We start from the raw sequence: 57,671 nt of genomic DNA on the forward strand, positions 1-57,671 counted from the left end.
CGTTTTCCGTAACCATTTTTGGTTACAATTAAAACGTTCATATCCTCTTCAACAATTTCCATACCTACAACTTGGTCTTCATCACCTAGTGTAATAGCTTTTACACCTGCCGCATTACGTCCCATTGAACGAACATCTTGCTCATTGAAACGGATTAACATACCGTTACTTGTTCCAACAATAATATCCTTATCACCAGATGTTAAGCGTACAGAGATTACTTCGTCCTCTTCACGAAGGGAAATTGCAATTAAACCATTCGTACGTATATTGGCAAATGACGAAAGAGGCGTTCTCTTAGAAATACCTTGTTTTGTTGTGAAGAATAAGAATTGATCATCACCAAATTCACGGATTGGAATAATAGCGTTAACCCACTCACCTTTATCTACTCCTAACAAATTAATAATTGGTATACCTTTTGCCGTACGGCTATACTCTGGAATTTCATATCCTTTTGTACGGTATACTTTACCTTTGTTTGTGAAGAATAGAATATGATCATGTGTAGACGTTGTCAATAAATGCTCAACAAAGTCATCATCATTCGTACCCATTCCTTGTACACCACGTCCCCCACGGTTCTGTGTTTTGTACGTAGAAGCTGGTAACCTTTTGATATAACCATTATGAGTAAGTGTGATAGCTATATTTTGCTCTGGGATTAAATCCTCGTCTTCAATTGATTCCATACCACCAATTGTAATTTCTGTTCTTCTTTTATCATTAAAGCGTTCTTTTACTTCTATTAATTCTTCACGAATAATTTCAAGAACCTTTTCTTCATCCGCTAAGATGGCCTTTAATTCAGCAATTAACTTCATTAGGTCTTGATATTCTTGTTCAATTTTTTCACGTTCTAGTCCTGTTAAGCGTTGCAGACGCATATCTAAAATTGCTTGCGCTTGTTTTTCACTTAAACCGAAACGTTCCATCAATCCTTGTTTTGCAATATCAGCAGTCTTTGAACTACGAATTAAAGTAATTACTTCATCAAGGTGATCTAATGCAATTCGTAACCCCTCTAAAATATGAGCCCGAGCTTCCGCTTTCTCTAATTCATAAGCAGTACGCCTACGAATAACTACCTGTTGATGCTCTAAATAATAATATAAAGTTTGTTTTAAGTTTAATACTTGTGGCTCCCCATTCACGAGCGATAACATATTAATACCGAAGCTTGTTTGAAGCGCCGTATGTTTATATAAATTATTTAATAGTACGTTTGCATTTGCATCACGGCGTACTTCCATGACAATACGCATACCATTTCGATCTGACTCATCGCGTAAATCTGTAATACCTTCGATTTTTTTATCGCGAACTAACTCTGCAATTTTTTCAATTAATCGAGCTTTATTCACTTGATAAGGCAGCTCTGTTACAATAATTGCTTGTTTTCCATTTGCCTTTTCTTCAATTTCAACTTTAGCACGAAGTATAATAGAACCGCGACCTGTTTCATACGCTCTTCGAATTCCACTTCTCCCTAAGATTAGACCCGCCGTTGGAAAATCTGGTCCCGGAATAAATTCCATTAATTCCGCAATAGTAATGTCAGGATTATGACTCAATGCTAGCACGCCATCAATTACTTCTCCAAGTTGATGAGGTGGAATATTTGTTGCCATACCAACCGCGATACCTGTCGTACCGTTTACTAATAAGTTAGGAAAGCGTGCTGGTAATACAATTGGTTCTCTTTCAGAACCATCATAGTTATCTTGATAGTCAATTGTATTCTTTGTAATATCACGTATTAATTCCATGGAGATTTTAGACATTCTTGCTTCTGTATAACGCATCGCTGCCGCCGAATCCCCATCAACAGAACCGAAGTTACCATGTCCATCAACAAGCATATAACGTTGACTAAAATCTTGTGCCATACGTACCATTGTTTCGTAAACGGCTGAATCACCATGCGGGTGATACTTACCAATTACTTCACCAACAATACGCGCTGATTTTTTATATGCTTTATCAGCAGTAATCCCTAAATCATTCATTGCGTATAAAACCCTGCGATGCACAGGTTTTAACCCATCACGAACATCTGGTAGTGCACGAGATACGATAACACTCATTGCGTAATCTAAAAATGAGGTACGCATTTCATGACTAATATTAATTTCTCGAATTCGTGCTTGTTGTTGATTGTCTGACATCAACGAGCACCTCCTCTTACATTTCCGTTACATATACATTGATTTATATGTAGAAGACAGGAATGCTTAGATTCCTGTCATTACTTACTTAAATATCAAGGTTTTTCACGTATTTTGCATTTTCTTGGATAAAATTACGGCGTGGCTCTACTTTATCACCCATTAAAATTTCAAACGTTTCATCTGCTTCAATTGCATCTTGCAGAGAAACTTGAAGTAATGAACGTACTTCTGGATCCATTGTCGTTTCCCATAATTGAGTCGGATTCATTTCCCCAAGACCTTTGTAACGCTGAATACCAGGTTTTGGCTGAGCTGGTAACTCTGCTAATATCTTTTCAAGCTCTTTATCGTTATAAGCATATTGAATTTTTTTCCCTTGTTGCACTTTAAACAATGGTGGTTGTGCAATATATATATAACCATGTTCAATGATTTGACGCATATAACGATAGAAGAACGTTAATAATAGAGTACGAATATGCGCACCATCAACATCGGCATCGGTCATAATAATAACTTTATGATAGCGGGCTTTTTCAATATCAAAATCCCCACCGATATTTGTACCAATCGCTGTGATAATCGTACGTACTTCATCATTAGATAAAATCTTATCTAAGCGTGCCTTTTCAACGTTAATAATTTTACCCTTAAGTGGTAAAATCGCTTGAAAGTGGCGATCGCGTCCTTGTTTTGCAGAACCTCCTGCAGAATCTCCCTCTACGATGTAAATTTCACTAATCGAAGGATCTTTAGAAGAACAGTCTGCAAGCTTCCCTGGCAAACTAGATACTTCCAGCGCACTCTTTCGACGCGTTAATTCACGTGCCTTCTTCGCTGCTACACGTGCACGTGCCGCCATTGTTCCTTTATCCACAATCTTACGAGCAACATTTGGATTCTCAAGTAAAAACTTTTCGAACGCTTCTGAGAAAACAGACTCTGTAATCGTTCTCGCTTCACTATTTCCAAGTTTTGTTTTCGTTTGTCCCTCAAACTGTGGATTCGGATGTTTGATGGAAACAATCGCTGTTAGTCCTTCACGTACATCTTCACCTGTTAGGTTACTATCAGCATCTTTTAAGATGTTATTTTTTCGTCCATAATCATTTATTACACGCGTTAGGGCCGTCTTGAAACCAACCTCATGTGTACCGCCTTCATACGTATGAATATTATTCGTAAATGAATAAATATTGTTTGTATAACCTTCGTTATATTGAAGAGAAACTTCAACTTGAATTCCATCTTTCGAACCCTCTACATATACAGGTTCTTCATGAATCGGTTGCTTCGAGCGGTTTAAATGCTCAACATAAGATTTAATTCCACCTTCATAATGGAACTCTTTCTTCTGCTTATTTTCGCGTTTATCTTCAATTATTAATTTAATATTACGATTTAAAAATGCTAGTTCACGCATACGTGTTGCTAATGTATCAAAATCGTATTCCGTAGTTTCTTTAAAAATTTCTGGATCTGGCTTAAAACGAGTTATTGTTCCTGTATGATCTGTTTCACCAATTACCTTTAAATCTGCGGCTGGGATACCTCGTTCATACTTTTGATAATGAATTTTACCTTCACGATGTACAAATACTTCTAACTCTGTTGATAGAGCATTTACAACAGATGCACCCACACCATGTAAACCACCGGAAACTTTATAACCGCCACCGCCAAATTTACCACCTGCGTGGAGTACAGTCATAATAACCTCTACAGCAGGACGTCCCATTTTTTCTTGTATACCAACTGGAATACCACGACCATCATCCGTCACACGAATACTATTATCTTCTTCGATGCTAACATTAATTTCATCACAGTATCCTGCTAACGCTTCATCAATACTATTATCTACAATTTCCCATACAAGGTGATGAAGACCCTTCCCACTTGTAGATCCAATATACATACCTGGTCGTTTTCGAACTGCTTCCAGTCCCTCAAGTACCTGTATTTGACTTTCATCATATGAATTTTCCTGCATTTGCTTTTGTTCCATTGACACAAAGATCACCTACTTTTCCATTTAAACAGAAATTATGTTCTGTCTATTTCACAATCTACCGTGCCGTTCGTTACATGAATTGTTTTCGCTTGCTTTAACGTTTCGTGTTCAATTCCGTCGACACTCGTCGTTGTCACAAATGTTTGCACTTTTCCTTGAATTGTATTTAAAAGATGTGATTGACGATAATCATCTAACTCTGATAATACATCATCTAATAAGAGGATTGGATATTCTCTAACCTCTGAATAAATCAATTCAATTTCAGCTAACTTTAGGGAAAGTGCGGTTGTTCGTTGTTGCCCTTGTGAACCAAAGACCTGAACATTTTTATCATTAACGAAGAATTGTAAATCGTCACGATGAGGACCAATTAAAGTTGTACCACGAAAAATTTCACGTTGTTTCACAGATTGAAAACTTTCATAGTATACTTCTTTTATTTTCGACAAATCCATTGATTCTGATACATCTACGCTCGGTCTATAGACTATTTCTAGTTCCTCTAATCCTCTACTAATGCCGCGATGGATTGGAGCAGCCCATTCTTGTAATAAATGCAGAAACTCAAAACGTTTTTGCAAAATTTTCGCACCATGTTCAATGAGTTGCAGTGTAAATACATCCAACATCGTTTCCTCATTTTTACTATTCCCTTGCATTTTTTTTAGCAAGTGATTTCGCTGCGTGAGCACTTTTTGATATTGACTTAACTCATACAAATAGACAGGAGCTATTTGTCCAAGTTCCATATCTAAAAAGCGTCTTCGTACTTGAGGGCTTCCTTTTACAAGATTTAAATCTTCTGGGGCAAACATAACAACATTCATTTCACCAATATATTGGCTTAACCTTTGTTGTTCTAGTTGATTTAATTTTGCCTTCTTCCCTTTTTTAGAAATATTTAATTCTAAAGACAAGGAACTGTTTCGCTTTTGTAATCTACCTTTTATTTTACCATAATCCTCATCCCACCGGATAAGTTCACGATCGTTCGAAGTTCGATGAGACTTGGCAATCGCTAATACATAAATAGCTTCCATCAAATTCGTTTTCCCTTGAGCATTTTCACCAATAATTACATTCACTTTATCCTCAAAGGAGAGATCCAGATATTCATAATTGCGATAATTTTTTAATTGTAATTCTTTAATATACAAAGGGCTCCCCCTTTATGCTTGAACTTGAAATGTTCCGTTCCCCGGAATTTCAACAATATCATTTGCATATAACTTTCGGCCTCTTCTATTTTCAAGCTCTTGATTGACATACACTTCGTACTCTTGTAAGAACCATTTAACAGCACCGCCTGTATCAATTACATCAGCTAACTTTAAAAATTGTCCCAGTGTAATGTACTCAGTTGAAATCTTAATACGTTTCATAAAATCGCTCACTTTCTGAAAGTGTTCATTCTTTCATTGTACTAAATAAACCTGCATTAGGAAAGTAATACCCCGAAAATCAAATAAGGGCCACTAGCATATTCAAACTAGTAACCCTCACTCTCGCTTAGTAAGTACGAACTGGTAAAATTAATTGGATGATAGAATCATCATTTACTGTACGAATTAAGAATGGTCTCATCGCTCCAGTAAAACTAATTTTAATTTCTGTACTGTCTAACGCTTTTAATGCATCCATCATATATTTTGCACTAAAGGAGATTTTTAATTCTTCCCCTTCTATTTTTTCACATTGAACTTCCTCTACTACTTTTCCGATTTCTGGTGAATTTGAAGAAAGTTCTAGCATTTGTTGTTCTAATGTCGATAATTTTACAACATTATTGCGACCATCCCTTGCTAGTAAAGAAGCACGATCAATTGCTTGTAAAAACTCTTTTGTATTTACAAATATGTCGGTTTTACTTTCTGCCGGAATTAAACGTGTTGTATCCGGGTAATTCCCTTCTAACAACCTTGAGAAGAATAATAAATGTTTAGTTCGGAATAATACTTGATACTCCGTAATGACAATATCCACCATTTCTTCAGACTCATCTAGAATTTTGCTCAATTCATTTAAACTTTTACCAGGGATAACAACATTCGCTTGAAATTCATCAGAAATTGTATGACCTTCAATCTTTGCTTTACGAAGTGCTAACCTGTGACTATCTGTTGCAATACAAGTCAATTTGCTGTTATATACTTTCCAGTTTACACCTGTCAAGATCGGACGAGTTTCAGAACTTGAAACCGCAAATACAGTTTGACGAATCATATGTTTTAGTAAATCTGTCGGGATTTTAAATACATGATGTTCTTCAATTTGCGGTAATAATGGGTATTCAGCGGCATCTAAACCATTTAGATTAAACTCTGACTTTCCAGATTTTATTTTTGTCATAAAATGATTTTCCACAGAGATTTCTACTGTTTCTTTTGGTAATTTTTTTACGATCTCACTAAAATATTTTGCTTGTAAAACAATGCTCCCCGATTGTGCAATTTCAACAATTTCTTTTCCATTTTCTTCAACTGGAATAAAAGATTCAATCGAAATATCAGCATCGCTTCCTGTTAATGTAACACCTTCTTCAGTTGCTACAACTTTAATTCCTGTAAGTATGGGAATAGTTGTACGAGAGGAAACTGCCTTCATTACATCTTGTACACTTCTTACAAGATAGTCTTTTTGAATTGTAAAACGCATAGCGAAAACCTCCGGCAAGTATAAGATTTTATTTATTTAATAAATATAAAAAAATAGTAGTAATAGTAATAGGGCTTGTGGATATGTGGATAACTCCATTTAGAGACGGAAAAACAGTCTATCTACATGTGGATAGACTGTGTGTAAAACAAGGGAAGTTATTCACACTATTCAGCTACTACTTTAAAATATCATTGATTTCCTCAACTTGTTTTTGTAGTTGTGTATCAGTTTTTAATAGTTTTGAAATTTTTTCGTGCGCATGGATGACTGTTGTGTGATCACGTCCACCAAATTCTTCACCAATTTTAGGTAAAGATGAATCTGTTAACTCACGTGATAGATACATTGCAATTTGGCGAGGGAATGCGACTGATTTTGTGCGTTTTTTTGCTTTAAAGTCTTCTAGTTTAACTTGAAAAACATCTCCAACGGCTTTTTGAATATCATAAATAGAAATAATCTTTGGTTTAGAATTTGGAATAATATCTTTAAGTGCTTCGGCAGCTAAATCCGCATTAATATCTTTATTAATTAAAGATGAATAAGCAACAACTCGAATAAGTGCACCTTCTAGTTCACGAATGTTCGAGTCGATTTGATTTGCGATATAGAGCATGACTTCATTTGGGATATCAAGGCCTTCTGCTTTCGCTTTTTTTCGTAAAATCGCAATTCTCGTCTCTAAATCTGGCGGTGTAATATCTGTAATAAGTCCCCACTCAAAACGGGAGCGAAGGCGATCTTCTAATGTCGGGATCTCTTTTGGCGGTCGGTCGCTTGAGATTACAATTTGCTTGCTTTCTTCATGTAGCGCATTAAATGTATGGAAGAACTCTTCTTGTGTTTGTTCTTTTCCAGCAAGAAATTGAATATCATCTATAAGCAAGACATCGACATTACGGTATTTATTACGAAAATCGACAGCTTTATTATCACGAATAGAGTTAATAAATTCATTTGTAAATTTTTCTGATGACAGATAAACAACCTTAGCATTCGGATTATGTTCAATGACATAATGACCAATTGCATGCATTAAGTGTGTTTTTCCAAGCCCGACTCCCCCATAAATAAATAGCGGGTTATATGCTTTTGCCGGTGCTTCAGCAACTGCTAATGAAGCTGCATGAGCAAAACGGTTCCCAGAGCCAATAACAAATGTATCAAACGTGTATTTTGGATTTAACATGCTCTGTGGTAAGTGATTAGACTCATCATTTATTCTTTTCTTTTTAGCAGGAGGATAGTCAATCTCCTCTTCAGTTTGACTTTGGGGAATAATAAAGCGAATTTCTAGCTTTGCTCCTGTTAAATCATAAAGTGTTTCTGAAATTAGCTCTGAATAATGAGATTCTAGCCAGTCACGAGCAAATTCATTTGGAGCTGTAATCGTTAATATATCTTTTTTCAAAGCATGTGCTTTGGTTGATTTCAACCATGTCTCATAACTTGGTTTACTGACCTTTTTTTCTAGTTCTTTCAAAGCACTATTCCATAAATCAGAGATATTTTCCAAAGGTGTCCCTCCTTTACAAAGATGGTAAAAGAATAAGGTTGTGCAACAATTGTACAACCCTGAAATAACAAAAATGTATATTTATACGAAACGTATTTTAAAACCTAAAAACGTCGTTTGTATACGAGATAGAGTTTTCGACAAAAAACACAAATGTGGACAACTATTTACCCACATGTGATTATAACTGTCCACATGTTATGCACAATTTGTGGATAAATTAAACTTGTGGAAAACTTGTCCAAGGTGAAAACACAACTATAATATCAAAAAAAGATAGCGATAGCAATGAATTTCAGAAAGTTATCCACAAAATCAATACCTTGTGGAATAAACTTGTCCACAATACGATATACTGTGTAAAAGTGAAAAAAAAATTTGTGGATACAAAAAAATGAAAAATACATTATCCACAAAGAAATAAAACAGCTGTGAAATAAATTGTGAATAGGTTCAAAATGAATATTTGATGAAAATTTGGAGAACCATTGACATTTTCCTAGTTGATTAACTATAATTTATAAGACTGTCTTTAACAGATATTCCTCAGGGAGGTGTCATATAATGAAAAGAACTTACCAACCAAATAAACGTAAGCGCAGCAAAGTACATGGTTTCCGCAGCCGTATGAGCACAGCGAACGGACGTAAAGTGCTAGCAGCTCGTCGTCGTAAAGGAAGAAAAGTATTATCTGCGTAGACCACTGATCGTTCAGTGGTCTTTTTTTCTAGTAATAATGAATTTCCACTGATGAAATACAGGAGTGTCAATTGATATGAAGAAAAAAAATCGTATAAAGAAAAATGATGAATTTCAGGCTGTTTTTCAAAATGGAAAATCAAATGCAAATCGTCAGTTTGTGGTCTATCAGCTTGAAAAAGCGGAGCAATCATACTTTCGCATTGGTCTTTCCGTTAGCAAAAAGTTAGGAAATGCAGTAGTACGTAATCGAATTAAGCGTATGATTCGCCAATCGATTGCAGAATTAAAAGATGAGATAGATTCTGGAAAAGATTTTGTTATAATAGCAAGGAAGCCTTGTGCAGATATGACATACGAACAATTGAAGAAAAGCTTAATTCATGCCTTTAAGCGCTCTGGTATTAAAATAACAAACAAGTAGCGTAGGAAAAGGAAAATGAATTACACTATATACATACCGAAACAAGGAGGAGCAGGCTGTGAAAAAAAAGATAGGATTACTAGTCATGGTTATTGCTTTAATGGCAATTGCTACTGGCTGTAATGAAACGAATCAGCCGATTACACCGAAAAGTACAGGGATCTGGAATGAATATTTCGTATACCCGCTTTCTCAGTTAATCACATATTTTGCAAACTTATTTGGTAGTAATTATGGTTTAGCGATTGTTGTCACAACTCTTATCATTCGTTTTGCATTGTTACCATTAATGATTAAGCAGACGAAGAGTACGAAGGCAATGCAAGCATTGCAACCAGAAATGGCGAAGTTAAAAGAGAAATATAGTTCTAAAGACCAAGCAACGCAGCAAAAGTTACAACAAGAAATGATGCAGTTGTATAAAACACACGGTGTAAATCCATTAGCGGGTTGTTTACCAATTTTTATTCAAATGCCAATTTTATTCGCATTTTACCATGCAATTATGAGAACGGCAGAGATTAAGCAACATAGCTTCTTATGGTTTGATTTAGGACATGCGGATCCGTACTATATCCTTCCAATTGTTGCGGCAATCACAACATTTATTCAGCAAAAACTTGCAATGGCAGGTACTGCTGGACAAAATCCACAAATGGCAATGATGATTTGGCTTATGCCAATCATGATTTTAGTCTTTGCAATTAACTTCCCAGCAGCATTATCACTATATTGGGTAGTTGGTAACATCTTTGGTATCGCTCAAATGTATATGATCAAAGGGCCTGAAATTAAGGCTAGTAAGGCAAGAGGATCAAGCAAGTGAGTATAATTACTGCTAAAGGACAAACAGTCGAGCTGGCAGTACAAGATGCTTTAAGACAATTAAAAGTTTCAAGGGATCAAGTAGACGTGAATGTGATTGATGAGGGAAAGAGAGGATTTCTAGGTTTTATAGGGAATCGTCCAGCTATCGTGGAAGTTGTAATGAAGAAAGATCCCATTCAAGAAGCTGAGCAATACTTACAAAGTGTTGTTCAGGAAATGGGTGTGGATGTGATGATTACGAAAAATGTAAAGGGGCGAGAAATTGAGTTTACACTTTTTGGAAAAGATGTAGGGGTATTGATCGGAAAAAGAGGACATACATTAAATTCTTTACAATATTTAACAAAACTTGTTGCGAATCGCACTACAAAGCAATATATTGGTATCACAATTGATGCTGAAAACTATCGTAGTAAGAGGAAAGATACGTTAGAATCGCTTTCTTATCGATTAGCAAAACAGGTAACGGTAACTAAAAAAAATGTTGTGTTAGAACCAATGCCTTCTTTTGAGAGAAAAATTATTCATCAAGCATTGTCCAATCATCCAAATGTAATTACAACTTCCGAAGGGAAAGAACCACATCGACATGTTGTAATATCTTCCAAATAACCGGTTACTCATTCGAGTACCGGTTTTTTTTTCTTGTTAATTTATGAAAAATAGATTGTGGATAACTAAAAAACACTAAACTTATCCACTGTGAATAAGTTTAGTGTTTTTTACATGAGGACATAATAAAATGAGTTATTATTCTTTTGTAGATAGGTTCGTTATGGTATCCTAATAGTTTAGTGAAGGAAAAAATCATGTTGAAATAGAGAGAAATAAGCAAGTGAGGTGAAAGGACATGGATTTTGATACAATTGCTGCAATTTCCACGGCACTTGGGGAAGGGGCAATTGCCATTGTTCGAGTAAGTGGAGAGGATGCGATTGAAAAGGTCAATCGCATTTTTAAAGGGAAAGATTTAACGGCAGTTTCTTCTCATACGATTCACTACGGTCATATTGTTGATTTAGATACAGATCAAGTTATCGAAGAGGTAATGGTATCAATTATGCGAGCGCCAAGGACATTTACGCGTGAAAATATTGTAGAAATCAATTGTCACGGTGGTCTTGTTTCTGTAAATAAAGTATTACAACTTATTTTGGCTCAAGGAGTGCGTTTGGCAGAACCGGGTGAATTTACAAAGCGTGCATTTTTAAATGGGCGTATTGACTTATCGCAAGCAGAAGCTGTAATGGATTTGATTCGTGCGAAAACAGATCGAGCGATGAACGTAGCAATGAATCAAATGGAAGGGCGATTATCTAAATTAATCGGTCGCCTTCGTCAGGAAATTTTAGAAACATTAGCTCATGTAGAAGTAAATATAGATTATCCAGAATACGATGATGTCGAAGAAATGACGCACAATATTTTAATTGAAAAAGCCACACATGTTCGCGGTGAAATTAAAAAAATATTGGAGACATCTAAGCAAGGGAAAATTTTACGAGAAGGAATTGCAACGGCAATTATCGGAAGACCGAACGTTGGGAAATCCTCGTTATTAAATAGTCTCGTGCAAGAGAAAAAGGCGATTGTGACAGATATAGCAGGAACAACACGCGATGTAATTGAAGAGTATGTCAATGTGCGTGGTGTGCCACTTAAACTTATTGATACGGCGGGAATCCGTGAAACTGAAGATATTGTTGAACGAATCGGTGTAGAACGATCAAAAGAAATGATGGGACAGGCTGATTTAGTTCTAATTGTAGTAAACTATAGTGAAGCATTAACAAATGAAGATGAAGGCTTATTCCGTGCAGTGCAAGGAAAAGACTTTATTGTCATTGTAAATAAAACAGATTTACCAAAGCAAATTGATATGAAACGTGTTACAGAATTAGCAGGTAAAAATCGTATGATCACAACGTCGCTAATTGAAGAAAAAGGTGTAGATGAGCTAGAAAAAGCGATAGCAGATCTATTCTTTGAAGGAACAATTGAGTCAGCAGATATGACGTATGTTTCTAATGCGAGACATATCGGTTTATTAACACAAGCGGAAAAGACAATTGGAGATGCTATTGAGGCAATAGAGAACGGTGTGCCAATTGATATGGTTCAAATCGATCTAACAAGAACGTGGGAAATCCTTGGTGAAATTACTGGTGATACTGTTCATGAAAGCTTAATCGACCAATTATTTTCTCAATTTTGTTTAGGAAAATAACATATAGTTGTTTTAGAAGGATAGATAATTTTAGGAGGAATAATAATGGGATACAATGCCGGTTCTTACGATGTCATAGTAATCGGTGCAGGTCATGCAGGATGTGAAGCTGGACTTGCAGCAGCACGAATGGGCTCAAAAACATTAATGTTAACAATTAATTTAGATATGGTTGCTTTTATGCCATGTAACCCTTCTGTTGGTGGACCAGCGAAAGGGATTGTTGTACGTGAGATTGATGCATTAGGCGGTGAGATGGGACGAAACATTGATAAAACTCACATCCAAATGCGTATGTTAAATACGGGAAAAGGTCCAGCTGTACGTGCTCTTCGTGCACAAGCGGATAAATTTTCATATCAACACGAATTAAAGAAAACAATTGAAGAAACGCCAAATTTAACATTATGTCAAGGAATGGTAGAGCGTCTAATTGTTGAGGATGATGTATGTAAAGGTGTAATTACACAATCAGGTGCTGAATATACAGCGAAAACAGTTGTAATTACAACGGGTACATTCCTACGTGGTGAGATTATCATGGGCGATTTAAAATACTCAAGTGGTCCGAATAATCAGCAACCATCTATCACATTATCTGAGCATCTAGAGGAACTTGGCTTTGATCTTGTCAGATTTAAAACAGGTACGCCTCCTCGTGTGAATAGCAATACAATTGATTATAGTAAAACGGAAATTCAACCGGGTGATGAAAAACCACGTGCATTTTCTTTTGAAACTACAAAATTTATTATGGATCAAATTCCATGTTGGTTAACATATACAAGTGAAGAGACACATCGTTTAATTGATCGAAACTTGCATCGTTCAGCTATGTATTCTGGTATGATTAAAGGAACAGGTCCACGTTACTGTCCTTCAATTGAAGATAAAGTGGTGCGATTTAACGATAAACCGCGTCATCAAATTTTCTTAGAGCCGGAAGGTCGTAATACACAGGAAGTATATGTACAAGGTTTGTCAACAAGTTTACCGGAAGATGTCCAGCGTGAAATGCTTAAAACGATTCCTGGTTTAGAGAATGTTGAGATGATGCGTACAGGTTATGCGATCGAATATGATGCAATTGTGCCAACTCAGTTGTGGCCGACACTGGAGACGAAAAAAATTAAAAATTTATATACAGCAGGTCAAATTAACGGTACGTCTGGTTACGAAGAAGCAGCAGGACAAGGAATTATGGCCGGAATTAACGCAGCATGCCGCTCTCTAGGGAAGAAAGAGGTTATTTTAGGTCGTTCAGATGCTTATATTGGTGTTTTAATTGATGATCTTGTGACAAAAGGGACAAACGAACCATATCGTCTTTTAACATCCCGTGCTGAATACCGTCTATTATTGCGTCATGATAATGCCGATCTTCGTTTAACAGAAATTGGCCACGAAATTGGCTTAATTCCAGAAGAGCGTTACGGGCGTTTTACTGTGAAAAAGGAACAGATTGAACAAGAAAAATTACGTTTAGAAAGCATTATTATTAAACCACGTCCTGAAGTGCAAGAATTAATTCGCAGTATTGGTGGAAGTGAATTAAAGGATGGAATACGTGCAAGTGACTTACTACGTCGTCCGGAAATGACGTATGAACATATTCGTATTCTTGCGCCAAGTGAAGTGGAAATACACGATGAAATTGCAGAGCAGGTAGAAATTCAAATTAAGTATGAAGGATATATCGAAAAATCCTTACAACAAGTAGAACGTATGAAGAAAATGGAAAGCAAAAGGATTCCTGTTGATATTGATTATGATGCGATTTCTGGAATCGCTTCTGAAGCAAGACAAAAATTAAAAGATGTTCGTCCTCTTTCTATGGGGCAAGCATCCCGTATTTCCGGAGTAAATCCAGCTGATATTTCCATTTTGCTTGTGTATATTGAACAAGGAAAAATTGCGCGAGTATCGAACCAATAAATAATAAGGAGATATGGCAAGATGAACATAGAACAATTTCAATCTATGCTAGGAGAAAGAGGAATTAACCTTTCTCCTAGGCAATTAGAGCAATTTGAAATCTACTTTGAAACATTAGTAGAATGGAATGAGAAAATGAATTTAACAGCTATTACAGAGAAAGAAGAAGTGTATTTAAAACACTTTTTCGACTCGATTACAGCTGCTTTTTATAATGATTTTTCAAAGCCGTTTTCTATTTGTGATGTCGGTGCAGGAGCAGGATTTCCAAGTATTCCATTGAAAATTTGTTTCCCGCATTTAAAAGTAACGATTGTAGATTCATTGCAAAAACGTATCAATTTTTTAAATCATTTAGCCCAAAAATTAGAGCTAAGTGATGTTGCGTTTTGTCATGATCGTGCTGAAACATTTGGGAAAAAAGAAGGTGTACGTGAATCGTTTGATATCGTGATGGCGCGTGCGGTAGCACGTCTTTCTGTATTGAGTGAGTTATGTTTACCCCTTGTAAAAGTAGGTGGGACATTTATCGCTATGAAAGGTGCAGCTGCCAATGAAGAGATTGAAAATGGTAAGTATGCTTTAGAAATACTTGGCGGTGAACTAAAAGAGATTTCTACTTTCCAATTACCATTTGAAGAAAGTGAACGTAATATTTTAGCAATCGTGAAAAAGCGCAAAACACCAAAGAAATATCCGCGTAAGCCAGGGACACCCAATAAATTACCTATTGAAAAATAAATCTTATTAGACGTAAGATTAAATTATATAAATGAAAACGTAAATGTTTCATAGGAAACATTTCTGTGTAGGACATTCAATAGGCCCAAAGGTGGTGGAATATGTATGAAAAATACGTTTTCTCGTTTATTTGGCTTTGGAGATAAAGAGAGCGAATTCGAATTACAAAACGAAAGCCATGAAGAAATAGATAAAAAGGTACATGAAGAAATACAAGAAATTCCGATAGCAAATATCATTCCCAATCGCTATCAACCACGTACAGTTTTTGATGACGCACGTATTGATGAACTTGCGTTGACCATTCGTACACATGGACTCATTCAACCAATTGTTATCAGGAAATATGAAGAAGATAAGTATGAAATTATTGCCGGGGAAAGACGTTTTCGTGCTGCAACGAAATTAGGATGGGAAAAAGTTCCGGCGATTATCAAAAACTTAAATGATACGGAAACAGCTTCTGTTGCTCTCATTGAGAACTTGCAACGTGAGGAATTAACAGCAATTGAAGAGGCTGTTGCTTATCAAAAGCTAATTGAGTTACATAATTTAACACAAGAGGCATTAGCGCAGAGGCTCGGAAAAGGACAATCAACAATCGCAAATAAGTTGCGATTATTAAAGTTGCCTGAAGAAATTAAACGAGCATTGCTAGAAAAGAATATTACAGAACGTCATGCCCGTGCCCTTATTCCTTTAAAAAATGAAGAATTACAGTTGAAAGTTTTACAAGAAATTGTAGAAAAACAATTGAATGTAAAACAGGCTGAGGAACGTATTGCTAAGCTATTGGAAGAAGTGAAACCAAAGCGTAAGGCAAAACAGAAAGCGGTAAGTCGTGATATGCGAATTGCAATGAATACAATTAGACAATCGCTACAAATGGTTACAAATAGTGGACTGAAAGTAAATTCTGAAGAAGAAGAATTTGATGAGTACTATCAGATCACAATTAAGATTCCTAAAAAAAAATAATTCATATTTGATAGAGATCTCATCCTTTGGAGAGATCTCTTTTCTTATATTTTTCTTCCTAAATGAAGAAGGAGTTTTGGAATAAATTTTGAAGTTTAATAAGGATGCAAAAGAAAAATTTTTATTTCATGTTACAATAAACATAATTATTTTCAGAATAAGACAGAAAGGTTGAAAGTAGGTGACATCATGGGAAAAATCATTGCTATTGCTAATCAAAAAGGCGGTGTAGGGAAAACAACAACGTCTGTTAACCTAGGAGCTGGATTGGCACAGGTAGGAAAAAAAGTATTGCTTATTGACATTGATGCTCAAGGGAACGCAACGACAGGTGTAGGAATTGAAAAGTCGGAATTAGATCAATGTATTTATAATGTTCTTGTGGAAGATGCTGATGTTCAAGGGGTTATACAAAAAACCGCAACTGAAAATTTAGATGTTCTACCTGCTACAATTCAATTGGCAGGTGCTGAAATTGAACTGGTACCGACCATTTCCCGGGAAGTTCGTTTACAAAGGGCTTTGCAGCCAATCCGTAATGAATATGATTATATTATTATTGATTGTCCCCCATCTTTAGGCTTATTAACAATTAATGCACTAACGGCAGCAGATTCTGTTATTATTCCAGTTCAGTGTGAATACTACGCATTGGAAGGGTTGAGTCAATTACTGAATACAGTTCGACTTGTACAAAAGCATTTAAATAAAAATTTAGCAATTCAAGGTGTACTATTAACGATGCTAGATGCACGTACAAATTTAGGGATTCAGGTTATAGATGAAGTGAAGAAATATTTTCGAGATAAAGTATATCGTTCTATTATTCCGCGCAATGTTCGTTTGAGTGAAGCACCAAGTCATGGAAAACCAATTATGCAGTACGATGCTAAATCAAAGGGTGCAGAAGTGTATATAGATTTAGCAGAGGAAGTGATTGCTGGTGGCTAAAGGATTAGGAAGAGGGATTAATGCTTTTTTTCCAGATTTAGATGTGAGAGAGGAAGAAAAAATTCAGGAAATTGCACTAACTGAATTAAGGCCAAACCCCTACCAACCGCGTAAAAACTTTCAAAAAGAAGCTATTCAAGAACTGGCAGCATCTATTAAAGAACATGGTATTTTACAACCTTTAATCGTAAGGAAAAGTATTAAAGGATATGAAATCGTTGCTGGTGAACGTAGATACCGTGCTGCAAAAGAAGCATGCCTTGAAAAGGTGCCAGCTGTCGTTCGAGAATTAAATGAACAGCAAATGATGGAGTTTGCCTTGTTAGAAAATCTACAACGTGAAGATTTAAATCCAATGGAAGAAGCTTTGGCATATCAAATGCTAATGGATGAGCTGAATGTAACTCAAGAGCAATTAGCAAGGCGCCTTGGAAAAAGTAGGCCATATATTGCTAATTATGTTCGGTTGCTTACACTTCCTTCATTTGTTCAAGAAATGATTGCGAATGGAAGTCTATCCATGGCACATGGACGGACATTACTTACAATAAAAGATGAAGAACAGCTAAAGTCTTTATTAAAGCGTATTGAAAAAGAAGGATTGAATGTTAGACAGCTAGAGCAAATTGTTCAACAGATTCATCAACGCGTTTCACGTGAAACAAAGACAGTGAAGCGAGAGCGGAATATATTTTTCGAAGAGCGCGAAACATTGTTAAGAGAAAAGTTTGGAACAGGTATAAAAATTAAAGAAACAAAGAAAGAAAAAGGGAAAATTGAAATAGAATTTTTCGATAAGGAAGATTTAAATCGCATTTTAGAATTATTATCCGGGGAAAACTGAAAAGCAAACCATCTTTTTATTTATAGATGGTTTGCTTTTTTTAATACGGATAATTTTTGATCTGTTTCCTTTATACTTTGGGCAATAACGTCTGCCATTTTCATAACGAGGCTTAATCTTGTATTTTGCAAGACAAAAAATTCCATGAAACCATTTAAATTCACGATACCATGTATGTGTAGCTCACCAATCGCAGGTAACTTTTTGTTCATTGCTGCACCAGGTTTACTAGGTCCTTCACCAACAGTTATGGAACCGATACTTTGCGATTTTCCAAGACAAGCATCAATGGCAATAATAAAAGAATCGGGAATTGAAGTCTGTACATTCTGAATTTTATCTTCGAGATTTAACGCATGGATTGGTTCATCAAGTGTGCCGAATACGTGGAAATTTTGAATGTTCATTTGTTCTAGTTTAGATCCGACTAGTGGGCCAAGGGCGTCACCGGTTGAACGATCTGTTCCTATGCAAATTAGGCTGAGGGGGGTATTTTGACTAATAGGTATATGTGAGAGAAGAAAATCACTAATTGTTGTACAAGCCTCTAAATCGTGATGCATAATATTTTGTGATTCTTTTTCAAAAAAAGGCAAGCGGAAATTCCTTATATTCATGAATCATCCATCCTTCTGATAAATTTTATGATTCACTGTAAAGTTTTATTGAAAAAAATGTAATATGGAAAATTATAAGTTCTTTATTTTTGCAAGCCGTTTATAAAACAGGAAATAATAGTACTAGTATATATATATTCATTACATTTTATACCTGAATCAAAGTGAACAAATGCAAATACAGCAATAAAAATTTTTTCAGAAATGGAGAAAACTTCTGATACAATAAAGAATGAATGAAAAAGAAATTTTTATCGGAGAGGTAGAAGTATATGGATTTATTAACACAAGGATTCGAAGCTACCAAGAGATATTTATTAGATTCAGATCGTTGGGCTTATGTCGGAATGGCAACATTAAAAATATTGATAATTTTAGTACTTGGTGCAGTAGTAGTACGTATTGCTAGAGCAATTGTAAGAAATGCATTCCGTATGGGAAGTCGTTCACCAATTCAAATCTCAGAGCGTCGTACAGTTACAGTAGCGAAATTGCTTGAAAACATTGTGGCATACGTTGTTATGTTCATAATGTTAATAGCGATTTTAGGCGTATTTAACATTAATGCATCAGGTTTACTAGCTGGGGCTGGGGTAATCGGTTTAGCGGTCGGTTTTGGTGCTCAAAGCTTAGTAAAAGATGTTATTACAGGATTGTTTATTTTATTAGAAGATCAGTTTTCAGTAGGTGACCATGTTCGTATCGGCCAATTTGAAGGTGTAGTTTTAGAAATTGGATTACGCACAACAAAGATAAAAAGCTGGACAGGGGAAATTCATATTTTGCCAAATGGTGGTATTACACAAGTAACGAACTTTTCCATTAGTAATAGTGTAGCTTTTGTTGATATATCAATTTCCTATGAAGGTGATATAGCACGAGCAGAACAGGTAATTGAAGATTTATTAGAGGAATTACCTGAAAGATATGAAGAAATGGTAGCAAAACCAGAATTATTAGGAATTCAAACACTTGCTGCATCTGAAGTTGTGCTACGTGTTGTCTCTGAAGTAGAACCAATGAAACATATGGCTATTGCTAGAGCCCTTCGTAAAGAGATTAAAAATCGTCTTGATTTACATGGTATTGAAATTCCATATCCACGTATGGTCTTATATAATCGTGAAGAAATGGTTAGTGAAAAAGCAAATTAGTTGTGAGAGGGGTTTAGAGAGTGGAGCAAAAGCAATATAACTTGTACGATGTTGTGGAAATGAAGAAGGCCCATCCATGTGGTGCAAATCGTTGGAAAATTATTCGTATGGGAATGGATATCCGCATTAAGTGCGAGGGATGTGGCCATTCGGTAATGATTCCTCGAAGAGAGTTTGATCGCAAGGTGAAAAAAATTCTTGTAAAGCATGAAGAATAGAGAAGAAGTAACAGCTGCTCCAGGTAGCTGTTACTTTTTTGAACTTTTAGGGAACTTGTCATTTTATTCGTTACTATCTATAATGATGGAAGATTGAGACATAGGAGTGAAAAATATGGGATTAACGGCTGGGATTGTTGGTTTACCTAACGTAGGGAAATCAACATTATTTAATGCAATTACACAAGCGGGAGCAGAATCTGCAAACTATCCATTCTGTACAATTGATCCGAACGTAGGGATTGTAGAAGTACCAGATGAACGCTTAAATAAATTAACGGAACTAGTGGAACCGAAAAAAACTGTTCCGACTGTATTTGAATTTACTGATATCGCAGGTATCGTAAAAGGTGCAAGTAAAGGTGAAGGATTAGGAAACAAATTCTTATCTCATATTCGCCAAGTAGACGCAATTTGCCAAGTTGTTCGTTGTTTTGAAGATGAAAATATTACACACGTTTCAGGAAAAGTAGATCCAATTGATGATATTGAAACAATCAATTTAGAGCTGATTTTAGCAGATTTAGAATCTGTTGATAAACGTATTGAACGTGTAGCGAAATTAGCAAGACAAAAGGATAAAGAAGCAGTATATGAGCACGAAATTTTAGTTCGCTTAAAGGAAGCATTTGAAGCGGGAAAACCAGCTCGTACTGTTGAGTTTACAGAAGAACAAATGAAAATTGTTAAAGGTCTTCATTTGCTTACGACGAAAGAGATGCTTTATGTAGCAAACGTAAGTGAAGATGATATCATGGATCCATCTGAAAATGAATATGTGCAGATGGTAAAAGAATTTGCGGCAAATGAAAATTCACAAGTAATTGTTGTTTGTGCAAAAATTGAATCAGAAATTGCTGAGTTAGATGAGGAAGAGAAAAAAGTATTCCTTGAAGAGTTAGGCATCGAAGAATCAGGTTTAGATCAGCTGATTCGTGCTGCATACGATTTATTAGGCTTAGCTACTTATTTCACAGCTGGTGTACAAGAAGTACGTGCATGGACGTTTAAGAAAGGTATGAAGGCACCACAATGTGCTGGTGTTATCCATACAGACTTTGAACGTGGATTTATTCGTGCTGAAACAGTTTCATATGATGATCTAATGGAGAACGGTTCTATGACAGCAGCTAAAGAAGCTGGAAAAGTACGTTTAGAAGGAAAAGAGTATATCGTAAAAGATGGAGATGTTATGCACTTCCGCTTTAACGTGTAATTTTATATTTCCTAGGAAAAATAGGGATATAAACTTGGCAAATGTATCATATGTTTGCCAAGTTTTTTATTTATTGGTTAGTTGATTCATCTAACTTACTATGATATAATCTAAACTCGTGAGTAATTACTATATAATTAATTGCTCCTTGCCCATTATGGGCCGTTTAGACCAAAAGGAGGTGAAAGTGTAATGAAAAAGTACGAAATCATGTACATCATCCGTCCAAACATGGAGGAAGAAGCTCAAAAAGCTTTAGTTGAGCGCTTCGCAGGCGTTTTAACTAATAATGGTGCAGAAATCATTAACACGAAAGAGTGGGGTAAGCGTCGTTTAGCTTACGAAATCAACGACTTACGTGACGGTTTCTACATGATCTTAAACGTAAATTCTGATGCAGAAGCTGTTAAGGAATTCGATCGTTTAGCTAAGATCAACGAAGATATCCTTCGTCACATCGTTGTTAAAGAAGAAGAAAAATAATTAAGATATATAGGGAGAGTGGTTCGATTGATGAATCGTGTTATCCTCGTTGGTCGTTTAACTAAGGACCCTGACTTACGTTACACGCCCAATGGTGTTGCGGTAGCTACTTTCACGTTAGCTGTAAATCGCGCATTTGCAAATCAACAAGGTGAGCGTGAAGCTGACTTTATTAATTGTGTAATATGGCGTAAACAAGCAGAAAACGTGGCGAATTATTTGAAAAAAGGTAGCTTAGCAGGCGTAGATGGACGTCTTCAAACTCGTAATTATGAGGGACAAGATGGTAAACGTGTATATGTAACAGAGGTTCTTGCGGAGAGCGTACAATTTTTAGAGCCGCGTAATGGCGGTGGGGAGCAACGTGGTTCATTCAATCAGCAACCATCAGGAGCTGGTTACGGTAACCAAGGCTCTAACCCATTTGGTCAATCTGGTAACTCAGGTAACTCAGGTAACTCAGGTAACTCTGGATTTACGAAGAATGACGATCCATTTTCAAATGTAGGTCAACCGATTGATATTTCGGACGACGATTTACCATTCTAATGGTATAAATCGGTTATTTTTAACAAAGAATGGAGGGAAATAGACATGGCAGGACGCAAAGGTGGACGTGCGAAACGTCGTAAGGTGTGTTTCTTCACATCTAACGGCATCACTCGCATTGACTATAAAGATGTTGATTTATTGAAACGTTTCGTTTCTGAGCGTGGTAAAATTTTACCTCGTCGTGTAACAGGAACAAGCGCAAAATACCAACGCAAACTTACAGTTGCAATTAAACGTGCTCGTCAAATGGCACTTTTACCATATGTTGGTGAATAATAGCGTATGAAATGCACAGTAGAGTCCGACTCTACTGTGCATTTTGCTATGCTTTTCTTTTTAGAAATAGGAGGTAAAAGATGAAACGTACAAGGCTTATTACAGAAGGGGCAGTTTTGTTAGCTGTATATGCAGTTTTACTTTTAACATTCTTGTATGTACCTGTTATAAGTATGATTGCAATATTTGCACTTCCATTGCCTTTTCTATTGTTTATGGTAAGGTATCCGTTTTCTAGTACATGTATGCTGTTTGGAGCATCGATTCTTGTTACTATCATTATTAGTTCGCCACTTAGTCTTGTGAATACATTCATGTCAGGCATAATAGGCATCTCTTTAGGATATATGTATAAGAAGAAAAAAGGACCAGCAGAAATATTATTGGTAGGAACGCTTGTATATTTGCTTAATTTTGTACTAGTTTATGTAGCGAGTATACAATTTTTCAACATAGATTTTCTTAAGGAAATGCAAGATATGTTCAAACAAGGAATGGAACAAAGTGAAAAAATAATGAAGGCAGCAGGTGCGCCAATTAGCCAAGAGCAAAAAGATTTATTAGGGCAATTTAGTGATATGCTTCGAATTCTTCTGCCAAGTTTGCTTGTAATGGTTTCTTTAATATATTCTTGGATTACAGTATTAATAGCGGGGAATGTTTTAAAGAGATTAAAGTATACGATAGAGCCATGGCCTAAGTTTAGGGATATGCGATTGCCAAAAAGCATTGTCTGGTATTATGTAGTATGTATTTTACTTTCAACATTTATGAAGGTGGAATCAGATTCATATGTATATATGGCATTTTCTAATCTATATGCCATCTTTTCATTGCTGCTCCTATTCCAAGGTTTTTCATTTATAGCCTTCTTTGCGCATGTAAAAGGTTATGCAAAAGCGATCCCTATTCTCAGTTTTATCATATGTATGATTATTCCAATGTTGTTTCCACTAGTAACAATCTTAGGTATAATTGATTTAGGCTTTTCGTTACGTTCTAAAATACAACCAAAATAAGTGACAACGAGAGATGAGATCAGATCAATGAAACTTCCATCACCAATCGTACTTTTAGGTTTTTGGCATATAAGTCACTGCTATGAAAACTGTACTCATTATCTCGCTTTGTTTTCACTTGGCATGGGGCGGGGAGAGGATCTGACCGCTACTATGCATGGGCGGAGGCGCTCTTCCACCTAAAAAGAAGGATTTTATGCCGGTTTTTCAATTTGTATTTATATAAAAGTTTATTATGTGACGGAAGCTTTTAATGGGAGCTTAACTTGGAGGCTTTTAATCTGTTCAACTAACCGCTAATGGAAATTGAATGATTTCCTATTTGTGTTAGTTTTACTTTATAGGAGTTGGGTACATGCCTGAATTTTATAAGAGACAGCGGTTTTTATATCCTGTTTATGTATTAGCTTTTTTTATGCTTGTGCTTATTACCATTCTCGGTTATTTGCATTGGATAATGGGAATGGCCGCTTTTTTTATTTTTTGTATTGTTCTCTTTTTTGTAATTCGATTTGAGCTAGCCTTTCAGAGGAATTTTGAAAAGTATACAACGGATATGATTACAAGAGTAAAGAAAGTGAGTAATGAAGCGTTTAATCAAATGCCAATTGGTATTTTGTTATACAATAAGGATTATGGAATTGATTGGGCAAATCCTTATTTGTCTTCTTGCTTGGGGCAACACTCTTTAGCGGGATGGCATTTGTATGATGTATCAGAAACATTACTCCTCTTTATTAAAGGAGAAACTGCGGATGATATTGTATCTTTAAATAATCGTAAGTTTCGTGTGTTTGTAAGGAAAGAAGAAAAGTTAATTTATTTCTTCGATGTAACAGAGCAAACAGAAATTGAAAAAATGTATGAGGATCAGCGTACAGTTCTCGCGATTATTTATTTGGACAACTATGATGAAGTTACACAAGGTTTGGATGACCAATTGCGTACGAACATCACGAGTCTTGTGACATCACGTCTAAATGAGTGGGCTATCAAATACGGTGCATATTTAAAACGAGCTTCTTCAGAGAGATTCTTTGTTGTGTTAAATGAAAGTATTCTGGCACAAATGGAGAAAGGAAAGTTTGATATTTTAGATCAAGTGCGTGAAGAAACATCAAAACGAAATATTCCACTTACATTAAGTATTGGCGTAGGATCAGGCGACTTATCTTTATCAGAGCTTGGTGCGATGGCACAATCGGGTTTAGATCTTGCTTTAGGGCGAGGTGGAGATCAAGTTGCGATTAAACAAGCGACAGGTAAAGTGAAATTTTATGGTGGCAAGACAAATCCAGTGGAAAAACGCACGCGTGTACGTGCACGGGTTATCTCTCATGCATTAAAAGATTTAGTATTAGAGAGCAGTAATGTTATTATAATGGGTCATAGAGCTCCTGATATGGATGCGATTGGGGCGGCCATTGGAATTTTAAAAGTAGCACAGTTGAATGAGCGTGAAGGGTACATTGTACTAGACGAGAATGATTCTGATAAGGGTATTAAACGTTTAATGGATAAGGTAAAGCAAAATGAGGATTTATGGTCTCGTTTTATTACACCACAGCAGGCTATGGAATTTGTAACAGACGATTCATTGCTTGTCGTTGTTGATACGCACAAACCATCAATGGTGATGGAAGAAAAGCTTTTGCATAAGATTGAAAATGTAGTTGTGATTGATCATCATCGCCGCGGTGAGGAATTTATTGAGGATCCTCTTCTTGTGTACATGGAGCCATATGCGTCTTCGACAGCTGAACTTGTCACGGAACTTCTTGAATATCAGCCGAAACGTTTGAAAATGACAATGTTAGAAGCTACAGCATTACTTGCAGGGATTATAGTCGATACGAAAAGCTTTACATTCCGGACAGGCGCCCGTACATTTGATGCGGCTTCTTATCTGCGTTCGCATGGAGCGGATACGGTTCTTGTACAAGAATTGTTAAAAGAAGATATGAGGCAATATTTACGAGTTGCAAAAACGATTCAAAATGCGTACATTTATAAAAATGGAATTGCAATTGCCAAAGTAGACGGCGATGAATATTATGATCAAGTATTAATCGCACAATCAGCTGATACGTTGCTGACAATGACAGGAGTAATCGCATCTTTTGTCATTGCAAAACGTGGGGAAAGCTTCATCGGGATTAGTGGGCGTTCTTTAGGTGAAGTGAACGTGCAACTAATTATGGAAAATCTAGGTGGCGGCGGACATTTAACGAATGCAGCTACACAAATGAAAAATGTAACAGTAGATGAAGCTCAAGATAAACTTCAATTTGTTATTGATGACTATTTACAGGGAGGCACACAATCATGAAGGTAATTTTTCTAAAAGACGTAAAAGGTAAAGGGAAAAAAGGAGAAATAAAGAACGTACCAGATGGTTATGCAAATAACTTCTTACTAAAACAAGGATTAGCTGCGGAAGCAACAAATAGCAGCATGAAAACGTTAGAAGCACAAAAACGTAAAGAAGAAAAAGATGCAGCGGCTGAACTTGAGAATGCGAAAGAGTTAAAAGAAACTCTAGAGAAATTAACTGTAGAATTAAAAGCGAAGTCTGGTGAAGGTGGTCGTTTATTTGGTTCTATTACAAGTAAACAAATTGTAGATGCGATGCAAAAAGCACATAATATTAAGCTTGATAAACGTAAGTTTGAAATGGACGATGCAATTCGTACATTAGGATATACAAATGTAATTGTAAAATTACATCCACAAGTAACAGCGACAGTAAAAGTTCATGTTAGTGAACAATAAAAATAAGTTAGGCAAGGAGGATTGCGCATGAGTGATGTATTTGCTGATCGTACCCCTCCGCATAATATAGAGGCTGAGCAAGCGGTTTTAGGGGCGATATTTCTTGATCAGGATGCGTTAACTGCAGCTTCAGAACTGCTAATGCCTGAATCTTTCTATCGAACAGCACACCAAAAGATTTTTGAAGTTATGCTTAAGCTATCTGATAAAGGAGAACCTATTGATTTAGTTACCGCAACATCAGCGCTTGCTGATCAAGGGTTGTTAGAAGAAGTTGGTGGTGTTTCTTATTTAGCTGAATTAGCGGAAGCTGTTCCGACAGCTGCTAACGTAGAGTATTATGCACGTATTATTGCAGAAAAAGCACTTTTGCGTCGTTTGATTCGAACAGCAACTCACATTGTATCAGATGGTTATGAACGCGAAGATGATGTAGAAGGCTTGCTAAATGAAGCGGAGAAAAAAATATTAGAAGTATCACATCAAACAAATGCAAAAGCATTCCAAAATATTAAGGATGTTCTTGTAGATGCTTATGATAAAATTGAACTTTTGCATAATCAAAAAGGTGAAGTTACAGGGATACCAACTGGGTTTACTGAATTAGATAAGATGACAGCGGGATTTCAGCGTAACGATTTAATCATTGTGGCAGCCCGTCCTTCGGTGGGAAAAACGGCATTTTCACTGAATATCGCGCAGAATGTGGCAACTAAAACAGATGAAAATGTAGCAATTTTTAGTTTGGAGATGGGTGCTGATCAGCTTGTTATGCGTATGCTTTGTGCAGAAGGAAATATTGATGCACAAAGGCTTCGTACTGGCTCGTTAACTTCAGATGATTGGGCAAAGTTGACAATGGCGATGGGAAGTCTTTCGAATGCTGGAATATATATTGATGATACGCCGGGAATTCGAGTTAGTGAAATTCGTGCGAAATGCCGCAGATTAAAGCAAGAACAGGGACTTGGAATGATTTTAATCGATTACTTACAGCTTATTCAAGGTAGTGGGAAATCTGGTGAAAACCGTCAGCAGGAAGTATCTGAAATTTCCCGTACATTAAAAGGAATCGCACGTGAGCTACAAGTGCCTGTTATTGCCTTATCTCAGCTGTCTCGTGGTGTTGAATCCCGTCAAGATAAACGTCCGATGATGTCTGATATTCGTGAATCAGGAAGTATTGAGCAGGATGCCGACATTGTGGCGTTCTTGTATCGTGAAGATTACTATGATCGTGAAACGGAAAATAAAAACACGATTGAAATTATCATTGCAAAGCAACGTAATGGCCCGGTAGGTTCTGTAGAGCTCGCATTTGTGAAGGAATTTAATAAATTCGTAAACTTAGAGCGTCGTTTTGACGATGGACATGCACCACCGGCATAGCGGAAGTATAAAAAAGAAACACATTTCTTATAATAAGATGTGTTTCTTTTTTTATGAACAAAAGATAAGGTTTTCATCATGTGAATAAAGAATTCTTACGAACGAAAAAGATAAAAGATAAAAAAATGTTCGTTTTTAAATTGACTTCTCTTTTCATTTTGGTACAATTATATTGTTTGAAAAGTTCGTTTGAAAATTGCGGAGGTGCTTGAATAATGTCTTCAGTAGTAGTTGTAGGAACACAGTGGGGCGATGAAGGAAAAGGTAAAATTACTGATTTCCTTTCTGAACATGCGGAAGTAGTTGCAAGATATCAAGGTGGGAACAACGCAGGACATACAATTGTTTTCGGCGGTGTTAAGTATAAACTACACTTAATTCCATCTGGTATTTTCTATAAAGAAAAAATTTGTGTTATCGGAAACGGTATGGTAGTAGATCCAAAAGCATTACTTGTAGAATTAAAATACTTACATGATCGTGGTGTAAGCACTGATAATTTACGTATTAGTAACCGTGCGCACGTTATTTTACCTTATCACTTAAAACAAGATGAGTTAGAAGAAGAGCGTAAAGGTGATAACAAAATCGGTACAACGAAAAAAGGTATTGGTCCAGCATACATGGATAAAGCTGCTCGCGTTGGTATTCGTATGGCTGATCTTTTAGATCGTGAAGCATTTAAAGAAAAGCTTGAACGCAATTTAGCAGAAAAAAATCGTCTATTTGAAAAAATGTATGATGCAGAAGGCTTTAACGCAGATGAAATCTTTGAAGAGTACTTTGAATATGGTCAAAGAATCGCGCAACACGTATGCGATACATCTGTTGTATTAAATGATGCGTTAGATGAAGGACGCCGCGTATTATTTGAAGGTGCACAAGGCGTAATGCTTGATATTGATCAAGGTACGTATCCATTCGTTACATCTTCTAACCCAGTTGCTGGTGGTGTAACAATCGGTTCTGGAGTTGGTCCTTCTAAAATCAATCGTGTAGTAGGTGTATGTAAAGCATATACAAGCCGTGTTGGTGACGGTCCATTCCCTACTGAACTTCATGATGAAACTGGTCATCAAATTCGTGAAGTTGGTCGTGAATATGGTACAACAACTGGTCGTCCACGTCGCGTAGGTTGGTTTGATAGTGTTGTTGTAAGACACGCACGCCGCGTTAGTGGTTTAACAGATTTATCTTTAAATTCTATCGACGTATTAACAGGTATTCCAACTGTGAAAATCTGTATCGCATATAAATATAATGGAGAAGTTCTGGATGAAGTTCCAGCAAACTTAAACATTTTAGCAAAATGTGAACCAGTATATGAAGAACTTCCAGGCTGGACAGAAGATATTACAGGTGTAAAAACATTAGCTGAACTTCCTGAAAATGCAAGACATTATGTAGAGCGTGTGTCTCAATTAACAGGTATCCAATTATCTATGTTCTCTGTTGGTCCAGATCGTAATCAAACAAACATCGTTCGTAACGTATACGGTGGTTAATTGATATAAAATTGGTTTATTTAAGAAAAAACTCATGTAAACATGAGTTTTTTCTTATCTTGTATAAAAAAATATAAAAAGGTATTGCAAAAACAAAAGCCATTATGTTATGATAACTCTTGTCGTCACGAAAATATGACGTTGGTGAGTATGAGCCATTAGCTCAGTTGGTAGAGCATCTGACTTTTAATCAGAGGGTCGAAGGTTCGAGTCCTTCATGGCTCACCATTTTATTTTTCGTGGCCCGTTGGTCAAGTGGTTAAGACACCGCCCTTTCACGGCGGTAACACGGGTTCGAATCCCGTACGGGTCATGTCTTTTATATATGTTTTGTGGTCCCGTGGTGTAGTGGTTAACATGCCTGCCTGTCACGCAGGAGATCGCCGGTTCGACCCCGGTCGGGACCGCCACTTTTGTTTATACCACCATTAGTGGTTTTATATATATGTTTTGGCTCGGTAGCTCAGTCGGTAGAGCAGAGGACTGAAAATCCTCGTGTCGGCGGTTCGATTCCGTCCCGAGCCACTCTCAGGATATTAAGTGGGCCCACTTAATATCCTTTTTATATTGTTCAATTTTACAAATGAGAGTAGTTATTTTACAATAGAATGAGGAGCCTCTAGCAGTTGAAGCTAGAGGTTTTTCTATAGATTGTATAGTGTTCCACTTATATGTGGATCATACGTGATTCTATGAGAATAGAGGAGAAAATACTCAAACAAAGGCTGTGAATGTTTGATTATACGCTATACAGATAGCTGTGCACGTTTGAGGATGATTGACCATATTTTTATTAGGAGGAAACAAATAATGATGGGAAAGAAAATCTTAGTCGTTGATGATGAGAAACCGATTGCAGATATTTTGAAATTTAACTTAGAAAAAGAAGGTTTTGAAATTGTGATGGCGCATGATGGTGACGAAGCTATTGAGAAGGCAAATGAGGAACAACCAGATATGGTTTTATTGGATATTATGTTACCAGGGAAAGATGGGTTAGAGGTTTGTCGTGAAATACGAAAAAGCTCTGAAATGCCAATCATTATGCTAACTGCAAAAGATTCTGAAATCGATAAAGTATTGGGATTAGAGCTTGGAGCAGATGATTATGTAACAAAACCATTTAGTACGCGTGAATTATTAGCACGTGTAAAAGCAAACTTGCGTCGTCATCAACAAGGTGGCTCAGCTGAAAAAGAAGAAAATACAGAAATGGTTATTGGGCCAATTGTGATTAATCCAAATGCGTACAGTGTAACGAAAAGAGAAGAAAGCATTGAACTTACACATCGTGAATTTGAATTACTTCATTATTTGGCGAAGCATTTAGGACAAGTTATGACGCGTGAGCATTTATTACAAACGGTTTGGGGCTACGATTATTTTGGAGATGTACGTACAGTAGATGTAACAGTACGCCGTTTACGTGAAAAAATTGAAGATAACCCAAGTCACCCAACTTTAATTGTAACAAGACGTGGGGTAGGGTATTACTTGCGTGATCCAGAGCAGGAATAGTATATGAAGAAAGTTGGTTTTTTTCAATCGATTCATTTAAAGTTTGTGCTCATCTATATGCTATTAATTTTGATAGCAATGCAGGTTATTGGTGTATATTTTGTTCGTGAACTTGAGAAAAGTCTCGTACAAAGTTTTAAGGATTCATTAACACAGCAAACGAATTTACTGTCGTATAATTTGAAGCAAGAGTTTGCAAAAGAGCGGGAAAAATCGGATCCCCCTTTAGAAAGTGCGATTAAAACATCAATCACTGACTTTGCATCAGACCGAAAAAAGGATATTCAAGAAGTACGTGTGATTGATCCAAACAGGCGTCTATTAGCAATATCTAATCCATCTCCATCTAAGCAAGGCATGGTAGGGAAAACAATAACAGACATAACGGTACAAAGGGCTATTGTACAAAAAAAAGCTGAAGGAAAGATTGAGAAAGATGGAAGTACTGGTCATCGCGTTCAAGTTATGGCAACCCCAATTGAAGGAGAGAAGGGGAAAATAATTGGTGTCATTCACATCGTTGCTTCTATGGAAGACGTTTATAAGCAGATGAAGGATATCAATCAAATTTTTGCAACAGGGACAGTGATTGCTTTATTAGTAACAGCAGTTCTAGGAATTTTATTAGCTCAAACAATTACAAGACCAATTTCAGATATGCGAAGACAAGCAATTGAAATGGCAAAGGGAAATTACTCTCGTAAAGTAAAAGTACACAGTCATGATGAAATAGGTCAATTAGCACTAGCGTTTAATAATTTATCAAAAAAATTACAACAAGCGCGTTCTTCGACTGAAAGTGAAAGACGTAAGCTTTCGTCTGTTTTATCTCATATGACAGATGGTGTAATTGCTACTGATCGAAAAGGAGACATTATTTTATTAAATGATCCGGCAGAAAAGATGTTAAACGTTTCACGTGAAACGGCATTAGATCAGTCTGTTTTAGAAGTGCTAGGCATTCAAGAGGGATTTACACTCGATCATCTATATGAAGAACCAGATTCTGTTTTATTAGATTTCAGTACGCGAAATGAACCGTATATCTTGAGAGCTAGTTTTTCTGTTATTCAAAAGGAAACAGGTAAAGCAAATGGTTTAATCGCTGTGTTGTATGATGTAACAGAACAAGAGCGAATTGACCGTGAGCGCCGTGAGTTTGTAGCAAATGTATCACATGAACTACGGACGCCGTTAACAACGATGCGTAGTTATTTAGAGGCACTTAGTGATGGTGCATGGCAAGATCCGAATATCGCACCGCAATTTTTAACAGTTACACAAGAAGAAACGGAAAGAATGATTCGACTTGTGAATGCATTGTTACAATTATCTAAATTAGATAGTACAGAACATCGTTTAATGAAAGAATGGGTAGACTTTACCGATTTCTTTAATAATGTTATTGATCGCTTTGAAATGTCGAAAGAACAAAATGTAATATTTAAACGTTCATTCTCTAAGAAATCTCGATTCATTGATATGGACGCGGATAAAATTACACAAGTTTTATATAACATTATTTCAAATGCTTTAAAATATTCTCCTGAAGGCGGAACGGTAACATATCGTCTGCGTGATCGAGAGGATATGTTAGAAATTAGTGTGAGTGACCAAGGAATGGGTATTCCAAAAGAAAATGTAGAGAAAATTTTCGAGCGTTTTTATCGTGTAGATAAGGCGCGATCAAGACAGATGGGTGGAACAGGATTAGGTTTAGCGATTGCTAAAGAAATGATTGTGGCGCATGGTGGATCTATTTGGGCGAAAAGTGAAGAAGGGAAAGGGACAACCATTTATTTTACCCTTCCAATGGCGAAGGAAGAAGAGGACGATTGGGAATGAATATGGAAAACTTTAAAACCATCATTCTTATTAACCTAGTTGTCATTAGTCTGTTTCTTACTTTTAATTTATGGACATACGTACCAGATTCTAATGCAATGCAAAGTACAAAGGTTGTTCCAGGAAATGCAGGAGCACTAAAGAAAGACGTTTCAAATGTCATTGTCCCATCCTCTATGATTGTTCATAAGGATCAAAAACACTTTGTAAGTGAAAAAAAAGATAATATCGACTTGTTATACGCAATTATCGCGAGAGGGGAATTGCATGATTTTAAGGATATCACGAACTCTATTTCTAAAGGTGATTTTCTCTCTTATGTGCATGGGGAAGACAAGATTGAAATTGTCTTTCCAACAGAAATTCCATTTGATGCGATTAGGGGCGTATTAACAATTAAAGATAAGAAATTAGATATGTTTAACTTTGATCGTATTATTGTCGACCCTTCTAGAAGTCGTGATCAAAACATTGATGTGAATTTTGTTTCTTATAGTCATCGGAAAGTGTATAAAATGACATTAACAGGTGTGAATGTAAGGGATATTATAGATGCACAAAATCAATTTTTAGCGGTAGCAAGACCGTACTTTGCGTATGAAATAGCCGATACGAAAAAGATATTCTTACCAGATGGTCCAACAGAAATGCAAAATTTAATGTATTTTGCGCAAGTCATAGAAGTGGAATCATTTAAAAATGCACTATTTAGTGATCCACGCTATGTGCAACCTTTTTCTAACGAAATAGAGGATACATATACAGATGGCATTCGTCTTATGCGAATAAACAAACAGAATCGAATGCTAGAGTATACAAATTCATCTGTATCTGGTGGTGCACCTATGTTGGGTACCCTTCTTATGCAGCGAAGTTTGGAATTTGTTAATAGTCATAATGGATTAACTAATGCTTATCGATTTGATTATATAAATGCTAAGAGAGAAACCAAATTCCGTTTGTATGAAGGAGATTTACCAGTATTTAACCGAGAAGGAATGACCGAGTTAAAGCAAGTATGGGGATCAGAAGAATTAATTAGTTATAGACGCCCATTATTTAAATGGTCGTTAATTGATAAAGATGGAGAAACAACGCTTCCAACTGGTTGGACGGTTATCCAATCCCTAGAAAAAAATTCGAAGATAGATAAAAATTTGATTCAAAACATTGGAATAGGTTATAAATTAGTACCGGAAGTTGAGCAAAACGGACAAATTACAAATATAAAGTTAAAGCCAATTTGGTACGTAATTTATGGTGAAGATCATCACGCATATGAGTGGAGTGAAGAGAAGGAGGGGGAGCTAATTGGACTGGAATCGGATTAAGACAATATTTATTGTTACCTTTTTTCTTTTAGACCTCTTCCTCGTGTTTCAATTCATTCAAAAACAAGGTAGTAACGAATTAGAGCTGATGGCAGAAACAAAAGTTGATCAGCAATTGAAGGATGATAAAATTACTATTGGGGATTTACCGAAAGAACCAAAGAAAGATTCTTTTATCACAGCAAAAATTAAAGAGTTTAAAGAAGAGGATATTCGTTCCTTAAAGAACCAAACAGTTATTTTACAAGATGTAAACACAATTGAAAGTAAATTAAAGGAACCATTGCTAAATGCAAAAACACTTTCTAAAGATAAATATAGTGAGTTTTTGAAAAACTATGTGCTAGATGGTCAGAAATATGAGTTTGGTAAAGCAGAAGCAACGAAAATCTATTTCTTTCAAAAGTATAAAGATAAGCCTATCTTTTATAATGATCATGGGATGATTGTTGTGGATGTAAATGAGAAAGGTGAATTTGTTTCGTATACACAAACAATGTTAACTGATTTAAAAGAGATGGGTGAGAATGAAAAAGCAAAAGAGCAAGAGATTATTACCGCTCAAACAGCTTTAGAAAATTTATACTTTAATAATAATAATAATAAAAATAAAATAAAACAAAATACACATTTTAAAGAAGCGCAGATTGGATATGCAACTCTTGTAGCATCTTCTGCCTCTAATATACAAGTGCTTGCTCCGACATGGAATTTAAAAACAAATCGAAAAGTAGATTATTTTGTGAATGCTATTGAAGGACAAGTTATTGAGTTAGAGAAAGAAAAGGAAAATGAAAAAGAAAAAATAATGGAGTGAGCAGAAATGAGTTTGCATTTTAGTGTACTTGCAAGCGGCAGTACAGGAAATGCGCTATATGTGGGGACCGAGAAACAAAAATTGCTCATTGATGCAGGCCTGAGTGGAAAAGCGACAGAAGCCTTATTTCAGCAAGCTGAATTGGATATCCAAGATATATCAGGTATTCTTGTCACACATGAGCATAGTGATCATATTAAAGGTCTCGGCGTTTTAGCACGTAAATATCAGTTACCTGTGTATGCAAATGAAAAAACGTGGAGTGCTATGGAACATTTAATTGGTAACATTCCAACTGATCAAAAATTTGTTTTCTCAATTGGTGATGTGAAAACATTTGGAGATATTGAAGTGGAATCATTTGGCGTTTCTCATGACGCGGCAGAGCCAATGTTTTATGCATTTCATCATAATGGTAGGAAATTGGCCCTTATTACAGATACAGGTTATGTAAGTGATCGTATGAAAGGGATCATTAAAGGAGCAAACGCATTTGTGTTTGAAAGTAATCACGATGTTGAAATGCTTCGTATGGGACGTTATCCATGGAGTATAAAACGACGCATTTTAAGCGATGTGGGTCATGTTTCTAATGAAGATGCAGCACTTGCAATGGCTGATGTTATTACAGATGAGACGAAACACATTTATTTAGCGCATTTGAGCTTAGATAATAATATGAAAGAACTAGCACATATGTCTGTTGCACAGGTGCTAGAGGAAAAAGGTTTTGCAGTTGGAGAAGCGTTTGAGGTACATGATACGGATCCAAAGGCACCAACGAAAATTCAATACGTATAATTCTCGATTTTAGTAAACAATAAAGGGGAATATAGTTGTTTTCGGGAGGATTGGTGAACAAGTATGTCCTTTATTGATGAAGAGAAATTTCGTATGAAACGAACAGGTAAAAAGAAGCACAAAGGTATCGTTATTTCTAGCATAGCAGGAACAATCGTAGGGGCTTCATTGTTTGCATTTGGAGCTCCTTTATTTTCTGAATCTGAAACTGGCCCCCTGCAGCAAGCTGAGGCAAGTGGAGAGAATATGGTAGTAAAGCAATCACAAACAGCGAATCATTCTGGTTTTGTAGATGCTGTTGATCGTGCATCGGAAGCCGTTGTTGGTGTAATAAACATCCAACGTGATAATTTTTCAGAAGCAGATTCAGAAGCTGGAACAGGATCAGGCGTCATTTATAAGAAAATAAATGGTCATGCTTACATTGTAACAAACCATCATGTTGTTTCAGGAGCGAATCGTATTGAGGTGAGCTTAAGTGATGGAAAAAAGGTTCCTGGTAAAATATTAGGTAGCGATGTAGTTACAGATTTAGCTGTTCTAGAAATAGATGCAAAACCAGTTAAGAAAGTAATTGAAATTGGTGATTCTAATACAGTTCGTCGAGGTGAAGCAGTCATTGCAATTGGAAACCCACTTGGATTACAATTCTCAGGAACTGTTACACAAGGAATTATTTCTGCAAATGAGAGAATTGTTCCTGTAGACTTAGATCAAGATGGGCATTATGATTGGCAAGTAGAAGTACTGCAAACAGATGCAGCTATTAACCCAGGGAATAGTGGCGGTGCACTTGTAAATGTAGCAGGACAACTTGTTGGAATTAATTCGATGAAAATTGCGGCGAAAGAAGTAGAAGGAATTGGGCTTGCCATCCCTGTTACGAGAGCAGTTCCTGTTATGAATGAACTTGAAAAGTATGGGAAAGTAAAACGTCCTTATGTTGGAATTGAACTGAGATCTCTAAATGAAATTCCGAATTATTACTGGTCTAAAACGCTGCATTTACCAGGAAATGTAACAGATGGTGTCTGCATTTTAGATGTGAAAAGCCCATCGCCTGGTGCAGATGCAGGACTTAGGGAACATGATGTAATTATAGCTGTTGATGGAAAACCAATACATGATATTATTGGATTCCGAACGGTATTATATAATAAAAAAATTGACGATAAAATGACTTTGACATTTTATCGTGGTACAAAACGAGCAACAACAACGGTGAAATTAAGCAGTCAAAATTATTAAGAAAACAGGAGGACAGCCCTCCTGTTTTCTATTGTGAAAAAGTGAGGTGAAAAATATGAAGTTACCTTGTTGTTTAGAACATGTAGAATTAGCGTTGGATATCATTGTGGATGAGTGTGAAGTAGCACCGGTTATCAACAGTGTGGATAACTCAGAAAAAGAACAAAAAACATGTGAATTTTGTCAAAACAAGGCGACATATGTTGTATCGAACACAGATTCTCACACAATATGTGGATGATGATTGTGGATATGTGGATAAGTTTTGTGGATAACGTGTTTGTAAGGTGGGGAATACGTGTGAATATCTCGATTATTTCAATCGGAAAATTAAAAGAAAAATATTTAAAACAAGGTATTGCAGAATACTTAAAACGATTATCTGCGTATGCAAAAGTAGAAGTTATTGAATTGCCGGATGAAAAAGCACCGGAAAATTTAAGTGAAGCAGAAATGCTAATTGTAAAAGAGAAAGAAGGAATACGAATACTAGATAAAATTTCAGATGATACACATGTTATTGCATTAGCAATCGAAGGAAAACAAAAGTCATCAGAAGAATTTGCAGCGAGTCTTGATCATCTTGCTACATATGGAAAAAGTAAAGTGGCATTTATCATTGGGGGATCACTCGGGCTTAGCTCGGAAGTGATGAAGCGCTCTAACGAATCACTTTCATTCTCGAAAATGACATTACCGCATCAGCTGATGAGATTAGTACTTTTAGAGCAAGTATATCGGGCTTTTCGGATTAATCGTGGTGAACCTTACCATAAGTGAATAAGATATATATGAATTAAAAAATGTGGATTTTGAAATTTTATGTTGTAATAATCGTATAGTATCTAGTATGCGAATAGTAGAAGGCCATCAGAGATAAGGTTCTGGTGGTCTTCTACATATTTTCTAAATAAAAATGGTAACAATTGTTTCCTTGAATAAGTATGTTTTCATTTATGAGAAATTATGCTGTAATAGTGATAGAACGATATTTCATCCTGTTCTAAGTAGTCAAAGAAGTGGGGAATTGAGGTTGAAAAAGTTTAAGAAGTTTTATTTAGAGATTACTAGTGTATGTAATCTTGCATGTAGCTTTTGTCCGCCAACAGAACGACAGAAGCAATTTCTTTCTGTGGAGGATTTTTCTAAGAGATTAGACCAAATTAAACCTCACACGGACTACATTTATTTACATGTAAAAGGTGAGCCGTTGCTCCATCCTAAAATAGATCAATTGTTAGACTTAAGTCATGAAAAAGGGTTTAAGGTTAATATTACAACCAACGGAACGTTAATTAATAAAAAGAGGCATAAATTATTAAATAAACCTGCACTAAGACAGATGAATTTTTCACTTCATAGTTTCGATGGTCATCCAGGATCTGAAGATAAAGAAGGGTATGTAAGAAGCATACTTTCCTTTATTAAAGAAGCAACGAATCAATCGGAATTAATTGTTTCGCTGAGACTATGGAATCTTACGCAAGACAATAAGACAAATCTTGAAATACAGCGAAACAGAAATTTATTAGAAATTATTGAGAAAGAATTTGATTTACCATATAAAATTGAAGAGAAGATTACACCAGGAAGTGGTGTGAAGATTGCGGATCGCATCTTTATTAACCAAGATTACGAATTTCAGTGGCCGGCATTGCATGAAGAAGAAGACGACGGGAAAGGCTTCTGTCATGGTCTTCGAAATCAAGCAGGTATTTTAGCAAACGGGACTGTTATCCCTTGTTGTTTAGATGGTGAGGGAATTATCAACCTTGGAAATATTAATGAGGCTTCATTTTCTGATATTATCGAAAGGGATAGAGCCCAAAATCTTGTAGATGGATTTTCACGAAGAGTGGCAGTAGAGGAACTATGTAGAAAATGTGGATATCGTAAGAGGTTTGGAAAATAGAGAGATAATAAAAAAATGAGCAAGTGCGAAATAAAGTACCTTGCTCATTTTTTATATAATAATCAATACTTATTACATTTAAAGGGTAAATAAAGCTTAATATACTTTATCACCATTAAAGATTGAGTTTTTCACGATAACATAATCTACAGTACGAATTGCATCTAATTTCGTTCCACCAGCATAAGAAATAGAGGACTGAAGATCTTGTTCCATTTCGATCAATGTATCTTCTAAAGATCCTTTATGTTCGACAAACATTTTTTTGCCTTCCACGTTTTTCTTTTCGCCCTTTTGGAATTCGGAAGCTGACCCAAAGTATTCTTTATAGAGCTTCCCATCTCTTTCAATTGTTTCTCCTGGAGATTCTTCATGGCCAGCAAATAATGAACCAATCATAACCATAGTTGCCCCAAATCTAATTGATTTAGCTACATCACCATGGGTACGGATGCCTCCGTCAGCAATAATCGGTTTGCTTGCTGCTTTTGCACACCAACGAAGTGCAGCTAATTGCCAGCCACCAGTTCCAAATCCTGTTTTAATTTTTGTAATACATACTTTACCAGGTCCGATTCCTACTTTTGTTGCGTCAGCACCAGCATTTTCTAGCTCTCTTACTGCTTCTGGAGTTCCAACATTTCCTGCAATAACAAAGCTTTCAGGTAAATGTTTCTTAATATGTTGAATCATTTTTATTACCGCATTGGAATGCCCATGTGCGATATCTATCGTAATATATTCAGGAGAAAGCTGTTCAGCAGCTAATTGTTGTACAAATTCATACTCTTCTTCTTTCACACCAACACTAATAGATGCGATTAATCCACGAGAGTGCATATCTTTAATGAAAGAGATACGCTTTTCTGGCTCAAAACGATGCATTATATAGAAATATTTATTTTCCGCTAAATATACAGCAACTTTTTCATCTATAATTGTTTGCATATTTGCAGGTACGACAGGTAATTTAAATGTATGTTTTCCTAAAGTTACACTTGTATCACACTCAGAACGGCTATTTACTATACATTTTGCCGGAATTAATTGAATATCTTCATAGTCGAATACGTTTTCCATCGTTTACACCTCTAAATACGAATATTTTATATATCGGTTTAAAAAAATGTTCGTCCAAAAGATAATGTACATTATTTTTTTCATTAAGTCAAAGATTTTAGTTGATACTTAGCAAATATAGGGACGGAATTCAAAGGAATAACAAGTAATGCCGAATTAAATAGTTTGTACATATCTATATCGTTCGTTTTTTAGACAAGTATATTATAAAAATTTAATCGATAGTAATGAAATAATATTTCGGAATATCATAGTGAAATAACAAAAAAGCAGGGTGCTAAAAATACCCTGCTTTTTTGTTATTTATTATCTTCAAGAAATTGATATTTCTTTTTCAATTTTTTTAAATCATTTACCAAATTCTCCCCGATTGTGGGGGCAAGATCTTCGTATATAGGAGAGAGTACCCGTTCCCATTCTTTCCTTTGTGCATCAGTTAGCTCATGAATTTGGATGGATGAATTTTGTTTAATAAGCTCAAGTTGTTTTTCGTTCATTTGGATGGACTGACGATTATTCCAGTCAGTCGTTTCTTTCATTGCTTCAAGTAATATTTTCTTCGTTTTTTCGGTTTGTTGATTCCAAGTTTTTTGATCCATCATGACAACATAGCCTAAGTACCCATGATTACTAATTGTCAAATAGTTTTGAACGTTATAAAATTTCTTAGAGTAGATATTTGAAATAGTATTTTCTTCGCCATCAACTTTACCTGTTTCAATTAATTTATATGTAGAATTAAATGAATCTTGATGTGCACCAACTTTTAATAAATCAAATTGAGATTGGATAACATCACTTTGCATAATGCGAAAGGATTGTCCTTTTATATCTTCAGGTGTATAGATAGGCCCCTTATTCGAAGTAATTTGCTTAAAGCCATTTGACCAATGGGCAAGCCCTTTAATGTTGTCTTTTTGTAAGGACTGAAGTAATTGTTCGCCAATTTTTCCGTTTAAGCCTTCTTGAATGGCTTCATAATTTGGAAAGGCAAATGGAAGGTCTAATACACCCCATTCGTGAGATAGCATTCCAAGCTTTGAGGTAGAGGGAGCAATAAAATGAACTTGCCCAGCTTTTAAAGCGCGGATTTCTTCTATATCAGAATACAGGCTCCCGTTTGGGAAAATTTCTATTTTTATAGTTCCGTTTGATTTCTCATTAACAAGCTCGGCAAATTTGCTAGCAGCAAGCCCTTTAGGTGTATTTTCTGCTACAACATGACTAAATTTGAAAACAATTTGTTTTTTCAACCCTTCTTGGTCATCGTCATAAGCAAGTTCACCTTGAGAAAAAAGACTTTGAAAACCTATAAATAAAGCATTAGTAATTAAAAAGATGAAAAGGAGTATAAAAGTAACTATTTTTTTCATCTTAAACCTCCTCTTGGGTTGTTAATGTAAGCATACCGAGAAGATTTTTATTCGTAAAGATGCTTTTAGAGGAAAGGGGAACAAACAGTGAAACAATTGCCCATCCGCTGGAAAATTACGATTTTATCCTATGCAGTAGTTATTTTTTCATTACTGATAGGTGGAATTGTTATCATCGCAAATATTCAACAAAAAGAAGAAAAAGAATTAAGAATTAGATCTATGAATACGGCGCGGACAGTGGCAGAATTATCAGATGTAAAGAGATCCCTTCAGGAAACAACAGGGTGGTTTACATTGAATCCAGCTATTGAAAATATCCGGGTTATTAATGAAACAGACTATATAGTAGTAATGAATATGGAGCGAATTCGATATTCTCATCCCGTAAAAGAAATGATTGGGAGGCCATCAAAAGGGACGGATGAAGAACCGGCATTTGCAGAACATATTTATTTTTCAAAAGCCAAAGGAGAGATAGGTACTGTAATTCGTGCCTTTATGCCTATTAAAGATCAAAACTTAAATCAAATTGGTGTTGTTGTTGTTGGAAATAAAGTCCCGAATTTTTGGGAGATTATGCTGGGATTAGCAGAAGAGATTATTTTTATTGTCATATTAACTTTAATTTTTGGATTGATTGGTTCATTGATGCTTGCCAATCATATTAAAAAACAGATGTTTCAGTTAGAACCTTATGAAATTAAACGAATGTTAGAAGAACGAACAGCAACCTTTCATTCGATTAATGAGGGTGTGATTGCAATTGATAATCAAGAGATTATTACCATTTTTAATGAAAAAGCAAAGCAGGTTTTTCATGTAGATGGAAATGTTGTAGGGAGTCCCATTCGTGCAGTTTTAAAGGATACGAGACTTCCAGAAATCGTGGAGAGGAATCAGCCAGTATACAATGAAGAGATAAAAGTAAGTGGAAAGGTAATTTTAAGTAATCGTATACCAATCAAGAAAGATAATGAATTAATTGGAGCTGTGGCAATCTTTCAAGATCGTACAGAGGTTACAAAGCTCGCAGAGGAATTAACAGGAGTGAAAACATTTGTAGAGGCACTTCGTGTACAAAGCCACGAGCATATGAACAAACTTCATACAATAGCAGGTTTAATTCAGCTAGGTAAAGCTGATAAAGCATTACAACTTGCTTTCCACACTTCAGAAGAACAGGGGAGTGTAACAAACTTTTTAAATGAAACGATTAAAAATGATGCGATTGCCGGTCTCCTCCTGAGCAAAGTAAGCCGGGGTAAGGAATTAGGGATACAAGTTATAATTGACCAAAATAGTTATTTAGAAGTATTTCCTTATCAACTGGATCAACATGATTTCGTTGTATTACTAGGTAACTTAATCGAAAATGCGTTTGGATCATTTGAGCAAACTGAGATAGAGAATAAAAGAATTGATATTAGTATTGAGCAGTCAGAAGATGTATGTGCAATATTGATTGAGGATAATGGATGCGGCATAAAAGAGGAGCATTTACCAAGAGTGTATGAGAAAGGATTTACTGTGAATAAAATGAGTGGGACAGGTTATGGACTTTTTCTAGTAAAGCAAATTGTTGAAAAGGGGAGAGGGGAAATTAGTGTTTCATCTTTTCAAGGTGAAGGAACTTCTTTTATCATTACTTTTCCAATGGAGATGGAGGCGGAATTGTATGAAATATAAAGAGGAAATCAAAGTACTATTGGTTGAAGACGATCCGATGGTTCAAGAAGTAAATAAAGAATTCATTAGAAGTGTAAAGGGATTTCAAGTAGTAGCCGTCGCTAACAATGGCGAGGAGGGGATTAACCTTGTCCAAAAAATGAATCCAGATCTCGTTATTTTAGATATTTTTATGCCGAAAAAGGACGGTATTAAGGTATTACAGGAATTTAGAAAACAAGAGTTAGAAGCAGATGTAATCGTTGTTTCTGCTGCAAAAGATAGGGAAACAATTAAACTCATGCTTCAAAACGGAGCGATGGATTATATTATTAAGCCATTTAAGTTATACCGAATTCAGCAAGCTTTAGAAAAATATCGACAATATAGAATGAGTCTGAAGGAATCTGGGGCGATTTCACAGGAACAGCTGGATTTATTATTATATTCTGGGCGTTCTAAAAAAGCAGCAAACAATTTGCCAAAGGGATTAAATGAATTTACATTGAATGAAATTGAAGAGTATGTAAAAAAACAAGATGAACCTCGTTCTGCAGAAGAGGTAGCCAGTGCAATTGGGATAGCCAGAGTTACCGCGCGGCGATACTTAGATTATTTAGAAAAAAAGGGGTTGATTCATTTAGCAGTTCAATATGGAGGGGTTGGAAGACCAATTAATCGCTATGTGTACCGTGAAGTAAAAAAGTAAGACCAAAATGACCAAAATATTCGTTATGACCATAAACTTCTCACCTTTGATTGAAAACGCTATCATTATATAAAACATAGGGATGGTAAAGTTTTCAAAAATGAAACAGTGGGAGGAGAAGTGAAGGTGAAACGACTGTTCAAAAATTTAACTTTTCAAGTATTAACGGCCATTGCACTCGGCGTATTAGTTGGGCTTATGTGGCCAAGTGTTGGGAAAGAAATGAAGCCGATAGGCGATACGTTTATTAATGCTGTAAAAATGGTCATCGCACCAATTATTTTCTTAACAATTGTACTTGGTATTGCCAAAATGGGAGATATGAAGAAGGTTGGTAAGGTCGGTGGAAAAGCTTTTATTTATTTTGAGGTTGTGACAACATTTGCACTTATTGTTGGGTTAATCGTTGTAAATGTTATGAAGCCAGGTTCAGGCCTTAATTTTAATGAACTTGCAAAAGGAGATGTATCTAAATATACACAAGGTGGGGGACAGGGTATTAATTGGATTGATTTTGTTACTCATATTGTTCCTTCTAATATGGTTGATGCGTTTGCAAAGGGTGATATTTTACAAGTATTATTCTTTTCTATTTTATTTGGGATTGGGCTAGCTGCTCTTGGAGAAAAAGGAAATTCGGTGATTGATTTCTTAGACAAACTTTCACACGTATTCTTTAAAATTATTGGTTATGTAATGAAGGCAGCGCCGCTTGGGGCATTTGGTGCTATGGCATATACAATCGGTCATTTTGGGCTTGCTTCACTTGTACCACTTGGAAAATTGATGATGTCAGTGTATATAACGATGTTCCTATTCGTATTTGTTGTCTTAAATATTGTTTGTAAGATATATGGGTTTAGCTTATGGAATTATTTGAAGTTTATTCGAGATGAAATACTAATCGTATTAGGAACAAGTTCTTCGGAATCCGTACTTCCGAGAATGATGAATAAGATGGAGCGATATGGCTGTTCAAAATCTGTTGTTGGCCTTGTTATTCCGACGGGCTATTCTTTTAACCTTGATGGTACATCCATTTATTTATCCATGGCAGTTGTCTTTTTAGCACAAGTATTTGGTGTTGATTTAACAATCGGACAGCAAATTACTATTATTTTAGTACTTATGTTAACGTCTAAAGGAGCTGCTGGTGTAACAGGAAGCGGATTTATCGTGTTAGCTTCTACGTTAGCGGCACTAAAGGTTATTCCTTTAGAAGGATTAGCATTACTTCTTGGTGTCGATCGTTTTATGAGTGAGGGAAGAGCAATTGTAAACTTAATTGGAAATGGAATTGCTACAATCGTTGTTGCAAAGAGCGAAAATGAGTTTGATGAAATGAAGCATGCAGAAGCAGTTTCCGGTATGAAGGTGTTAAAAGAGACAAAGGCAGGGGAAGCTGTATAAATATCGGAATTATTCTAATGCAAGATAAAGTTTCTTATCTGGATATAATGTATGGGAATTTAAAGGGACATAAATCGATAAATAAAAAGGGTCTATCTACTCTAGGGGGGAGAAAAGCCCTTTTTTATTTATTTTTCTATTTTTGGATAGTAAGACCCTTGCCTCAAGATTCAGAGGAAACACGAGGAAGGTAGGGGGAAGGAGGAATATCTATAAAAATCTGATTGGTTCAACTAATAATTAGCGGGAAATGAAACCCCTATTGGTTAGTATTTCAATCTATAAGAATTATTAAATATAAATAACAGGATATTGATAATTCCATTATTTATTTCGATTGGCAAAAATTGACGTTATTTGCATCGTATGATATCATTTGAAATTGTGATTTTAATTAATAATATTGAGATGAAATATAAAAAATGAGGAGGGGAAATATGGATTCATTAAGCAGTAGAAAAAGTGGCTTTCGCTTAAAAAATTTAAGCTGGCTTCATTTCTATTTCCTTATATTAATTGTGTTTTCGTTTTTAATACGTATATATTTAGCTTCAAACTTACCAGGGTTTCTTGGTGATCAAAACTTTTTTGTTAACTGGATGGAAACTGTTGGAAAGTATGGGTTAGCCGATGTTTATGCATACGGTGACGGTGTAAATTATCCACCATTCTTTTTAGCACTTTTAGGTATATATGGAAAAGTGCTAGCTGCTTTTAATTTACAAGCAGTAGCTGGTGATGTTTTAGTTCGTTTACCACCTATTTTATTTGATATAGTGGCTATAATTATCTTGGCTATAGCTTCTAAAAAAATAGCAAATCCTTTTATAAGAGCGATATTGGTAACATTTTTGGCATTAAATCCTGCAGTATTACTAGATGGACCTATTTGGGGTCAAATAGACATGTTACATGCTATACTAATGGTTTGCTCAATATTATTACTTATTTCTAATCCGCTATTATCTGGTGCTATTTTTGCTATAGCATTACTAGCAAAATTTCAATCTATTGTAATTGCTCCTGTTTTTGCTATTTATTTCCTAAAGGTAATGTGGGAAAAAAGGGAATTTAAACAACTGTTTAAATATATACTTGGATTTTGTATACCGCTCGTAATAATCGGGGCCTATTTTGCAGTTCATGGTACATTGTATGCTATGTTACAGCACGGATATTTAAGTGCAGTAGGAACTTTTCCAACTGTAACTTTAAATGCAATGAATATTTGGTATTATATAATTGGAACTACACCTGATGTAAGTGACTCAATTATTATCTTGCCACATTTAAGTTTAAAGAGGGTTGGAGTATTGATTCTAGCCGCAGCAGTATTGTTGGCATGGCTGTATGTTTTCTTTAACCGTAAATGCAGTACAGTGGTGCTATTGAAAGCTTCAACATTCATATGTTTTGCATTTTATATGTTACCTACTCAAATGCATGAGAGATATAGTTTCCCAACGCTAATTTTTGTGATATTTGTATTATTATATGATATAAAATGGACAGGCATAACCCTTGGATTAACCTTTGCAATCTCTTTAAATTTAATGTTTGTTCTTTATTCACGTGAGAATAATATGGCAATGTTCATAGCAACATTAAACTGTTTTGTATTTTATTCTATGGGTAAAGCATTATTAAAAGATTATAGTGATGACATAGAATCCTTAGTGAGCAAATACAACAAAGAGTAATTTTATATTTTTGCTACTGTATTTTTAAATATCGAGTACGGTAATGGGTGTAAGAAGGGGAGTAGAGAATCTGAAGGGATTCTCTTTTTTTGATGCGCCCAGTATGCGTCTATTCTCTAGAGTTCAAGTCTCGAATCGCGAAGGCAGTAAGTAGTAGCAGTTAGCTTAAGACAAGGGTATCCATGGTGACGCGGTGGTAAATCTCCGGTCCGAGGAACATGAATTTCCACTGAATGGGATTTCCAAACAAATCAAAGTCCATACTGCCAAAGGTGATACAAAGTAAATGAAGCCGATTTTTAATTTAATGATGAACATAGATTTCGATTAGGGAAATAATTTTAGTATAATGAAGTATAGGCAATGACAAATATAATATTTAGGTTATGGTTAAATAATAAAAAAATTAAAATACATAACAAAATGAGGTTAGTATATGAGCAAAAAAAGCTTTAAAGAGTATGCATTAAGTAAGGAAATTGTAAGAGCACTTACTAGTTTAAAATATGAGCAGCCAACAGAAGTACAAGAAAAAGTAATTCCAGTTGCACTGGAAAAGAAAGACCTTGTCGTGAAATCACAAACAGGAAGCGGTAAGACAGCTTCTTTTGGGATTCCGCTTTGTGAAATGGTTGAGTGGGAAGAAAATAAGCCACAGGCGTTAATCCTTACACCGACAAGGGAACTTGCTGTGCAGGTAAAAGAGGATATTACGAATATAGGAAGATTTAAACGTATTAAAGCGACTGCGGTTTACGGTAAATCCCCATTTGCACGTCAAAAATTAGAGTTAAAGCAAAAAACACATATTGTGGTTGGAACCCCTGGGCGTGTGTTAGATCATATTGAAAAAGGTACTCTGTCCTTAGAGCGGTTGAAGTATTTAGTGATTGATGAGGCAGATGAAATGTTAAATATGGGCTTTATCGATCAAGTAGAAGCAATTATTGATGAATTACCTACAGATCGAATGACAATGCTATTTTCTGCGACGTTACCAGAAGACGTTGAAAATTTATCTCGTACATATATGAAGTCGCCAATTAACATTGAGATTAAAGCTACTGGGATTACGACAGATAAAATTGAACACGCCCTTTTAGAAGTGAGAGAAGAAGAGAAGTTTTCACTTCTTAAAGATATAACAACTGTTGAAAATCCAGATAGCTGTATTATTTTCTGTCGTACGCAAGAAAATGTGGATGATGTATTTAGACAGTTAAAACGTTCTGGCTATCCGTGTGATAAAATCCATGGCGGTATGGTACAAGAAGACCGTTTCGCAGTAATGAATGACTTTAGAAGAGGGGAATTTCGTTATTTAGTCGCGACGGATGTAGCGGCTAGAGGAATTGATATTGAAAATATTACCCATGTCATTAACTATGACATTCCATTAGAAAAAGAAAGTTATGTACACCGGACGGGAAGAACAGGGCGCGCTGGTAATAGCGGAAAAGCAATTACATTCGTAACGCCGTATGAAGAGAGATTCTTGGTAGAAATTGAAGAGTATATCGGTTTTGAAATTCAAAAAATAGAAGCTCCGTCAAAAGAGGAGCTTGCAAAGGGAAAGGCAGCCTTTGAAGATAAAATAAATGCGAAACCAATTATGAAAAAAGAGAAAAGTGCAGGATTAAATAAAGATATTATGAAGCTGTACTTTAACGGTGGGAAGAAAAAGAAGATTCGAGCGGTAGATTTCGTTGGTACAATTGCTAAAATCCCAGGTGTCACAGCGGATGATATAGGAATTATTACGATACAAGATAATGTTTCTTATGTTGATATATTAAACGGAAAAGGCCCGCTTGTTTTAAAAGTAATGAAAAACACAACGATAAAAGGTAAGCAGTTAAAGGTTCATGAGGCTATTAAGTAAAAGGAACTACCCACTCTAACAGGTGGGTATTTTTTTTATGAAAAATAAGGAAATTATGTAAGGATAAACTTGTTGTATTCGTATATATAAGTGAAGGGGGAGAAGATATGAATGATAGGGAATTAGTAGATGAAATAAAAAAACAAAATACGGAAGCATTGGATCAATTGATTCTTCAATATAGTAAATTGATTTATGGAGTGATCGGAAGTGTACTTGGAGAGAACCATGAAAGAGCAGAAATTGAAGAGTGCTATAACGATGTTCTTCTCATACTTTGGTATAAAATAGACAGTTTTCAAATAGAAAAGGGACAACTTAAAAACTGGATTATTTCTATTGCGAAGTTTAAGGCACTAGATTATAAAAGAAGGCTGAAGAGAAAAAGAATTGAACAAACAATAGAACAACTTATTTTACAAGATGATGAAGATGTAGAAAAAGGATTGCTCAAAGAAGAGGAAAAAGAGTTCGTTTTGAAAGCAATTCATCAGTTAGATGGTGTAGATCATAGTATCTTTTATCGAAGGTATATTGTGGATGAAAGCATAGAGGATATTTCAAGGAGACTACATATGAGTACAGGTTCAGTTTATACCAGATTATCAAGGGGAAAGGAGAAATTAAAAAGGATAATGGAGGGATATTATGAATTGTGAAAGCTATAATATAGATCAAATTGTTTTCGAGCAGTGGGATGAACAAGAAATATCCCGATTTGAAGCAATAGGGGAGCGCCTTGTTGGGAGCTTGGAGAAGAAGAAAAAAGATATCAGAAAACGAATTGCTGAAGAAAATTTTCAAGAGATAGAAGTAAAGGCAAATAATGAGTTAACAGAAAATGAATTTATTGAATTACAATTTCAAGCAAGGGCTACAGGTGGCTACTATTTGGGTGCAATTATGTGTTCAGCAGACTATGCCGTAATGCCATTAGCGCTTATGGATGTAGGAAATCGATTTGTTGTTTTTGGAACAAGACATAAAGTTATGATTTATGAAGTAAAGGAACTTTATCAAATTCAAAGAGCATACATTATAGATTATGATGATATTTTTAAATATTATTACAAAATAAAAAAGAACGATACGATATTATGTTTTAAAGCCAAGAAAGATAAGTATGGGCAGCTAAGAGAATGCTCAAACTGGATGTTATATGGGTATTTGCAAGGGAGAATTAACATGATTATTAATAGTTCAGATAGAGATATCATAGCTAAGTACCTTGATAGAGAGATTCATTCGAAAAGAGGTCATTAAAAAGGAAAAAGTACATTCTTTTGGTGTAAGATGTACTTTTTTGATCAATAGGGATATGAAAAAGTTATTTGGTATTTATTTTTGAATTTTCCATTCGCATATCATATGAAGCTGCCCGTCTTTTAATTTTGCTTGAAGTGAACCACCCATTTTCAGTTCGTTTTTTATCGACATTCGCTTGTACAATGTGTTCAATTAAATGATTGATTTCAAAAGCCAGTTCTTCGATATTCTTGTCTAAAAGTATGATATCTAATTTCTGATTTGTTTTTTGGCTATTGTAATTTTTGAGTGCATTTGTCATGCTTCGTACTTCTTTTTTTATAAAAAGTAAACGTGTGAGAAAAATTACTGCCAGTATGATGGATAGAGTTGTTATAAAGAACAATATTCTCACCCTTATATCTAAATACTCTGTATATTTTATATGATAGTTATGGAAGGGAATTTATTCAAGTAAGGGGAGTTAATTATTCATATATTATTTGAAAACAATAGGATGATAATAGAAAGAATAAGCATAGTAAACACATTAAGTGACTTAACTAAGGGAGATATGATCCGTAGAATAGCTCCTCGTAAACCGATACAAATTCATTTGGTGAAATTAATGAGGGGGTTAGAAAGCGATGAAAAAACAAAAATAAGTAAAAGCCACCTAGAAGAGGTGGCTTTATTCATGGTTAAGATTCTTTCAAATCGTCAACTAATTTTTCTGCTAAACGTCTATACATATTGCTCATTGTTACAAATGAAGTTAGCAATAAGAGTTTTTCTAATTCTTTATCCTCAAATGAAGCAGCAGCTTTTACCTCAGTCACCCGATTATCTACATCCCTTTTAAAGTTCTCAACATTTGTTTCTGTAAGTTCAAGATAATCTTTGTAGAAGGTGTCCAGTTCGAAAGTATCCTCGTTTATGAGTCTTTCATTGAGAGTTGCTAAAGAACTTTTAATATCATTAATCGAGAGGGCACCCTTTAATTGATAAATTAAACTAATTAAAATCATATGCTCTTTTGAGTATTTTTTATTTTTTATGGGGATGAATAATTTTCCTTTTGCGTAGTTATTAATCATTGTTTTTGTAAGTACTTTTTCATCTTCTGTTCTTGTTGTATCACCGTAGTTATTTTCAAATAGTTGAACAACTTGATCTACGTATAAATCTACAGTAGGGATATCTTCAAGTTTAATATTTTTTTCTAAATGTAATGTTTCGAGTAAGTTCTTTATGTTTTCCATATAAACCCTCACCTTTGTAGGAATAATGTACACTATATCTTTAAATATGGTATTACGAAACAAATAAATTGTAAATGTTGACCCTTAGACGAATTGTGTATATAATTACATGTAGTTATTGAAACTACATGTAATTATATAAGGGGTTGTTAATGTGAATGCTTATGTGAGAGAACCAGTTAATGCGTTTACCCATCTAGGAGGCGCCGTGTTATCATTCGTTGCACTTTTAGCTATGCTTGTGAAGGTTTCTGTAAAAATGCCATCCGTTTCTACAATTTCAGCGGTGATTCTATTTGGAGTAGGGATGATGATTCTTTATGCAGCTTCGTCGGTGTATCACAGCGTTGTAGCAAGTGAACGGGTTATTTATTTCTTTAGGAAGCTTGATCATTCGATGATTTTCCTCTTAATTGCAGGTACATATGCACCTTTTTGCTTAATTACATTACAGGCTGCAAATGGTTTACTATTGTTTGTGCTAGTTTATGCTACAGCTATATGTGGTATTGTTTTTAAAATGTTTTGGTTTAACTGTCCGAGATGGTTATCAACAGCAATCTACCTTATGATGGGATGGTTAATTGTTTTATTTTTTGCACCGCTATCAGAAAATCTAAGCATAGAGGGTATTTTGTTTTTAGTACTTGGTGGTGTTTTTTATACGATTGGTGGATTTATTTACGGAGCAAAACCGAAATGGCTGGAATTTAAATATATAGGGCATCATGAAATTTTTCATATTTTTGTGTTATTGGGAAGCCTTGCCCATTTTTTATGTGTATATTGTTATGTGATTTAATAAGTTTTATGTAAGGGTTACATATCACGAGGTATGTGGCCTTTTTAATGGGAATAATTTAAAGTGAAAATTTAATCTCACTATATTATAGATAGGAAGAGTGAGGGGGACGGCAAAATTAGAATCAACCTAAGATTGGGCGATTCTAATTTTGCTCAATTACGTGCATATTCATTAAAGGATTTGATTAGGAATATATCCTTGATGAACTCGAACGACTTGTTTAGGCATATAATCTCACCTTTCATAAAACATAAATTTTAATTTGCGATATTTTATGATAGAAGTGCTAGTTTGGTATATGGCAAATGCTTGATTCTACTTGTTTCTAAAAGAAATGGGCAGGGAACAATATAGATTTCGAATTTTATTCCAGAATTTTCGGCGTTTATTTTTAGATATAATGCTGTTATGATAATGTTATCGTTTTCAGATTGTGTTATATGAGATTGACTTTATCTACTGTTGGAAAGAAATATACTATTTTGAAAGCGCTTTAATGATATAGTACAGTGATTGCATTCTTTGGATTTCTTTTTGTTTTGAGGTAGGAAGTCTGACTTATTTTGAATAAAAAGTGCTAGTACGCATGAAATGATAGTTGTTTCTTGTGTATGCAATTTGAAATGGGTAGGACAATATCACTAGTATGATTTTATGTTACGAGGAGGTTAAGGTGTGAAAAAATATGATTTTCACACGAACATATATGGGTTACGTTGGGTTATTGCTTTCAGGCGCAGCTTTGTTTTTAAATAGTCTTGTCATATTAGGAAAAGCAGAGGAAAAAAGTGCAGGTGTTTTTAATTTATTTGTAGGGATGCTGCAAATTGTCATTCCGTTTTACCTCATTATGATTTCTGATCAAAGTAATTGGACTGTATATTCATATGCAGCTACTTTTTTATTTGGTTTAACGTATTTGTATGTAGGTATCACCTTTATTACGGGAATGAGTGGAAATGGGCTAGGGTGGTTTTGCCTCTGGGTGGCTCTTGTTGCACTATTTTATATGGTTGTATCGTTCGTTCAATTTCAAGATATCGTTAATGCACTGACTTGGTTTATGTGGGCGCTTCTTTGGTATTTATTCTTTGTGTTAAATATACAAAAAAAGAATATAAACCAATACCTTGGTAGGGTAGCGTTTGTACAATCATGGGTAACGCTCACGTTGCCATCGCTTCTTTATTTTATGGGGATATGGGGAACACCAGTAGTTTATCAGGCATGGATTTATGTATCGGTAGTTTCTATTTTATATTTCTGTTATTGCATTTTTAAATATCGAGTACGTTAATAGTAGTAAGATGAGGGAAAGAGAATCTGGCTGGATGCTCTATTCCGTCTAAAAAGAAGGGATTTATGTTGGTTTTTCAATTTGCATTTATATAGCCATTTTATTTGATTTGTTACTACACTCTTTTTTGCTTATACTGTAAAGTAATAGTGTCTTGTTGAAGTAGAAGGAGATTGTTTATGGATAAAATGAAAGAATTAATAGATGAAGCAAGGAAGTTTATTACAACTTGTTATCAAGAGCTTGCTAGAGAGCAGCAAATAGAAGAGCGTCTCAGCCAAATTGTGTCGGAAATAGAGCGGACAGGAACATATGAACACACCTTTGAGGAACTTGTTCATGGTGCACGTATGGCCTGGAGAAATAGTAACCGATGTATTGGAAGATTATTTTGGAATAAAATGCATATATTAGATGCTCGTGAAGTGAATGATGAGGAAGGGGTATATAATGCACTTATTCATCATATTCGATATGCAACGAATAACGGGAAAATTAAACCGACAATTACAATTTTTAAGCAGTATAACGGTGAACAAAATAACATTCGAATTTATAACCATCAGTTGATTCGTTATGCGGGATTTGAAACAGAAATGGGAGTGATAGGTGATTCTCATTCGATTCCATTTACAGCGTTTTGTCAGAAACTTGGCTGGAATGGAGAAGGTACGAATTTTGATGTATTGCCACTCGTATTTTCTGTTGATGGACGAGAACCTGTATATAGGGAAATTCCGAAAGAAGAGGTAAAAGAGGTTGAGATTGAGCACCCAGAATATCCATTTGTATCCTTAGGTGCAAAATGGTATGGGGTACCAATGATTTCAGATATGCGTCTAGAGATTGGTGGCATTTCTTATACAGCTGCTCCTTTTAATGGTTGGTATATGGAAACAGAAATTGGGGCTCGTAATTTGGCAGATCATGATCGTTATAATTTACTTCCAGCTGTTGCAGAAATAATGAATTTGGATACTTTGAGAAACAGTACATTATGGAAAGATAAGGCGTTAGTTGAATTAAATGTAGCTGTTTTGCATTCTTTCAAAAAGCAAGGAGTAAGTATTGTAGACCATCACACAGCAGCACAGCAGTTTGGACAATTTGAAAAGCAAGAGGCGGCTTGTGGCCGTGTCGTGACGGGAAATTGGGTATGGCTCATTCCACCATTATCGCCAGCTACTACCCACATCTATCATAAACCTTATCCGAATAATATTCTGACTCCAAATTTCTTTCATAAATAAAAACAAAAGCATTGAAATGTAGAATTTCAATGCTTTTTGATTAACTTTAATCTAGCACTTTTCCTTTCGTTTCGTTTCCGGTACACACACTAGCATTGTAATTAATCCAATTGGATAGATAATGAAAATAAGTGATAGAGCTCCGAATAAATTACCACCTGTAGCAAGTAAACCGATAATAACAGGGCCAACTCCTGCGAGATACATATCATTCTTCTTGACGATACCTTCACTATTTTCCGATAATAAAACTAACTAAACAAATAAAGGATGAATCACAGATGCTAGATTTAGTGCTTATGATGATTGAACGAGTTGGGTTAATTGTCATATTAGGTTTTTTACTTTCGCATATTAAAACATTTAGGCGCCTTCTTCATAAACAAGATGGATATACAGATAAGCTCATGCTTATTTGTATTTTTTCGTTATTTACAATTATAAGCAATTACACAGGAATTGAAATTGCAGGGAATACAATTATGAACGAAAATTGGCTGCAAGGGGTCTCCTCATCGAGTACGATTGCCAATACACGTATTATGGGAGTTGGAATTAGTGGTTTACTAGGTGGACCGATTGTCGGGATTGGCGTTGGATTTATTGCTGGTATTCATCGTTATATGCTTGGGGGAACAACAGCCCTTAGTTGTGCGATTTCATCTATTTTAGCAGGAATTATTACCGGTTATATTGGCCGTATTTTTCAAAAGCATAACCGTGTGATTACACCTGAATTCTCAGCTGTTTTAAGTGTTTTTATTGTATCTTTGGAAATGGTTATGATCTTATTTATTGTAAAAGATGGATTTCACGTTGTAAAAAAAATCGCAATACCGATGATTCTTGTGAATAGCTTCGGTAGTTTTATTTTACTTTCTATGGTACAAGCTATTTTGCGCCAAGAAGAAAATGCAAAGGCTTTGCAAACTCATAAAGTACTTCGGATTGCTGATAAGACATTACCTTATTTTCGCCAGGGATTAACGGAGGAATCTTGTAAACATGTGGCACAAATTATCCATCGTTTTACAGGGACAGATGCGGTATCTTTAACAGATACAGAAAAAATATTGGCGCATGTTGGATTAGCATCTGATCACCATATCCCTTCTCATAGTTTAATTACAGGATTATCAAAAGAAGTATTAAAAACAGGGAAAATAATGAAAGCGAAATCACGAGAGATTATTAATTGTCAACATGAAGAATGTCCTTTGCAGGCAGCAATCGTTATTCCGTTAACTTCGCATGGCAATACAATCGGAACATTAAAGCTTTATTTTAAAAATCCGAACCAATTAAGCCGTGTGGAAGAAGAATTAGCAGAAGGGTTAGCGAAGATTTTCTCAACACAGCTTGAGTTAGGAGAGGCAGAATTACAAAGTAAACTACTTCAAGATGCAGAGATAAAAGCATTACAAGCACAAATTAATCCGCACTTTTTATTCAATGCGATTAATACAGTATCAGCTTTATGCCGTACAGATGTAGAAAAGGCAAGAAAGCTCTTATTGCAACTTAGCGTGTATTTTCGTTGTAATTTACAGGGAGCACGCCAGTTACTTATTCCATTAGAGCAAGAGCTGAATCATGTACATGCATATTTATCATTAGAACAAGCAAGGTTCCCAAATAAATATGAGGTGAAAACATATATTGAAGAAGGATTACAAACAATTTTACTCCCACCATTTGTACTGCAATTGTTAGTGGAAAATGCACTTCGTCATGCCTTTCCGAAAAAACAACCAATTTGTCAGGTAGAAATTTATGCACACGCGCAGGGAGATATGGTTCATTTTAAAGTGAAAGATAATGGTCAGGGAATTGAACAAGGGCGCTTAGAGCAATTAGGAAAGGCAGTCGTTCCATCGAAAAAAGGAACAGGAACGGCGCTATATAATATTAATCAACGGTTAATAGGACTGTTTGGGAAAGATACAACACTTCATATCGAGAGTGAATTAGAAAAAGGGACAGAAATTTTATTTACAATTCCGATTCAAAACATAGGGGAGGAAGAAAGCGGTGTTAAAGGTATTAGTAGTTGACGATGAGATGTTAGCACGGGATGAATTGAAATATTTATTGCAGCGTACGAAAGAAGTGGATGTAATTGAAGAAGCTGATTGCGTGGAAGATGCATTAGAAAAGCTAATGGGGAATAAGCCGGATCTTGTCTTTTTAGATATTCAGCTTTCAGATGATAATGGATTTGAGATTGCGAATATATTAAAGAAAATGAAGAACCCACCGTCCATTGTTTTTGCAACAGCTTACGATCAATATGCGCTGCAAGCATTTGAGGTGGATGCATTAGATTATATTTTAAAGCCGTTTGATGAAGAGCGAATTGCACAGACACTGAAAAAATATAAGAAGCGAAAGCAAACTGAAACAGAGAAAAACCAAGATGTAGCTACGGAGATGTATAAGCTTGCATTGCCAATAGAAGAATCCATTGTGCTCGTGAATATTGAAGATATTGTTTATGTGGGACTTGTGGACGGGAAAGTAACTGTAAAGACGATTCGGGAAACATACGTAACCCATGATACGCTTGTTATTTTAGAAAAGAAGCTGCCGCAAACGAGCTTTATGCGCGTTCACCGTAGTTTTATTGCGAATATCAACCATATTTCGGAAATACAGCCCTGGTTTAACTCTACTTATAATTTAATTATGAAAGAGGGATCTAAGGTACCTGTAAGTCGTACATATGCAAAGGAACTTAAAAAGCTGCTTCGTATTTAAGAAGCAGCTTTTGCATTTCATCCCGTTATTTTTGTAACTGATTCCGTATATTTGACGTTCTGATATGTAAACGCTTACTTAAACATTTACATCATATACAATGAAGGTACCAAATCGAAAGAGGTGGCCAAAATGAGTACAAAAAAAGTATACAGTTTCTTATCACAAGCATTTGTTTTTTCAGCTATCATGTTGGTTTCTCATATTATTGCAACGCACTTACCAATTCCAATGCCTTCATCAGTAATCGGATTAGTCATTTTGTTTAGTCTATTATGTTTAAAGGTTATTAAGTTGGAGCAGGTTGAATCACTTGGAACGGCGTTAACAGGTATTATTGGATTTCTTTTCGTACCATCTGGTATTTCCGTTATTAACTCTCTTGGGGTAATGGGGCAATACTTTGTACAGATCATAACTGTAATTGTTGTCGCAACAATTATTTTACTAGCAGTAACAGGGTTATTTGCACAATTTATTCTAGGTAAAGATGAAAAAGAAACAACTGATACAAAACAATTAGATGTTGTAAATAAAGGACGCAAACACGGAAAAGTTGCGTAATATATCA

Annotated in this window: 53 protein-coding genes, 4 tRNA genes and 2 pseudogenes (1 of these 59 only partly in view); 47 read left to right on the forward strand and 12 right to left on the reverse strand. The window is 35.5% G+C overall.

What is annotated here, in order from left to right; genetic code table 11:
* From gyrA to dnaA, 6 genes are all read right to left on the reverse strand, one after another.
* Window positions 1–2,168, reverse strand: partial view of a DNA gyrase subunit A gene (gyrA, locus tag MHH45_RS16450; RefSeq protein ID WP_016112835.1) — the 5' portion only. 301 nt of this gene lie to the left of the window's left edge; the window shows 2,168 of its 2,469 coding nt (coding positions 1–2,168); it begins with the start codon at window positions 2,166–2,168; the stop codon falls past the left edge of the window.
* An 88-nt stretch (window positions 2,169–2,256) separates the two neighbouring features.
* Entirely contained in the window at window positions 2,257–4,179 is a 1,923-nt protein-coding gene (gene gyrB / locus MHH45_RS16455; protein WP_088094030.1) for a DNA topoisomerase (ATP-hydrolyzing) subunit B, read from the reverse strand.
* A 38-nt stretch (window positions 4,180–4,217) separates the two neighbouring features.
* Window positions 4,218–5,345, reverse strand: a complete 1,128-nt coding sequence (gene recF / locus MHH45_RS16460) for a DNA replication/repair protein RecF (protein WP_088094029.1) — start codon at window positions 5,343–5,345, stop codon at window positions 4,218–4,220.
* Window positions 5,346–5,357: 12 nt separating this feature from the next.
* Entirely contained in the window at window positions 5,358–5,570 is a 213-nt protein-coding gene (gene yaaA, locus MHH45_RS16465) for a S4 domain-containing protein YaaA (RefSeq protein WP_003194149.1), read from the reverse strand.
* A gap of 127 nt (window positions 5,571–5,697) precedes the next feature.
* A complete protein-coding gene (gene dnaN / locus MHH45_RS16470; protein ID WP_016112832.1) occupies window positions 5,698–6,843 on the reverse strand; it encodes a DNA polymerase III subunit beta in 1,146 nt (381 codons plus the stop codon).
* A gap of 178 nt (window positions 6,844–7,021) precedes the next feature.
* On the reverse strand, window positions 7,022–8,362 hold the full coding sequence (gene dnaA, locus MHH45_RS16475) for a chromosomal replication initiator protein DnaA (protein ID WP_016112831.1): 1,341 nt from the start codon (window positions 8,360–8,362) through the stop codon (window positions 7,022–7,024).
* Between the two features lie 564 nt (window positions 8,363–8,926).
* Here dnaA and rpmH point away from each other — a divergent pair.
* From rpmH to MHH45_RS16525, 10 genes are all read left to right on the forward strand, one after another.
* Window positions 8,927–9,061, forward strand: coding sequence for a 50S ribosomal protein L34 (gene rpmH, locus MHH45_RS16480; protein ID WP_000831901.1), 135 nt, complete (start codon window positions 8,927–8,929; stop codon window positions 9,059–9,061).
* Window positions 9,062–9,137: 76 nt separating this feature from the next.
* The gene (rnpA, locus tag MHH45_RS16485; protein WP_016112830.1) at window positions 9,138–9,485 is read left to right on the forward strand and encodes a ribonuclease P protein component; all 348 of its coding nucleotides are present in this window, start codon (window positions 9,138–9,140) and stop codon (window positions 9,483–9,485) included.
* Between the two features lie 58 nt (window positions 9,486–9,543).
* Window positions 9,544–10,311, forward strand: a complete 768-nt coding sequence (gene spoIIIJ, locus MHH45_RS16490; RefSeq protein ID WP_016112829.1) for a YidC family membrane integrase SpoIIIJ — start codon at window positions 9,544–9,546, stop codon at window positions 10,309–10,311.
* On the forward strand, window positions 10,308–10,925 hold the full coding sequence (jag, locus tag MHH45_RS16495; RefSeq protein WP_016112828.1) for an RNA-binding cell elongation regulator Jag/EloR: 618 nt from the start codon (window positions 10,308–10,310) through the stop codon (window positions 10,923–10,925). Before spoIIIJ ends, jag begins: the two co-directional genes overlap by 4 nt.
* Before the next feature lie 238 nt (window positions 10,926–11,163).
* Window positions 11,164–12,540, forward strand: a complete 1,377-nt coding sequence (gene mnmE / locus MHH45_RS16500; RefSeq protein ID WP_088094028.1) for a tRNA uridine-5-carboxymethylaminomethyl(34) synthesis GTPase MnmE — start codon at window positions 11,164–11,166, stop codon at window positions 12,538–12,540.
* A gap of 45 nt (window positions 12,541–12,585) precedes the next feature.
* Window positions 12,586–14,475 carry a tRNA uridine-5-carboxymethylaminomethyl(34) synthesis enzyme MnmG gene (mnmG, locus tag MHH45_RS16505; protein WP_016112826.1) on the forward strand — a complete coding sequence of 630 codons (1,890 nt, stop codon included), beginning with the start codon at window positions 12,586–12,588 and terminating at the stop codon, window positions 14,473–14,475.
* Window positions 14,476–14,496: 21 nt separating this feature from the next.
* Window positions 14,497–15,216, forward strand: coding sequence for a 16S rRNA (guanine(527)-N(7))-methyltransferase RsmG (gene rsmG / locus MHH45_RS16510; protein ID WP_003202571.1), 720 nt, complete (start codon window positions 14,497–14,499; stop codon window positions 15,214–15,216).
* A 105-nt stretch (window positions 15,217–15,321) separates the two neighbouring features.
* Complete coding sequence (noc, locus tag MHH45_RS16515; protein WP_016112825.1) at window positions 15,322–16,194, forward strand: nucleoid occlusion protein; 873 nt, start codon at window positions 15,322–15,324, stop codon at window positions 16,192–16,194.
* Between the two features lie 189 nt (window positions 16,195–16,383).
* On the forward strand, window positions 16,384–17,145 hold the full coding sequence (soj, locus tag MHH45_RS16520) for a sporulation initiation inhibitor protein Soj (protein WP_016112824.1): 762 nt from the start codon (window positions 16,384–16,386) through the stop codon (window positions 17,143–17,145).
* Window positions 17,138–17,989 carry a ParB/RepB/Spo0J family partition protein gene (locus MHH45_RS16525; protein WP_077294292.1) on the forward strand — a complete coding sequence of 284 codons (852 nt, stop codon included), beginning with the start codon at window positions 17,138–17,140 and terminating at the stop codon, window positions 17,987–17,989. Before soj ends, MHH45_RS16525 begins: the two co-directional genes overlap by 8 nt.
* A gap of 20 nt (window positions 17,990–18,009) precedes the next feature.
* On the opposite strand, the gene yyaC is transcribed toward MHH45_RS16525, so the two are convergent.
* Entirely contained in the window at window positions 18,010–18,606 is a 597-nt protein-coding gene (gene yyaC / locus MHH45_RS16530; protein ID WP_016112822.1) for a spore protease YyaC, read from the reverse strand.
* A gap of 272 nt (window positions 18,607–18,878) precedes the next feature.
* Here yyaC and MHH45_RS16535 point away from each other — a divergent pair, with 272 nt between their 5' ends.
* The 24 genes and pseudogenes from MHH45_RS16535 to MHH45_RS16650 all read left to right on the forward strand — a co-directional run bounded on the left by MHH45_RS16535 (window position 18,879) and on the right by MHH45_RS16650 (window position 38,662).
* Complete coding sequence (locus MHH45_RS16535; RefSeq protein ID WP_016112821.1) at window positions 18,879–19,760, forward strand: mechanosensitive ion channel family protein; 882 nt, start codon at window positions 18,879–18,881, stop codon at window positions 19,758–19,760.
* A gap of 20 nt (window positions 19,761–19,780) precedes the next feature.
* Window positions 19,781–19,978, forward strand: a complete 198-nt coding sequence (locus MHH45_RS16540; protein WP_016112820.1) for a DUF951 domain-containing protein — start codon at window positions 19,781–19,783, stop codon at window positions 19,976–19,978.
* 115 nt (window positions 19,979–20,093) lie between these two features.
* The gene (gene ychF / locus MHH45_RS16545; protein ID WP_006096782.1) at window positions 20,094–21,194 is read left to right on the forward strand and encodes a redox-regulated ATPase YchF; all 1,101 of its coding nucleotides are present in this window, start codon (window positions 20,094–20,096) and stop codon (window positions 21,192–21,194) included.
* A gap of 192 nt (window positions 21,195–21,386) precedes the next feature.
* Window positions 21,387–21,677 (forward strand): 30S ribosomal protein S6, encoded by a 291-nt coding sequence (gene rpsF / locus MHH45_RS16550; RefSeq protein ID WP_003209337.1) that lies wholly within the window; start codon window positions 21,387–21,389, stop codon window positions 21,675–21,677.
* A gap of 27 nt (window positions 21,678–21,704) precedes the next feature.
* Entirely contained in the window at window positions 21,705–22,226 is a 522-nt protein-coding gene (gene ssb, locus MHH45_RS16555) for a single-stranded DNA-binding protein (RefSeq protein ID WP_016132486.1), read from the forward strand.
* A 45-nt stretch (window positions 22,227–22,271) separates the two neighbouring features.
* Complete coding sequence (gene rpsR / locus MHH45_RS16560; RefSeq protein ID WP_000918874.1) at window positions 22,272–22,505, forward strand: 30S ribosomal protein S18; 234 nt, start codon at window positions 22,272–22,274, stop codon at window positions 22,503–22,505.
* 80 nt (window positions 22,506–22,585) lie between these two features.
* On the forward strand, window positions 22,586–23,524 hold the full coding sequence (locus tag MHH45_RS16565; RefSeq protein WP_088094027.1) for a YybS family protein: 939 nt from the start codon (window positions 22,586–22,588) through the stop codon (window positions 23,522–23,524).
* Window positions 23,525–23,879: 355 nt separating this feature from the next.
* Complete coding sequence (locus MHH45_RS16570) at window positions 23,880–25,853, forward strand: DHH family phosphoesterase (protein ID WP_016112817.1); 1,974 nt, start codon at window positions 23,880–23,882, stop codon at window positions 25,851–25,853.
* Complete coding sequence (rplI, locus tag MHH45_RS16575; RefSeq protein WP_016112816.1) at window positions 25,850–26,296, forward strand: 50S ribosomal protein L9; 447 nt, start codon at window positions 25,850–25,852, stop codon at window positions 26,294–26,296. Before MHH45_RS16570 ends, rplI begins: the two co-directional genes overlap by 4 nt.
* 27 nt (window positions 26,297–26,323) lie before the next feature.
* Entirely contained in the window at window positions 26,324–27,685 is a 1,362-nt protein-coding gene (gene dnaB / locus MHH45_RS16580) for a replicative DNA helicase (protein WP_016112815.1), read from the forward strand.
* A 215-nt stretch (window positions 27,686–27,900) separates the two neighbouring features.
* A complete protein-coding gene (locus MHH45_RS16585; protein WP_016112814.1) occupies window positions 27,901–29,190 on the forward strand; it encodes an adenylosuccinate synthase in 1,290 nt (429 codons plus the stop codon).
* A gap of 152 nt (window positions 29,191–29,342) precedes the next feature.
* Window positions 29,343–29,418: transfer RNA gene (locus MHH45_RS16590), tRNA-Lys, on the forward strand.
* Between the two features lie 13 nt (window positions 29,419–29,431).
* Window positions 29,432–29,503: transfer RNA gene (locus MHH45_RS16595), tRNA-Glu, on the forward strand.
* A gap of 21 nt (window positions 29,504–29,524) precedes the next feature.
* Window positions 29,525–29,600 (forward strand) — tRNA-Asp (locus tag MHH45_RS16600).
* A 42-nt stretch (window positions 29,601–29,642) separates the two neighbouring features.
* Window positions 29,643–29,715 (forward strand) — tRNA-Phe (locus MHH45_RS16605).
* A 285-nt stretch (window positions 29,716–30,000) separates the two neighbouring features.
* Window positions 30,001–30,708: a cell wall metabolism DNA-binding response regulator WalR gene (gene walR, locus MHH45_RS16610; RefSeq protein ID WP_000971870.1), complete on the forward strand. Its 708-nt coding sequence runs from the start codon at window positions 30,001–30,003 to the stop codon at window positions 30,706–30,708.
* Between the two features lie 3 nt (window positions 30,709–30,711).
* Window positions 30,712–32,553, forward strand: a complete 1,842-nt coding sequence (gene walK / locus MHH45_RS16615) for a cell wall metabolism sensor histidine kinase WalK (RefSeq protein ID WP_088094026.1) — start codon at window positions 30,712–30,714, stop codon at window positions 32,551–32,553.
* A complete protein-coding gene (locus MHH45_RS16620) occupies window positions 32,550–33,884 on the forward strand; it encodes a YycH family regulatory protein (RefSeq protein ID WP_088094025.1) in 1,335 nt (444 codons plus the stop codon). Before walK ends, MHH45_RS16620 begins: the two co-directional genes overlap by 4 nt.
* Window positions 33,865–34,724 (forward strand): annotated as a pseudogene (locus MHH45_RS16625) (two-component system regulatory protein YycI). Before MHH45_RS16620 ends, MHH45_RS16625 begins: the two are co-directional and overlap by 20 nt.
* Entirely contained in the window at window positions 34,708–35,502 is a 795-nt protein-coding gene (locus MHH45_RS16630; protein ID WP_003202558.1) for an MBL fold metallo-hydrolase, read from the forward strand. Before MHH45_RS16625 ends, MHH45_RS16630 begins: the two are co-directional and overlap by 17 nt.
* A 63-nt stretch (window positions 35,503–35,565) precedes the next feature.
* Window positions 35,566–36,750: a S1C family serine protease gene (locus MHH45_RS16635; protein ID WP_016112810.1), complete on the forward strand. Its 1,185-nt coding sequence runs from the start codon at window positions 35,566–35,568 to the stop codon at window positions 36,748–36,750.
* 55 nt (window positions 36,751–36,805) lie between these two features.
* Complete coding sequence (locus MHH45_RS16640) at window positions 36,806–36,991, forward strand: CxxH/CxxC protein (RefSeq protein WP_026008486.1); 186 nt, start codon at window positions 36,806–36,808, stop codon at window positions 36,989–36,991.
* A gap of 59 nt (window positions 36,992–37,050) precedes the next feature.
* Window positions 37,051–37,530, forward strand: a complete 480-nt coding sequence (gene rlmH / locus MHH45_RS16645) for a 23S rRNA (pseudouridine(1915)-N(3))-methyltransferase RlmH (RefSeq protein WP_077294286.1) — start codon at window positions 37,051–37,053, stop codon at window positions 37,528–37,530.
* 253 nt (window positions 37,531–37,783) lie between these two features.
* Window positions 37,784–38,662 carry a radical SAM/SPASM domain-containing protein gene (locus tag MHH45_RS16650; protein WP_088094024.1) on the forward strand — a complete coding sequence of 293 codons (879 nt, stop codon included), beginning with the start codon at window positions 37,784–37,786 and terminating at the stop codon, window positions 38,660–38,662.
* 96 nt (window positions 38,663–38,758) lie between these two features.
* Here the strand turns inward: MHH45_RS16650 and guaC are convergent, their stop codons facing one another.
* Both guaC and MHH45_RS16660 read right to left on the reverse strand, forming a co-directional pair.
* The gene (guaC, locus tag MHH45_RS16655; RefSeq protein ID WP_088094023.1) at window positions 38,759–39,742 is read right to left on the reverse strand and encodes a GMP reductase; all 984 of its coding nucleotides are present in this window, start codon (window positions 39,740–39,742) and stop codon (window positions 38,759–38,761) included.
* A 299-nt stretch (window positions 39,743–40,041) separates the two neighbouring features.
* Complete coding sequence (locus tag MHH45_RS16660; protein WP_016112805.1) at window positions 40,042–41,115, reverse strand: DctP family TRAP transporter solute-binding subunit; 1,074 nt, start codon at window positions 41,113–41,115, stop codon at window positions 40,042–40,044.
* An 87-nt stretch (window positions 41,116–41,202) separates the two neighbouring features.
* Here MHH45_RS16660 and MHH45_RS16665 point away from each other — a divergent pair, with 87 nt between their 5' ends.
* From MHH45_RS16665 to MHH45_RS16695, 7 genes are all read left to right on the forward strand, one after another.
* Window positions 41,203–42,804 carry an ATP-binding protein gene (locus MHH45_RS16665; protein WP_016112804.1) on the forward strand — a complete coding sequence of 534 codons (1,602 nt, stop codon included), beginning with the start codon at window positions 41,203–41,205 and terminating at the stop codon, window positions 42,802–42,804.
* The gene (locus MHH45_RS16670) at window positions 42,794–43,492 is read left to right on the forward strand and encodes a response regulator (protein ID WP_016112803.1); all 699 of its coding nucleotides are present in this window, start codon (window positions 42,794–42,796) and stop codon (window positions 43,490–43,492) included. Before MHH45_RS16665 ends, MHH45_RS16670 begins: the two co-directional genes overlap by 11 nt.
* Window positions 43,493–43,618: 126 nt before the next feature.
* Entirely contained in the window at window positions 43,619–44,902 is a 1,284-nt protein-coding gene (gene dctP / locus MHH45_RS16675; protein WP_016112802.1) for a C4-dicarboxylate transporter DctP, read from the forward strand.
* A 437-nt stretch (window positions 44,903–45,339) separates the two neighbouring features.
* A complete protein-coding gene (locus MHH45_RS16680; protein WP_088094022.1) occupies window positions 45,340–46,602 on the forward strand; it encodes a hypothetical protein in 1,263 nt (420 codons plus the stop codon).
* Between the two features lie 436 nt (window positions 46,603–47,038).
* Window positions 47,039–48,484 carry a DEAD/DEAH box helicase gene (locus MHH45_RS16685; RefSeq protein WP_016112799.1) on the forward strand — a complete coding sequence of 482 codons (1,446 nt, stop codon included), beginning with the start codon at window positions 47,039–47,041 and terminating at the stop codon, window positions 48,482–48,484.
* A 107-nt stretch (window positions 48,485–48,591) separates the two neighbouring features.
* Window positions 48,592–49,143 carry a sigma-70 family RNA polymerase sigma factor gene (locus tag MHH45_RS16690; protein WP_003202459.1) on the forward strand — a complete coding sequence of 184 codons (552 nt, stop codon included), beginning with the start codon at window positions 48,592–48,594 and terminating at the stop codon, window positions 49,141–49,143.
* Window positions 49,133–49,747, forward strand: coding sequence for a hypothetical protein (locus MHH45_RS16695; RefSeq protein ID WP_016132484.1), 615 nt, complete (start codon window positions 49,133–49,135; stop codon window positions 49,745–49,747). The genes MHH45_RS16690 and MHH45_RS16695 overlap by 11 nt, the downstream gene beginning before the upstream one ends.
* Window positions 49,748–49,811: 64 nt before the next feature.
* Here MHH45_RS16695 and MHH45_RS16700 read toward each other — a convergent pair whose 3' ends face one another.
* Window positions 49,812–50,051, reverse strand: coding sequence for a hypothetical protein (locus tag MHH45_RS16700; RefSeq protein ID WP_229161407.1), 240 nt, complete (start codon window positions 50,049–50,051; stop codon window positions 49,812–49,814).
* Window positions 50,052–50,430: 379 nt separating this feature from the next.
* Entirely contained in the window at window positions 50,431–50,991 is a 561-nt protein-coding gene (locus MHH45_RS16705; protein WP_088094021.1) for a DUF1836 domain-containing protein, read from the reverse strand.
* Between the two features lie 154 nt (window positions 50,992–51,145).
* Here MHH45_RS16705 and trhA point away from each other — a divergent pair, with 154 nt between their 5' ends.
* The 3 genes from trhA (at window position 51,146) to MHH45_RS16720 (ending at window position 54,343) form a co-directional block, all read left to right on the forward strand.
* Window positions 51,146–51,793: a PAQR family membrane homeostasis protein TrhA gene (gene trhA, locus MHH45_RS16710; RefSeq protein WP_016112795.1), complete on the forward strand. Its 648-nt coding sequence runs from the start codon at window positions 51,146–51,148 to the stop codon at window positions 51,791–51,793.
* 709 nt (window positions 51,794–52,502) lie between these two features.
* Window positions 52,503–53,093 carry an AmiS/UreI family transporter gene (locus tag MHH45_RS16715; protein WP_088094031.1) on the forward strand — a complete coding sequence of 197 codons (591 nt, stop codon included), beginning with the start codon at window positions 52,503–52,505 and terminating at the stop codon, window positions 53,091–53,093.
* A 179-nt stretch (window positions 53,094–53,272) separates the two neighbouring features.
* Complete coding sequence (locus MHH45_RS16720; protein ID WP_016112793.1) at window positions 53,273–54,343, forward strand: nitric oxide synthase oxygenase; 1,071 nt, start codon at window positions 53,273–53,275, stop codon at window positions 54,341–54,343.
* A gap of 51 nt (window positions 54,344–54,394) precedes the next feature.
* Here MHH45_RS16720 and MHH45_RS16725 read toward each other — a convergent pair.
* Window positions 54,395–54,544, reverse strand: a pseudogene (locus MHH45_RS16725) (MFS transporter); the annotation flags it as partial.
* An 80-nt stretch (window positions 54,545–54,624) separates the two neighbouring features.
* Here MHH45_RS16725 and MHH45_RS16730 point away from each other — a divergent pair.
* From MHH45_RS16730 to lrgA, 3 genes are all read left to right on the forward strand, one after another.
* Entirely contained in the window at window positions 54,625–56,397 is a 1,773-nt protein-coding gene (locus MHH45_RS16730; protein ID WP_088094020.1) for a sensor histidine kinase, read from the forward strand.
* The gene (locus tag MHH45_RS16735; RefSeq protein WP_088094019.1) at window positions 56,375–57,100 is read left to right on the forward strand and encodes a LytR/AlgR family response regulator transcription factor; all 726 of its coding nucleotides are present in this window, start codon (window positions 56,375–56,377) and stop codon (window positions 57,098–57,100) included. Before MHH45_RS16730 ends, MHH45_RS16735 begins: the two co-directional genes overlap by 23 nt.
* 132 nt (window positions 57,101–57,232) lie before the next feature.
* Complete coding sequence (gene lrgA / locus MHH45_RS16740) at window positions 57,233–57,664, forward strand: antiholin-like murein hydrolase modulator LrgA (RefSeq protein WP_016112789.1); 432 nt, start codon at window positions 57,233–57,235, stop codon at window positions 57,662–57,664.
* Window positions 57,665–57,671 lie beyond the last annotated feature (7 nt).

The sequence above is a fragment of the Bacillus sp. FSL K6-0042 genome (assembly GCF_038006685.1).
GTDB lineage: Bacteria > Bacillota > Bacilli > Bacillales > Bacillaceae_G > Bacillus_A > Bacillus_A pseudomycoides.

Excerpts from the sequence above, each read along its gene's own strand:
- gyrB (WP_088094030.1), bottom strand. The coding sequence starts at position 4,179 with ATGGAACAAAAGCAAATGCAGGAAAATTCATATGATGAAAGTCAAATA.
- yaaA (WP_003194149.1), bottom strand. The coding sequence starts at position 5,570 with ATGAAACGTATTAAGATTTCAACTGAGTACATTACACTGGGACAATTT.
- dnaN (WP_016112832.1), bottom strand. The coding sequence starts at position 6,843 with ATGCGTTTTACAATTCAAAAAGACTATCTTGTAAGAAGTGTACAAGAT.
- rpmH (WP_000831901.1), top strand. The coding sequence starts at position 8,927 with ATGAAAAGAACTTACCAACCAAATAAACGTAAGCGCAGCAAAGTACAT.
- rnpA (WP_016112830.1), top strand. The coding sequence starts at position 9,138 with ATGAAGAAAAAAAATCGTATAAAGAAAAATGATGAATTTCAGGCTGTT.
- mnmE (WP_088094028.1), top strand. The coding sequence starts at position 11,164 with ATGGATTTTGATACAATTGCTGCAATTTCCACGGCACTTGGGGAAGGG.
- mnmG (WP_016112826.1), top strand. The coding sequence starts at position 12,586 with ATGGGATACAATGCCGGTTCTTACGATGTCATAGTAATCGGTGCAGGT.
- rsmG (WP_003202571.1), top strand. The coding sequence starts at position 14,497 with ATGAACATAGAACAATTTCAATCTATGCTAGGAGAAAGAGGAATTAAC.
- noc (WP_016112825.1), top strand. The coding sequence starts at position 15,322 with ATGAAAAATACGTTTTCTCGTTTATTTGGCTTTGGAGATAAAGAGAGC.
- soj (WP_016112824.1), top strand. The coding sequence starts at position 16,384 with ATGGGAAAAATCATTGCTATTGCTAATCAAAAAGGCGGTGTAGGGAAA.
- yyaC (WP_016112822.1), bottom strand. The coding sequence starts at position 18,606 with ATGAATATAAGGAATTTCCGCTTGCCTTTTTTTGAAAAAGAATCACAA.
- MHH45_RS16535 (WP_016112821.1), top strand. The coding sequence starts at position 18,879 with ATGGATTTATTAACACAAGGATTCGAAGCTACCAAGAGATATTTATTA.
- ychF (WP_006096782.1), top strand. The coding sequence starts at position 20,094 with ATGGGATTAACGGCTGGGATTGTTGGTTTACCTAACGTAGGGAAATCA.
- rpsF (WP_003209337.1), top strand. The coding sequence starts at position 21,387 with ATGAAAAAGTACGAAATCATGTACATCATCCGTCCAAACATGGAGGAA.
- rpsR (WP_000918874.1), top strand. The coding sequence starts at position 22,272 with ATGGCAGGACGCAAAGGTGGACGTGCGAAACGTCGTAAGGTGTGTTTC.
- MHH45_RS16565 (WP_088094027.1), top strand. The coding sequence starts at position 22,586 with ATGAAACGTACAAGGCTTATTACAGAAGGGGCAGTTTTGTTAGCTGTA.
- MHH45_RS16570 (WP_016112817.1), top strand. The coding sequence starts at position 23,880 with ATGCCTGAATTTTATAAGAGACAGCGGTTTTTATATCCTGTTTATGTA.
- rplI (WP_016112816.1), top strand. The coding sequence starts at position 25,850 with ATGAAGGTAATTTTTCTAAAAGACGTAAAAGGTAAAGGGAAAAAAGGA.
- dnaB (WP_016112815.1), top strand. The coding sequence starts at position 26,324 with ATGAGTGATGTATTTGCTGATCGTACCCCTCCGCATAATATAGAGGCT.
- MHH45_RS16585 (WP_016112814.1), top strand. The coding sequence starts at position 27,901 with ATGTCTTCAGTAGTAGTTGTAGGAACACAGTGGGGCGATGAAGGAAAA.
- walR (WP_000971870.1), top strand. The coding sequence starts at position 30,001 with ATGATGGGAAAGAAAATCTTAGTCGTTGATGATGAGAAACCGATTGCA.
- walK (WP_088094026.1), top strand. The coding sequence starts at position 30,712 with ATGAAGAAAGTTGGTTTTTTTCAATCGATTCATTTAAAGTTTGTGCTC.
- MHH45_RS16620 (WP_088094025.1), top strand. The coding sequence starts at position 32,550 with ATGAATATGGAAAACTTTAAAACCATCATTCTTATTAACCTAGTTGTC.
- MHH45_RS16630 (WP_003202558.1), top strand. The coding sequence starts at position 34,708 with ATGAGTTTGCATTTTAGTGTACTTGCAAGCGGCAGTACAGGAAATGCG.
- MHH45_RS16635 (WP_016112810.1), top strand. The coding sequence starts at position 35,566 with ATGTCCTTTATTGATGAAGAGAAATTTCGTATGAAACGAACAGGTAAA.
- MHH45_RS16640 (WP_026008486.1), top strand. The coding sequence starts at position 36,806 with ATGAAGTTACCTTGTTGTTTAGAACATGTAGAATTAGCGTTGGATATC.
- guaC (WP_088094023.1), bottom strand. The coding sequence starts at position 39,742 with ATGGAAAACGTATTCGACTATGAAGATATTCAATTAATTCCGGCAAAA.
- MHH45_RS16660 (WP_016112805.1), bottom strand. The coding sequence starts at position 41,115 with ATGAAAAAAATAGTTACTTTTATACTCCTTTTCATCTTTTTAATTACT.
- MHH45_RS16670 (WP_016112803.1), top strand. The coding sequence starts at position 42,794 with ATGAAATATAAAGAGGAAATCAAAGTACTATTGGTTGAAGACGATCCG.
- MHH45_RS16680 (WP_088094022.1), top strand. The coding sequence starts at position 45,340 with ATGGATTCATTAAGCAGTAGAAAAAGTGGCTTTCGCTTAAAAAATTTA.
- MHH45_RS16685 (WP_016112799.1), top strand. The coding sequence starts at position 47,039 with ATGAGCAAAAAAAGCTTTAAAGAGTATGCATTAAGTAAGGAAATTGTA.
- MHH45_RS16690 (WP_003202459.1), top strand. The coding sequence starts at position 48,592 with ATGAATGATAGGGAATTAGTAGATGAAATAAAAAAACAAAATACGGAA.
- MHH45_RS16695 (WP_016132484.1), top strand. The coding sequence starts at position 49,133 with ATGAATTGTGAAAGCTATAATATAGATCAAATTGTTTTCGAGCAGTGG.
- MHH45_RS16700 (WP_229161407.1), bottom strand. The coding sequence starts at position 50,051 with ATGACAAATGCACTCAAAAATTACAATAGCCAAAAAACAAATCAGAAA.
- MHH45_RS16705 (WP_088094021.1), bottom strand. The coding sequence starts at position 50,991 with ATGGAAAACATAAAGAACTTACTCGAAACATTACATTTAGAAAAAAAT.
- MHH45_RS16715 (WP_088094031.1), top strand. The coding sequence starts at position 52,503 with ATGGGTTACGTTGGGTTATTGCTTTCAGGCGCAGCTTTGTTTTTAAAT.
- MHH45_RS16720 (WP_016112793.1), top strand. The coding sequence starts at position 53,273 with ATGGATAAAATGAAAGAATTAATAGATGAAGCAAGGAAGTTTATTACA.
- MHH45_RS16730 (WP_088094020.1), top strand. The coding sequence starts at position 54,625 with ATGCTAGATTTAGTGCTTATGATGATTGAACGAGTTGGGTTAATTGTC.
- lrgA (WP_016112789.1), top strand. The coding sequence starts at position 57,233 with ATGAGTACAAAAAAAGTATACAGTTTCTTATCACAAGCATTTGTTTTT.